The sequence below is a fragment of the Pseudomonas sp. UMAB-40 genome (assembly GCF_900095275.1).
GTDB classification, from domain to species: domain Bacteria; phylum Pseudomonadota; class Gammaproteobacteria; order Pseudomonadales; family Pseudomonadaceae; genus Aquipseudomonas; species Aquipseudomonas mandelii_B.
This window is the reverse complement of record NZ_LT607563.1, coordinates 26,689-84,123: the sequence shown is the minus strand read 5'-3', so window position 1 is coordinate 84,123 and position 57,435 is coordinate 26,689. Positions and strand designations below refer to the sequence as shown.

Genomic DNA, 57,435 nt, shown 5'->3' with positions numbered 1-57,435 from the left:
ATGCCTTGATCGCCAGCGAATTGCCGGTGGTCGAAGTCCACCTGTCCAACGTCCACGCCCGCGAGCCCTTCCGGCATCACTCCTTCGTTTCAGCCATCGCCACTGCGGTGATGGCAGGTTTCGGCAGCCATGGTTATCGCCTGGCGCTGGATTACTTCAGCCAACGCTTGAAGGGGTGAACGCCGTGACTCAGAACAACGCGGTATTGGCCGGGCTGATCGGCGCCGGCATCCAGGCTTCCCGTACCCCGGCGCTGCACGAACACGAAGGCGATGCCCAGGGCTTGCGTTATCTCTATCGTTTGATCGACCTCGATCAGCTGAAACTCGACAGCAGCGCCCTGCCCGATCTGTTGATGGCCGCCGAGTGCATGAACTTCACCGGCCTGAACATCACCTTTCCGTGCAAGCAGGCGATCATCCCGTTGCTCGACGAGTTGTCGCCGGAAGCGCGTGGCATCGGAGCGGTGAACACCGTGGTGCTGAAGGACGGTAAACGCATCGGCCACAACACCGATTGTTTGGGATTTGCCGAGGGTTTTCGCCGGGGCTTGAAGGACGTTGCCCGTGAGCGCGTGGTCCAGATGGGCGCTGGCGGCGCCGGTGCGGCAGTGGCCCACGCGCTGTTGAGCGAAGGCGTACAACTGCTGAGCATTTTTGATGTGGAGATCAGCCGCGCACAGGCGCTGGCGGACAACCTCAATCAACACTTCGGCGCTGGCCGGGCCGTGGCCGGGCATGATTTACCGAGCACGTTGGCCCAGGCGGATGGGTTAGTGAACACCACGCCCATGGGCATGAAAAAACTGCCGGGCATGCCGGTGCCGGTGGCGTTGCTTCGGGCTGAGTTGTGGGTGGCGGAGATTGTCTATTTTCCGCTGGAAACCGAACTGCTACGCAACGCCCGCGCCCTGGGTTGCCGGACGCTGGATGGCGGCAATATGGCGGTTTTTCAGGCGGTGAAGGCGTTTGAATTGTTCAGTGGTGTGGTGCCGGATGCTAAGAGGATGCTGGAACATTTTCAGAGCATGAATGGCTGAACCGGCTCTGTGGCGAGCGAGCTTGCTCGCGCGGGGCTGCGCAGCGCAGCGGCCTCGCATTTTGTGAGTGTGGCACAGGGGTGCGCCAGCCCCCTCGCCACAACCGTTCTCACCACAGGTCAGGCCTGCAAATACCGCAACACCGACTCGCAGATCATCACCCGATGACGCTGCTTGATGTTTTCGTCCGGCAAGTCGATCTGAAAGATCTCACCGAATGTATGGCGGTTCGACACGCGATAAAAGCAAAACGAGCTGATCAGCAGATGCACATCCAGCGGCTCAAGCCCGGAACGGAACACGCCTTCTTCGGCACCGCGGCGCAAAATCACGCCCAATGAGTCGAGGATGGTGTTGTTCATCGCCTTGATCGCGTCGGAGCGCTTCACGTACTCAGCGTTGTGGATGTTCTCGATGCTGACGATGCGCACAAAATCGACGTTGCGATCATGGTGATCGAAGGTGAATTCCACCAGTCGCCGAATCGCCTCCACCGGCGCCAGTTCGGCCAGGTGAAGATGGTTTTCCGTATTGCGGATATCGCCGTAGAGTTTCTCCAGCACCTCCACGTACAGCTGTTCCTTACTGCCGAAGTAGTAATAGATCATGCGTTTAGAGGTGTGGATGCGCTCGGCGATGGCATCGACGCGAGCACCGGAAAGCCCTTGCTGGACGAACTCGACAATCGCCTCTTGAAGGATGTTCTCGCGGGTCTTTTCCGGGTTGTTCTTGCGACTCTTGCGCGGCCCGGCAATCGGTTCGGCGGGCGCTGCGGAGAGTTCTGAAGTTATCGTCATTGCGGGCTCACGGCCATCACTGCACAGGCTGGCGATTATGGGCCGCACCGCCCAGTGAAGGAAGCCGCGCGGCAGTGGTTTGTCGCCGTGTTTACGATTTTCCTACAACTTTGCCGGACGTACCGCACCAATTCGGGATTTGGCCATGGCCGCCAGGCGCACCGCCACATTGGCCGCACCGTAACCGGCGTAGCCATTTTTGCGCTGGATGATTTCAAAGAAAAAACGCCCTTCGAACGGCTCGGTATAAACGTGGAACAGCTCGCTGCCCTGGGCATCGCGGTCATACAGAACGTTGAAGTACGCCAGTTCACTGAGGAATTCGTCATCGAAATCGAACCGTGCAGCGAGGTCATCGTAATAGTTGAGCGGAATATCCAGCAGCGGCACGCCCGCCTCTTTGGCACGACTGACTTCGGCAAAGATGTCATCGCAGTCAAACGCGATGTGATGCACGCCGGAGCCGCGATAACTCGACAGCGCGTGTGAGATTGCGGTGTTGCGGTTTTCGGAAATGTTCAGCGGCAGGCGAATCGAACTGTCACGACTGCGCAACGCTCGATTCTTCACCAAACCATAAGGATCGGGCAGCACCACTTCGTCATCGGCTTCGAAATCCAGCAGGCTCTTATAGAACAGCACCCAACTGTCGAGACTGTCGGCCGGCAATGCCATCGCCATATGGTCGATGCGTTTGAGGCCGCCACCGGCCACGGCGGGCGGTTGCAGATGGAAATCGGTGCCGTAGACATCGGCGTCCTGATCCACCAGATAAATCAGACTGCCATCCGGTGCGCGCACGGCAGCCAGTTCAAGTTCATTGGGGCCGACCAGTCCGCGATACGGCTGACCCTTGTACGCCACGGCCCGAGCGAGCGCACTGGCGCTGTCCTTGACCCGCACCGCGGTGGCGCACAGCGATGGGCCGTGCGCTTCGAAAAAACTGTGGGCAAACGAGTAAGGCTCGGAATTGAGGATCAGGTTGATGTCGCCCTGACGCAGCAGGCTCACGCTCTTGGAGCGATGTTGCCCGGCCTTGACGAAACCCAGTCGCTCCAGCCAATGGGAAAGCTTGGCGCCGAGGCTTTCGTCCACAGCGAATTCAAGAAACTCGATGCCGTTGTATTCGCTGGCCTTGGGCGTCTCGAACAGAATGTCGAGGCTGGCCGCCGGTGGCGTTTCCTGGGCCAGACGCTGACGGGTTTTCTCCTCCAGATACAGCAACGAACGCAATCCATCAGCGGCGTTGGCCCGAGGCGGTGCGGCGCGGAAACCGTCGTTGAAGATTTCCAGCGACAGCGGCCCGGTGTACCCGCTCTTGATGATCGGAGCCAGGAAACCCGGCAAATCGAATTCGCCCTGGCCCGGGAAGCAGCGGAAATGCCGACTCCACTCCAGCACGTCCATGGCCAGGATCGGCGCATCGGCCATTTGCACGAAGAAGATTTTATCGCCAGGGATCTCGGCGATCGCACTCGGATCCCCCTTGAGCGACAGCGTGTGAAAGCTGTCCAGCAACACGCCAAGGCTTGGGTGATCGGCCTGACGGACGATGTTCCACACCTGTTGCCAGGTGTTCACATGCCGGCCCCAGGCCAGCGCTTCGTAGCCGATCCGCAGCCCGCGTGCGCCGGCGTGTTCGGCCAGCAGGCGCAAGTCGTCGATGAGGATGTGTTCATCACCGATGGAATCGGTGGACGCGTTGCTGCACACCAGCACCAGGTCGGTGCCCAACTCCTGCATCAGGTCGAACTTGCGCTCGGCCCGTTCCAGGTTGCGATGCAAACGGTCACGGCGGCAGCCTTCGAAGTCCCTGAAGGGTTGAAACAGAGTGATCGCGATCCCGAGATCGGCGCACATCTGCTTGATTTCCCGCGGGCTGCCGTCGTAGTAAAGAAGGTCGTTTTCGAAGATCTCCACCCCGTCGAACCCGGCGGCGGCAATGGCTTCGAGTTTTTCCGGCAGGGTACCGCTCAAGGAAACGGTGGCAATGGAACGCTGCATATTTCGACTCCCGGTGGAGGCTATCTTTTCAGGGCCTGGCACGCTTTCGCTTTAGGTAGGAGCCGGCTTGCTGGCGATGGCGTCCGCGAGATTGCCATCGCCAGCAAGCCGGCTCCTACAGAGACCGCGTTTTTCTTGAGGTGAATTATTGGCTGCAAGACCCTGCACAGCAATTCAAAGTGTACTACCCGGTTAGTTTTGCGTGCGATTATCGAACACTATGCCGATTGGCGAATTGACGATTTTTCAGCCACTGCCCACCATCGACGACACATTGAGTCCGATCGAAAACACCGGTCTCGATGACCAAAGAAACAGAACACCACATAAAAATAATCGGTGGCCTACATGACTCCTTCTCAAAGTTCTCCCGTGGAGCGCTCCTCCATGACTCCTGCCAGCGGCGTTATCGGCGACAAGATTCGCGGCGCCATGGCGGTCGGCAAGACCCGTTGGGGCATGCTGGCACTGGTGTTTTTTGCCACCACGCTCAACTACATCGACCGCGCTGCACTGGGCGTCATGCAGCCTATCCTCGCCAAGGAAATGAGCTGGACGGCGATGGACTACGCCAACATCAACTTCTGGTTCCAGGTCGGCTACGCCATCGGTTTTGTGCTGCAAGGCCGGTTGATCGATCGGGTCGGCGTGAAGCGCGTGTTCTTCTGCGCAGTGTTGCTCTGGAGCCTGGCGACCGGCGCCCACGGACTGGCCACGTCGGCAGTCGGATTCATGGTCTGCCGGTTCATCCTCGGTTTGACCGAAGCCGCCAACTACCCGGCCTGCGTGAAAACCACCCGCTTGTGGTTCCCGGCCGGCGAGCGCGCCGTGGCCACCGGCATCTTCAACGCCGGCACCAACGTCGGCGCAATGTTCACGCCGATGCTGCTGCCGCTGATCCTGCACGTGTGGGGCTGGCAAGCCGCGTTCCTGTGCATGGCATCACTGGGCGGGATCTGGTTGCTGTTCTGGGGTTTGAAGTACTTCAACCCGGAAGACCATCCGAGCGTCAAACAATCGGAACTGGACTACATCCAGAAGGAAGTCGAGCCGGAGCAGACCCGTGTACCGTTCTCGAAAATCCTGCGCATGCGTGGCACCTGGGCCTTCGCCCTCGCCTACTCCATGACCGCACCGGTGTTCTGGTTCTACCTGTACTGGCTGCCGCCGTTTCTCAATCAGCAATACAACCTGGGGATCAACGTGACCCAGATGGGTATCCCGCTGATCATCATTTACCTGACTGCAGACTTCGGCAGCGTCGGCGGCGGGATCCTGTCCTCGTTCCTGATCGGCCGCGGCATGAACCCGATCAAGGCGCGGCTGATGTCCATGCTCCTGTTCGCCTGCTGCATTGTCGGCGTGATCATGGCGGCGGGGTCGAGCAGTCTGTGGGTCGCGGTGTTCGCCATCTCCCTGGCCATCGGCGCGCACCAGGCCTGGACTGCCAACATCTGGAGCCTGGTGATGGACTACACGCCTAAACACATGATGAGCACGGTGTTCGGCTTCGGCGGCATGTGCGCGGCCATCGGCGGGATGTTCATGACCCAGTTGGTCGGCCACATCCTGACGGTCACCAACAATAACTACACCGTGCTGTTCACCCTGATTCCGGCGATGTACTTCATTGCCCTGACCTGGATGTACTTCATGGCTCCGCGCAAGATTCCTACCGTCACCGAGTAAAATGCCCTCCCTTGGCAGGTCTGGTTCCAGGCCTGCCTTTTTGATTTTCCTACCGACGACTCTGCTGCCACGCCGCCGCCAATCCGCTGCAGCAAATCACCGCGATCCCGATCACCGTAGTCAGGGTCGGTGTGTGCGAGAACAGCAGCCAGCCCAGCAGACCGGCAAACACGATCTGACAGTAACCGAACGGCGCCAACAACGCGGGCGCGGCATGACGGAAAGCCTGAGTCAGAAACAGGTGCGCAGTCATCCCGCAGGTCCCCAGCGCCACCATCATGAAGCCATGCCCCAGGGTCGGCACTTGCCAGAAGAACGGCACCAGTGCACTCATCACCAGGGTGTTGCACAAGCCGGCGAAGAAGTTGCTGGTGGTCGGGCTGTCGATGTTGCTGAGCTTGCGAGTGAGCACCTGATAAAAGCAAAAAAACAGCGCCGAACAGAGCGGCAGCAGCACCGCTGGCGTGAACAGATCGCCACCGGGATGGACGATGATCAGCACGCCGATAAACCCGCAAATCACCGCGATCCACTGGCCACGTGTTACGCGCTCCCCCAGCAGCGGCACCGACAGCGCAGTCACCAGAACCGGCGCAAGAAAGTTGACCGCCGTCGCTTCGGCCAACGGGATGTACTGCAGGCCGGTGGTAAAAAACAGACTGGTGCCCAACAGGCACAACGCCCTCACCAACTGCAGCATCGGCCGTTTGGTCCGTAGGACGCGCAACCCGGACTGCGGCAGAAAAATCCCGGCCATCAACAGGGTGTGCACCACATAGCGGGCCCAGACCACCATCACGATCGGATAGAAGCCCGAGAGGTATTTCGAAAAGGCGTCATGACTGGAAAACAGGAAAGTGGCGACGACAATCAGCAAAATCCCTTTGAAGGGCTGGTTGACGCCGGAGAGCGGTGTGCTGGCAGTCATGGGTATCCCTTGCGAAGTGCAACGTGTCGCGGGCGGTGAGTTCCAATAATTTAGAACCTGGTTCCAGATTCCAACACAAGCATCAGCCGAAAGTGTTCGAATACCGCACAGTTTTACAGCCAATAAAAATCAATTATGGGAGCGAGCCTACTCGCCCCCCACAAATCAACTGAACAACTCCGACGCCAGACTCGCCGCCGCCAATTCTTCGGTATACCTCAACAACAGCGGCGCCAATTCATGCAACCGCGCCCCCGGCATCCGCGCACTCGGCCCGGCGATGCTCAGCACACCAATCACTCGCCCTTCGCTCGGGTGCCGCACCACCGCCGCGATCGCCGAGGTGCCCACCGCCGAGCTTTCCTCGACCCAGGCGTAGCCCTGCTCTCGCGCCAGACGCAGGCGTTCGAGTAGTTCAATGTTGGAACGCGGAGCATTCGGCCCAAGGTCCTTTGGCCGCTCACCGCCCTGGCGCTCCACCAGCGACAATGCCTCGGCATCGCTCATGCACGCCAGCCACGCATGGCCCGACGCGGTATAGAACAACGGCGCATCGCGGCCCATTTCCGGGTCGTAGCGCAGGCCGGAACGGGCCCCTTGGGATTTGGCAATCCAGATCTGCCGCTCGCCTTCAATCACCCCGAGACGCACCAACTCTCCGGTCTCCTGGGCCAGGCGATCCAGCACCGGCTGCACGATATCGGCGCCGCTGCCTGACAAGTAACGAAACCCCATCGCCACCAGTTTGGTGGACAAGTGATATCGCAGGTTCTCTGGATTCTGTCGCACATAACCCAACCGGATCAGCTCCGCGAGCAGGCGGTGAGTTGCGCTTTTCGGGATGTCCAGTTGCTCCGCGAGCATCTGCATCGGCAGACCCCGAGGGTCACTGGTGAGGCTTTCGAGCACATTGAAGACACGTTCGATCTGACTGCCGGCCATGGGAGGTTCCACCTACAATTTGTCTGATTCTAGAAGATGAACCCTGTAATGCGAAATCTGGAACCCGATGCTCGACAGACCCGCGGGTCGCCCGTTCGATAAAAATCCGCGCCCTGACGGAATTCGATGGGTGATCCATGTTCCTACAGTCAGCGATTCTTCCGGCCAGTGAACGAAAAGCCGGACAGCCGGACTGGCGCCGCCCCCACACACCAGCAACACTCATCACCACGGACAATCAGAGGATTCCCACATGCTATGGAAAAAAGGCCGACGCAGCGACAACGTGGTCGACGCCCGTGGTGATGATGTCGGCAGCGGTGGTGGTGGGATGCGTTTTGGTGGCGGCAAAGGCCTGAGCCTGACCGCGATCATCCTGATTGTGGGGATTGGCTGGCTCACAGGCCAGGACCCGATGCAGATCCTCGGGCAACTGACCGGACAAATGACTGAGCAATCGGCACCGGCCACCAACCAAAGCCGCAAGGCGCCGCCGGCCACTGATGAAGGCGCCGAATTCGTGCGCTCGATCCTCGGCGATACCGAAGACACCTGGGGCCAGATTTTCCAGCAGGCCGGTCGGCAGTATAAAAACCCGACACTGGTGCTGTTCAGCAACCGAGTGAATTCGGCATGCGGCCTGGCGACATCGGCGACCGGTCCGTTCTATTGCCCGGCCGACCAGAAGGTCTACCTGGACATGGCCTTTTTCCAGGAAATGTCGCAACGCTTTTCCGCGGCCGGTGACTTCGCTCAGGCCTACGTGATCGCGCACGAAGTCGGACACCACGTTCAGACGTTGCTCGGCGTTTCCGCGAAAATTCAGGCAGCCCGCCAGCAAGGCCGGCAGATGGAAGGTGATGGCGGCTTGTTGGTGCGTCAAGAGTTGCAGGCCGATTGCCTGGCCGGTGTCTGGGCCAACAATGCGCAGCAGCGTCTGAACTGGCTGGAACCGGGTGACATCGAAGAAGCCTTGAATGCGGCCAACGCCATCGGCGATGACCGTTTGCAACAACAAGGGCAGGGTCGGGTGGTACCGGACTCGTTTACCCATGGCACATCGGCGCAAAGGGTGCGCTGGTTCAAAACCGGATTTGCGCAAGGCCAGGTGGGCCAGTGCGATACCTTTGCGGCGAAAAACCTTTAAATGAATAAGTGGTTGTTGATGTTGTTGTTCACCTGCGCGAGCACCCAGGCTGCGGAGCATGGCGTCAAAGAGCTCAGCCCCGGGCGGTTGTTGTTGAAAGAAGGTGAGATGGCGGTGAGCCTCGGCCCGGCGCCCGCGAAAATCGAACGCGTGCTGATCATCATCCATGGTCGCCTGCGCAACGCTGAAACCTATCGCCAGAGCGCCGAGCGCGCGGCGGAACTGGCCGGGCAAAGTGCAAGCACCCTGGTGATTGCCCCGCAATTTCTCAACGAAACCGACATCGCACTTCATCCTGTGGCAGAAACGGTGTTGCGCTGGCAGGGCAATGACTGGATGGCAGGAGGTTTATCCACCGCTCCTTTTGCGCTGAGTTCCTTTGCAGCCCTCGATCAGATCATCGAGCGAGTCGGCGACCGTCGACAGTTTCCGGACGTGAAGCAAATCATCATCGCCGGCCACTCTGGTGGCGCTCAGGTGGTGCAGCGTTATGCGTTGCTGGCCCGTGAGCAACCGGCCCTGACGGCCGCCGGCGTGAAGCTTCGCTACGTGGTCGCCAACCCTTCGTCCTATGCGTATTTCAATGAGCAACGGCCGGTGGCGTTCAACCATGCGGCGTGTCCCGGTTTCAATCGCTGGAAATACGGGCTGACGGATTTACCGGTTTATGCCAGTGGGCAAACGGCATTGCAGATTGAAGGAAACTACGTCAAACGGGACGTGACTTATCTGCTCGGGCAGCAAGACACCGACCCGCAGCATCCGGCGCTGGACAAAGGTTGCGAGGCCGAAGCGCAAGGTGCTTATCGTCTGATTCGCGGGAAGAATTTTTTCAATTACCTGCTGCGTCGCAATCCGCAAGGGGTGAATCAGCGGCTGGTTGAAGTGCCAGGGGTCGGGCATAACGGGGATGGGATGTTGACGTCGCCGGAGGGGCAAAAGGTGTTGTTTGGTCAGTGAGTTTTTGGTGTCTGGCCTGACGCCATCGCGGGCAAGCCCGCTCCCACAATGGTTCTCTATGGAATACAAATGTTGTGTTCACCAAAGATCCCTGTGGGAGCGGGCTTGCCCGCGATGGGGGCCTCAGGCAGACAACATCTCCCGCAACACCCTGCAATCCGCCGCATGCCAATCCGTCAGTTCCGGCCAAGGGTTATCCGGCAAATTCACCAACACCGTCCGCGCCCCCGCCGCTCGACCGCAATCCAGATCAAAACGGTAATCGCCGACCATCACCATCTCGCTCGCCGGCACGTTCCAGGCTTGGGCCAATTTCAGCAAACCACCGGGATGCGGTTTGGGCGGTGCTTCATCACGCCCCAGCACATCCTCCACGGCAAAGCAGTCAGCCAGGCCGATCGCCTCCAGGGTTACGTGCGCCAGCTCCCGGGCATTGCGCGTGAGAATGCCCAGGCGATAACCACGCCCGGCCAACTCACGCACCAGCTCCACCGCGCCCGGCGCAGCTTTCGAACCCAGCGCCAGATCACGTTCGTGCTCCAGCAGCCACGCATGCTTGGCGGCCGCTTCATCGGCCGGCAGCGCCGCGAGGTGGGTCAGGATGTCGTCTTCGGCGGGAATCGCCAACGCCACGCGGATCGCCGCGAAGTCATGCACAGCCACCGTCAGGGTGCCGTCCATGTCGAACACCCAGTGCCGCACCTCGGCCAGGCTCATGCCCAATCCTTGCGGTGACGGATCAAGCCTTCCTGAGTCACCGAGGCCACCAGTTGCCCGGCACGATTGAACACGCTGCCACGGCTGAACCCTCGAGAATTGCCGGCCCAAGGGCTGTCCATCGCGTACAGCAACCAGTCATCGGCGCGCAGGTCTGCATGGAACCACAGCGAGTGATCGAGGCTGGCGACCTGCATGTCTTTCTGCCAGACCGATTTGCCGTGAGGCTGCATCGAGGTGGTCAGCAGACCGAAGTCCGAGGCGTAGGCCAGCAAGTACTTGTGCAGCGCCGGAGAGTCAGCCAAGGCACCGTCGGCGCGAAACCAGACGTACTTGACCGGATCGGACGGTTGCGGGTTGTAGGGATCTTTCTCGGTGATCGGTCGGAATTCGATCGGCTTGGGGCATAGAAATTTTTCGCGCATGTGCTCAGGAATCAGGTGCGCACGCTGTTGGGTGAGCTCCAGTTCCGAAGGCAGGTTTTCCGGGCCCACCACGGTCGGCATCTCAGCCTGATGCTCAAAGCCTTTTTCGTCGTACTGGAACGAGGCGCTGCAGGTGAAGATCGGGTTGCCTTTCTGGATCGCCGTCACCCGGCGCGTGCTGAAACTGCCGCCATCACGCACCCGGTCAACCTGATAGACGACTGGCAACGCGGAATCGCCCGGGCGCAGGAAATAACCGTGCATCGAATGCACATGGCGCGTTTCTTCGACTGTCTGACTGGCCGCCGACAACGACTGACCGATCACTTGACCGCCGAACAACTGACGAAAACCCAGGTCCTGACTGCGGCCACGAAACAGGTTTTCTTCGATCGGTTCCAGGGTCAGCAAATCGACCAGATCATCCAACACTTGGCTCATTCAGACTCTCCTCACACAAAGCTTGCCGCGCAGTCTTGGCTGCGGCGGTCGATTCAGTTTATGGCCGGGGCCAACATGGGAGCCATTGTAAACGTCCGTGCCTGCTTATCCATGCAAGGTTTGCAGCCATTGTTCACGGGAGATGCGATACAGCACATGGTGACGCAAGGGATGATCGGCCGCGAGCTTGGGATGGTCAAAGTCATCGGCTGAATCATGGTGCATGCCGATCGCTTGCATGACTTTTTCCGAAGGCAGGTTGTCTTTGGCGGTGAACGACACGACTTCTTGCAGCGCCAACCGGTCAAAGCCGCAACGCAGAGCGGTCCACGCCGCCTCACTGGCATAACCCAGGCCCCAATGCTCACGCGCCAAGCGCCAGCCGATTTCGGTCGCAGGGGTGAATGGCGCGTCGAAACCGACCATGCCGAGGCCGGTGAAACCGATGAATGCCCCGGTGTCCTTGCGTTCCAGCGCCCAGAGACCAAAGCCATGTTCGGCAAAATGCCCGCGAATCCGTCCGATCAGCGAAGCACTCTCCAGACGACTCAAAGGGGCCGGAAAATAGCGCATGACCTGTGGATCGGCGCACATCGCCGCAAACTCCGGCAAATCCTCATCGCGCCACTGCCGCAACACCAGTCGCGCGCTCTCGAGTTCCAGTATCGGCTCCATCGTGTCCTCCCCTTTCCATGCCGCAAGTCTACAACGCTGGTAGGATCCTTCACTCATTCCTACCTGAATTCGTTATGCCGCTGCCGCTGATCTACCACGAAGACTACAGCCCCGAATTCCCGGCGGATCACCGCTTCCCCATGGACAAGTTTCGCCTGCTGCGCGATCACCTGGTGGACAGCGGCCTGACCCGGGACGCCGACCTGCTGCGCCCGGACCTCTGCCCCCCGGAGATTCTCGCCCTCGCCCATGACGCTGCCTATATCGAACGCTACATGAGCGGCGAGTTGTCCCGCGAAGACCAGCGGCGCCTCGGCCTGCCCTGGAGCGAAGCACTGGCCCGGCGCACGGTGCGGGCGGTCGGCGGTTCCTTGCTCGCGGCAGAGCAGGCGCTGGAACACGGGTTGGCCTGTCATTTGGCCGGTGGCACCCATCACGCGCATTACGACTATCCGGCGGGTTTCTGCATCTTCAATGACCTGGCGGTGATCAGCCATTTCCTGCTGGAAAGCGGCCGTGTGAATCGGGTGCTGATCTTCGATTGCGACGTGCACCAGGGCGATGGGACTGCACGGATTCTGCACAACACCCCGGACGCGATAACCGTTTCCCTGCACTGCGAAAAGAATTTTCCTGCACGCAAGGCCGAAAGCGACTGGGACATCCCGCTCCCCAAAGGCATGGGCGATGCCGATTACCTGAAGGTGGTGGACGACGCGTTGAATTATTTGCTGCCGCTCTACCAACCGGATCTGGTGTTGTATGACGCCGGTGTCGACGTGCACAAGGATGACGCCCTCGGTTACCTGAAGCTGACCGACGAAGGTGTGGCCGCTCGCGATGAAAGCGTGATGCGCCATTGCCTGGGGCGGGATATTCCGGTGGTCGGGGTGATTGGCGGCGGCTACAGCAAGGACCGCAAGGCCCTGGCGCGCCGCCACGGCATCCTGCATCACAGCGCACAACGGGTCTGGCAGTCATCAGGTTGTCATTGAGGTGTGAGTCTTTACCCACAATGCCTGTGGAACTGCCTGTGGATAACCTGAGTGAAAGGGCCTGCAGGCCATGCGACGTATGGGCTACAACTTAGTGGTTGTTTTTTGATCACCTCTCAAAAACACCAATGAACCCTGTGGGAGCGGGCTTGCCCGCGATGAGGCCGGCACTTCCAACATCTTTATTGACTGACAGTCCGCTATCGCGGGCAAGTCGAATCGTCGCACCGCCGCTCCCACAGGTATCGCGTACTGCTAGAATGTGCGGCTATTTCGCCACACCGCAGCGCTCATCATGACTCAGCCCTCGACCTCCTCCTCTTCTCACGTAGCCATCATCGGCGGCGGCCCCGCCGGCCTGATGGCGGCCGAAGTGTTGAGCCAGGCCGGGATCAAGGTCGACCTGTACGACGGCATGCCGTCGGTGGGGCGAAAATTCCTGCTGGCCGGTGTCGGCGGCATGAACATCACCCATTCCGAAGCCTACCCGGCATTTCTCTCACGCTACGCCGAACGCGCGCCGCAGATTGCCCCGCTGCTTCGCTCATTCGGCGCTGATGCGTTGTGCCAATGGATTCATGACCTGGGCATCGAAACCTTCGTCGGCAGCTCCGGCCGGGTGTTTCCGACCGACATGAAAGCCGCGCCCCTGTTGCGCGCCTGGCTCAAGCGCTTGCGCGAGGCTGGCGTCGTTATCCACACCCGCCACCGTTGGGTCGGCTGGGATGACCACGGTGGATTACGCATCGACAGCCCCGACGGCGAAACCCTCATCAAGCCCGACGCCACCTTGCTGGCCCTCGGCGGCGGCAGCTGGTCACGCCTCGGATCGGACGGCGCGTGGATGCTGCCACTGGAACAGCGCGGCGTAGGACTGATGCCGTTGCAACCGAGTAATTGCGGCTTCGAGGTGCAGGCCTGGAGCGAGTTGATGGTCAGCAAGTTCGCTGGCGCACCGCTGAAAAACATCGCCATCGGCCTCAATGACGACGTGCCGCGCTTGGGCGAATGCGTGATCACCGCGACCGGGATCGAAGGCAGTTTGATCTACGCCCTCTCGGCACCGATTCGAGAGGCCATCAATCAGCACGGCTCCGCCACCATCCACCTCGACCTGCTACCGGGCCGGCCTGTGGATAAAGTTAAGGCGGCGCTGAGCAAACCACGTGGCTCCCGCTCCATGTCCAAGCACCTGCACAGCCAACTCGGGATCGATGGGGTGAAAGCGGCGTTGCTGCGCGAACTTACGCCAGCCGAATGCTTTGCTGATCCGGCGTTGCTGGCCAAAGCGATCAAGGCGTTGCCGCTGACTTTAGTGAAAACCCGTCCACTGGACGAGGCCATCAGCAGCGCCGGTGGCGTGATGTTCGAGTCGATGGATGAACGGCTGATGCTCAAGCAATTGCCTGGGGTGTTTTGCGCGGGAGAGATGCTCGATTGGGAAGCGCCGACCGGCGGCTATCTGCTGACCGCGTGTTTCGCCAGTGGGCGCGCGGCGGGGTTGGGGATGGTGGAGTGGTTGAAGCGCTAGGCTTGAAACCGAGGCGCGCCCTTCGCGGGCAAGCCCGCTCCCACATTTGATCTTTGGCGTTCACAAATTATGTGCTCACAGAAAATCCAGTGTGGGAGCGGGCTTGCTCGCGAAGACGTCCTTCCAGACGCCGGAGCTTTTTAAGGCTTCTTCTTACGCGGCCCAGTGTTAAACACCGGCACTTTTCGCACAGGCTTGATCGAAGGCTCCGGCGCCGAAGCATCCCCACTCTCAACCCATTTACCCAGGTTGCGTTTACCGCCACCGGAAGTCTTCGGCTTCTTCGGTTTTTTTGGCTTCTTCACTACCTGACCGCTGGCGTCAGTATCCGGTACCCGATGCTCAGGTTCGAAGTCGTGTTCCATCTGGCGAGGCAACGTCTGACGGGTCAACGTCTCGATGGCCGACAGCAGATTCACTTCATCGGCGCAGACCAGCGAAATCGCCTGCCCGGTTGCACCCGCGCGACCGGTACGACCGATCCGGTGGATGTAGTCCTCCGCCACGATCGGCAGGTCGAAATTGATCACCAATGGCAGATCTTCGATATCCAGACCACGGGCCGCAACGTCGGTGGCCACAAGAATCTGCACTTCACTGGCCTTGAAACGGTCCAGCGCACGCTGACGGGTTGCCTGCGGTTTGTCGCCGTGGATGCCGTCGGCATTGATGCCCAGGCCCTGGAGTTTTTCCACCAGCGCGTCCACACCATTGCGGGTCTTGGCGAACACCAGCACTTGCTTCCACTTGCCCTTGCGCATCAAGTGAACGAACAGTTCAGGCTTGCGCTTCTTGTCCACCACCACGACCCATTGCTTGACGGTGCTGGCGGCGACGTTGCGCGGGCTGACTTCGATGCTCAGTGGATCGTTGAGCATTTGCCCGGCCAGCAAGCGGATCGCGTCGGAGAACGTCGCGGAGAACAGCAGCGTCTGACGTTGCTTGGGCAGAACGCGGTAGATATTCCCCAGTTCCTCGGAGAAACCCAGATCAAGCATGCGATCGGCTTCGTCCAGAATCAGGGTTTGCAGCTGATTGAACTTGAGGGCCTTCTGGCGATACAGGTCGAGCAAACGACCCGGCGTCGCCACCAGCACGTCAACACCCTTGCGCAGCTTCATCATTTGCGGGTTGATGCTGACGCCGCCGTACACCGCGTAAGTGCTCAACGGCAGGTTCTCGGCGTACTGACGCACGGCTTCGTGAACCTGTTCGGCCAATTCGCGGGTCGGCACCAGGATCAGTGCGCGCACCGAGTTAGACGCCACTGTCGGCCCTTCCATGGCCAGCAATTGCAGGAGCGGCAGCGCGAAGCCAGCGGTCTTGCCGGTGCCGGTCTGGGCGGCGGCCATCAGGTCGCGACCGGCCAGCACCGCCGGAATGGCTTGCGCCTGAACCGGCGTCGGGGTCTGGTAGCCGAGCGTCTCGAGAGAGCGCAGCAAGGGTTCGATCAGGCCAAGGGTGGCGAAAGTCATGGGATTACCGTAGGAAAATTCAGCGCGGTTGTGCAGAACAAGTGTGCAATGGCGCGCAGTTTACCCTAATTCACGCGCGATTCTGTCTGCACCACGGCAGGAGGTCTTTGCGGAGCCCGGCGCCACTGCGGCAATCCGATCAACACCACGGCACTGATGATCACCAGCATCGCCAGCCCTTCTTCGATCCCGATGGTCTCGCCGACAAACACGATCCCCAGCAACACCGCCACCGCCGGGTTGACGTAGGCATAACTGGTGGCCGCCGCCGGACGCACGTTTTTCAACAGATACATATAAGCGTTGAAAGCGATGATCGAGCCGAAAAAGGTCAGGTAGGCCAGGGCCGCCCAGCCTTCGATCGGCGGCATGGCTTGCAGATGCTCACCACTCAGCGCACTGCCGATCAGCAGCGCTACACCGCCCACCAGCATTTCCACGGCACTGGCCATGGCGCCTTGGGGCAGCGGCAAGTGTTTGCTCCAGACCGAACCGAAGGCCCAGGACGCTGCCGCGAACACCAGCAATGCCGCACCCAGCGGGCTCGATTGCAGGTTGGAACCGAGGTTGAGCATGGCGATGCCGATCAGCCCGAGCGCAATTCCGGCCCATTCGAGACGAGTATTACGCGCCCCCCAGAAATAGCCGCAGAGCAAGGTAAACAGCGGCACGGTCGCCACCGCCAGCGCAGCCACACCCGAAGCGACGCCCGTGTGTTCAGCCACGCTGACCGCGCCGTTACCGAACGTCAGCAGCAAGATCCCGATGATCCCGGCGGCTTTCCACTGCACCCAGGTCGGTGCCGGCGCCCCGCGCCAGCGCAGGAAGGCGTACATCAAACTCCCGGCGATCACAAAGCGGATACCGGCGAGCAGGAGCGGCGGCCAGTACTCGACGCCGATGCGGATCACCAGGTAAGTCGAGCCCCAAATCACGTACAACGCGAAAAAGGCGGCGATCAACGGTAAGGGAAAACGACGTAAGCCAGGCATGGGCAGCTCGATGACAGGACAATGTGAACAGCTATTCTAGAAAGGCCAGCGGCGCAAAATAAGTTACAAAACCTGTTTATAGCGCCGGTACACTTTTCAAAACACGGAGATTGGCGCTATATACCGTGCTTTCGAAAGTCAGTCATTTTCCAGGAATACAACGATGGATAAATACGACCGCATGCTCCTCAGCGCCCTGCTGGAAAACGGTCGTGCGTCCTACGCCGACCTGGCACGCAAGGTCAACCTGTCCGCCCCGGCCGTGGCCGAGCGCGTGGCCAAACTCGAAGCCAGTGGGGTCATCACCGGTTACCAGGCCAAAGTTGACATGGCAAAGCTTGGCTTGCCTATCCAGTGCGTGATCGAACTGCGCCTGAACCAACACGGTAACCAGAAGGCCTACGACGACCTGATCAAAATCCCACAACTGACGGAGTGCCACCGGGTGACAGGGGATCCGTGTGTGATCATGCAAGCGGCGGTGGGTTCGATGCCGGAGCTGGAAGAGTTGATCAACCGCATTGCCAAGTTCGGGTTCAGCAAGACCTCGATTGTGTTGTCGAGCGCCATCGAAAAGCGCGTGCCGTTGGGGCAACTTGAAGGCAATGGAAAGCTTTGATACGACACGCCCCCTGTAGGAGCCGGCTTGCTGGCGATAGCGGTTCGTCATTCACCATTGATGTCGACTGATACACCGCTATCGCCAGCAAGCCGGCTCCTACAGTGTGATTGTGGTGTGTCAGTCAGAACCCGCGATGCCGCTTGAGGTGTTCGTTGATCTTGGCCGCCGGCACCTTCTGCAAGCTGACCAGCAGATCATGCGACAACTCGCGCAACCCATGCTTCTGCTGCAGTTCCTGAAGCAGATGCCCCGTCAAGTTGGCTGCCATCTCGGCATCGGCCATGGCCCGGTGAGCCTTGCCGGTGTTGGGCAGGCTGGCGAAGGTGGTGAGGGTGCCGAGTTTGTGGTTCGGCGCGGCGGGCATCAGGCGGCGGGCAAGTAGCAGCGAGCAGGCGAAGTTCTGCAAGCGGGTGCGTTTGATGCGGCCGAGTTCAAAGTCCCAGAATTTCTGGTCGAACGCGGCGTTGTGCGCCAGCAGCGGCGTGACGCCGACGAATTCGTTGACCTCGTTCATCACCTGCTCGGCCGAGGGCGCGGTGCGCAGCATGGCGTTGCTGATGCCGGTGAGTTGTTCGATGAAGGCCGGGACGCGCACGCCGGCATTCATCAGGCTCTGGTAACGCTCGACGATGCGCCCCTGTTCAAGGATCACCACGGCGATTTCCGTGGCCCGGCAGCTGCTGCTCGGGGAGATCCCGGTGGTTTCAAAGTCGATGACTGCTATGCGTTCCAAACCTGTTTCAACTCCGTAAAAATCAATTCTTGAGCAGCAACGCGCCTTCGATCGGCACGTAGCGGCTGGCGGCGCGGATCAGCGAGTTGGCCGTCAGGCCCGGCACGCCGTAGGCCACGGCCTGCACGCCATGCTTGGTGATGATGCGCTCCAGCAGCATGTCGAAATCACCGTCACCGGAGGCCAGCACCACTTCATCGACATGATCGGCGGCGTCCATGATGTCGAGGGTGATGCCCACGTCCCAGTCGCCTTTGGCCGAGCCATCGCTGCGCTGGATATAGGGCTTGAGCTTCACGATGAAGCCGAGGTTGCGCAGGATCTGCTGGAATTGCTGCTGCTTGCTGTCGCCGCGATCAATCGCATAGGCATAAGCCTCGACGATCTCGCCCTGTTTGCTGATATCAGCCCACAACGCGGCGTAGTTGAAGTGGCAACCATAGGCCTGACGCACGGTGTAATAGAGGTTTTGAACGTCGGCGAACACTGCGATTTTTTTCACCGTGCATCCTCTTTGGCGCAGTCGCGCGCAGGCTGGGTCAGGCACCAGGCCCGAAAAGTGGCCCAGTATGCCAGCCTCAAGGATTGTTCCGCGAATAATCGGCCATGTGGCGAGGCTGCGCGCTCCCGCTGGCGCTCGAAACGCACCCTCACTTTAGAACGTAAGGGGCCTGCTTCGCACTCCAGCGGGACGGTGCTGCGTTCCGACAAGCGCCCTCGCCACAGGGGATCAGACGAAGGAGTCGTCGTCGCCGCCGAAGAACGATGAGTTGTCATCGCTGTAGTCGGCGTCGGTAAAGCCGCCCTGATCACTGGAGTTGTCAGCCACACGCTGGTCGTCACCCCAACCGTTGCCGCTATCGCTCTGATCGTTGACCTGGGCCGGTTCTTCCTTGATGACTTCGACGACTTCCTGAGGTTGCTGATTGCTGTGGAACAGGCTGCTGATGCCTTGTGCCAGCATCACGCCACCGGCCACACCGGCGGCGGTTTTCAGTGCGCCGCCAAGGAAACCACTGCCAATCCCGGGGGCTTGCTGCTGCGGTGCGTAATTCTGCTGCGGCGGTGCTGCACCGAAGTTCTGTTGCTGTGGCGGCTGCGAATTGAACGACGGCCGCCCCGGCTCACGCCATCCACCATTGGAGGACGGCGCGCTTTGCGTCGGTGCAGGCTGCGGATCACGGGAACCGCCGCCAAAGATGCTCGACAGGAAACCACCGCTGGCAGGCGCCGACGGCTGAGCCTTGGCCGATTGCAGTTCGGCCTGCAATTGCTGGACTTGCTGAGCGAGCTGCTTGTTCTGTGCGTCGAGGCTTTTGATGGCCGCTTCCTGAACCAGAATCGCCTGGGTCATGAAATAGCCTGCCGCGGGTTGGCGAGTCAGGTGCTCCTTGATCCGCGCCTCAGCCTGGGCGTCGCGTGGGGCTGAGTCCGTTTCGGCCTGTTGCAGCCGGGAAAACAGTCCATCGATCAGGGTTTGTTCTTCGCTGTTCATGGCGACCTCGTAGATTGCCGGGAATATCGTCGCCCTTATCCACTGTGGATAAGGTGCTCTCCAGTAATGGGGCTGATACAGGATGTTTCAATGACCTTTACCGAACGTTTACGTTTGCGCCCCAAAGGGCTTCATCGGTTAAAGTGGGCCACTGCTTTCAACCTGCGATACCGACTGATGAATTCGTTCGATGTACTGCGTGACTCTCTGTATTTCTTCAAGCGCAATCTGGGCCAGATCGTGCGCCTGTGCCTGCCGCTGGTGATCTTCGAAGCGCTGCTGCAACAAGTGGTCGATCGCTCCACCGAGCCGGACAGTTTCCCCGGCATCAGCGTGATGGTCGGCTTGCTGGTCTATCCGCTGTACACCGCCGCACTGATCCTGTTTCTCGATGCCCGCAGCCGTGGAGAATCACCGAGCACCCGCGAGTTGCTGTCGAGGTCGGCCTACCTGTGGCCGCGCTTCGCCCTGCTCACTGCCCTCAACACCTTGTTGATCCTGATCGGCTTGTCGCTGTATTTCCTGCCGGGCATCTGGCTGATGGTAACCCTGGCATTCGGTGAATACCTGCTGGTGCTGCGCGGCCTGGCCCCGTTGGCGGCGATGAAGGAAAGCCTGCGCCTGACCCGCGGCCATTTCCTGCGAATCCTGGTGTGCATCCTGTGTGTGATGGGCCCGTTGTGGGTGCTCAAGGGCGCGACCCTTGCGGTTTACCCGGAGCCGCAGAACCCGGTGATTTCGCTGCTGATCGACAGCGCGCACAGCTTTTTACAACTGTTCACCAGCGTGGTGCTGTTCCGGTTGTTCATGCTGATTGCCGATGCCCCCGAGAAAATTGACGGGCCGCTATGACCCATGGGCTTAAGCCCGACGCTCGGTTATGCTCGGGCTCATCTTTTGTAACGCTATAAGCCGAGCCATGACCCGTCTACTGCGCTACACCCTGCTGGGCCTGCTGATCGCGGCGGGCCTGATTGCCTTGCTGGTTTACAACCTGACCTGGCGTCCCGGTGCCAAAGAAGCAGCACCGGTCGGCTGCAGCGCTCAGGCGCCCACGCTGGTCCCCGGCCAGGCCCTGAAAGTCATGACCTGGAACGTCCAGTACCTGGCGGGCAAGCGCTACGTGTTCTGGAATGACCTGGCCGAAGGCGACGACGAAAGCCCCACTGCCGAAGACATGGCCTTCAGCCTCGATGAGGTGGCGCGGGTGATTCGCGACGAGCAACCGGACATTGTGCTGTTGCAGGAACTGGATGACGGCGCCAAGGCCAGCGATTACCAGAACCAGTTCAAGTTGCTCCAGGAACGGGTCGCCGACCTTTATCCGTGCAGCGCTCACGCCTTCGACTGGAAAGCCGATTTTGTGCCGCTGCCGCACATTTTCGGCAGCGTCGGCCGGCAACTGGCAACGCTCAGCCGATACCAGATCGAACACGCCGAACGCCTGCAATTGCCGGTCGCGTCGGCCAACATCATCAGCCGTCAGTTCAAACCGAAAAACGCCTTGCTGACGACTTACCTGCCGCTGAGCGACGGCGGGCAGATCGCGGTGCTCAATACCCATCTGGACCGCGTCATCCAACCTGATGAAACCCTGCTGGCCCAAGTGACCGCCGTGGCCAAGGTGCTCGACAAATATGAAAGCCATGGCACCCCGTGGTTGATCGGTGGCGACTTCAACTTGTTGCCGCTAGGCCAGTACCGACGCCTGCCCGACGAACAACGCACGCCCTACTCCGTGGACAGTGCCTTGCATGTGCTGTGGGACAAATACCCGATGATCCCGACCAACAACGAAGCCAGCGGGATCGACCGGGCGCGGTGGCTGACCCATTACCCAAATGATCCAGGCCTGAACGGCCCGGACCGAACGGTTGATTACCTGTTCTACAGCCCGCGGATCAAACGGGTCGAGGCGATGGTGAGGCAGGACGATACCTTGCGGATCTCCGATCATTTGCCGGTGATTGCGAGGTTCCTGCTACCTGCGGTCCCCTAACGGCAAATCACCATAAAACCTGTGGGAGCGGGCTTGCCCGCGATTCGGTTTAACATTCAGCAACTATGTTTTCTGACACACCGCTATCGCGGGCAGCCCGCTCCCACAGGGATTTGTGCAAGGTCAATGCACTTCCTCCAAGTCGTCATGCAGTAACCCGAAAATCCTGCGTTTCATGTCGATGAACGAGCGCTCCATCACCATGTCCAGGGTCCGTGGGCGTTCGATCGGCACATCCAGAATCTGCTTGATCCGCCCAGGCCGGGCGCCCATGACATAGACCCGATCCCCCAACAGAATCGCCTCATCGATATCGTGGGTCACGAACAGCACGGTCTTCTTGCTGTTGCCCCAGACCCGCAACAACAATTGCTGCATTTGCAGGCGCGTCTGGCTGTCGAGCGCGCCGAAGGGTTCGTCCATCAGCAGGATTTGCGGGTCATTGGCCAACGCTCGGGCAATCGCCACACGCTGCATCATGCCGCCGGACAACTGCTTGGCGTAGTTGTCGGCGAACCCGGTCAGCCCCACTTCATTGACGTAGTAATCGACGATCTCCTTGCGCTGCACGGCCGCCATGCCGCGCCGCTTGAGGCCGAACTCGACGTTCTGCCGCACGGTCAGCCACGGGAACAGCGTATAGCTCTGGAACACCATGCCGCGATCCGCACCCGGCCCCTGCACTTGCTGGCCGCCGACATAGATCTCGCCTTCCGTGGGCTCATTCAAACCCGCCGTGAGGTACAGCAGACTCGACTTGCCGCAGCCCGACGGCCCGACCAGCACGGCGAATTGTTGATCCGGCACTTCGAACGACACCTGCTCCAGCGCGGTGAACATACCGCCGTCAGGTTTCTGATAACGCAGGCTGACCTTGTCCACTTGCAGCCGTGGCGCGGCCTGCACCGGGGCGGCCGTGGGTGTGATGAAACGCGGGTTTACGGCGCTTACTGAGCCCATGCGGCGATCCTCAGACGGAGAAAACGGAACAGTTGATCGGTGACCAGGCCCAGCAGGCCGATGATCGCGATGGCCAGGAAAATCACATCCACCTGAAAGCCGCGCATGGCTTTCAGGCTCAAGTAACCCAGGCCACTGGAAGCGGCCACCAGCTCGGCGACCACCAGATAAGTCCAGGCCCAGCCCATGGTCACGCGCAGTGTGTCGAGCACGCCGGGCAATGACGCCGGGGCGATCACATGCAGCACCGCATCGCGGCGGGTCGAGCCCAAGGTGTAGGACGCGTTGATCAGGTCCTTGGAGATGCCCTTGGACACGTCCGCGATCATCACCAGTTGCTGGAAAAACACGCCGAAGATGATCACCGAAACCCGCTGCTCCAGACCGATACCGATCCACAAAATGAACAGTGGCACGAACGAGGTCACCGGCAGGTAACGGATGAAATTGACCATCGGCTCAAGGAACGCCTGAACGATGCGGAAGCTGCCCATCAGCAACCCCAGCGGCACCGCCACCAGCGACGAGACAATGAAACCGACCATCACCACTTCGAGGCTGGCCCACACATGCAGGCCCAGGGTGCCGTCGCGGCTCAGGCGCACGGCGGCTTCGGCCACCGCGCCCGGTGTCGGCAGGAACATGCCCGGCACCACGCCGCCGTAAGACAACCCGGCCCACAGGCCGATCAACAACACCCAGGCCAGGCCGCTCGCGCTCCAGATCACCTGCACCGGCAGGCCAGTCTTGGGCGTGATGCAGCGGCTCAGCCATGAATTGCGCTTGAACATGCGGACCTCCTACAGCGGGCTGACGAAGCGGTTGTCGATCAGGTCGTCATTGCTGACGTTGTAGGGCTTGCCCTGCAATTCGCTGGCGGTTTCATTGGCCAGTTTGATCAGTGGCTCGCTGTCGCCCGGCTTACCCGGAGAACCGAGGAGTTTTTCGCTCATGGCTTGATCGTAGAAGCGCACGCCTTGAGCGGCAGCGGCCAGCTCCTTCGGATCGGCGAGGTAACCGCCGACGCCTTTGGCCATGATTTTGTAAGCTTCTTGCGGATGGTCCTTGGTGTACTGCACGGCTTTGTAGAGACCGGCGACCAGGGCCTTGACGTCTTCCGGTTGCTTCTCGATGACGGTGCAGTTGAGCGCGACCACATCGACAATCACCCCCGGCGTACTGCTGCTGTCGATCAGCACTTTGCCTTGTTGCTTGCTGCGGACCATCGACAGGTGCGGCTCCCAGGTCACGGCGGCCGGCACACGACCGGCGATGAACGCGGTGGCGGCGTCATCGGCCGTCATGTTTTGCACGGTGATGTCGCTCATGCTCATGCCGTGTTTTTTCAGCAGGTACGACAGCCAGAACTGCGAGGTTGACCCTTCGTTCACCGCCACCGCCTTGCCTTTCAGTTCTTGCAAGCTCTTGACGTCCTTGCCCACCAGAACACCGTCGCCACCATGGCTGTCATCGAGCGCGGCGACGGCCTTGAAGCAGAATTGCGGACGGTACTTGAGCACTTCGTCGATGGTCGACGCCGAGCCCGACAACTCGCCCGATGCCTGGGCGGCCATGTACATCGAGGCTTCTTCGACGACGGGCAATTCGACGGTCAAACCGCCTTCCTTGAAGTAGCCAAGGTCCTGAGCGAGATAGAGGGTGCCGTAGCCGACCCACGTGGTGTGGCCGATGGACAGGGTGCCGGCCTGGGCGCTGGTAGCGACCGTGGCGGCGATGGCGGTGACCGCCAGTGGATGAGCGACGCGGTTAAGCAAGGACTTGATCATGGAGCACTCCCAAAGCTGTTGATTTAGTTTTGTCATGGGCAGTACGGCCAGTGGCCTTGGATCAGTTGCCACCGGTGGTCTCTGATGGACCTTTCGGTGGTCAGCATTCGGCTGACTGGCGAAGTCGATGTTGGACCAGCGGCGGGGATAGGAAAATCAGGAAATATGTCGTTGGGAGTGATGAAAAAACTGGGTAGTGCGCGCCGTAAAAGTGCGGTGTTGGCGGGGGTGCACGGGGAGGGTGCAAAAGCTGAGAGGTGTGTTGAATGAACGAAAGCAATCGCGGGCAAGCCCGCTCCCACAGGTTATGTGTCGAGCCTTAATCTTGAGGCCGACACAAATCCCTGTGGGAGCGGGCTTGCCCGCGATAAGGTCCGAAGGACCTTCCGACAATGTCAGAGCCGGCCGTATTCCTGAGCCGTCCGATCAACCGCTTTCAGGGTCTTGCCAACCAGCTCATCGATTTCCTCACGACGGGCAATCAACGCCGGCGCCATGATCATCCGCCCCAGCGTCGAGCGAATGATCACCCCTTCCTCAAAGCCAATCGTGCGGCAACGCCAGGCAATGTCGTTCTCGTTGGCAAAGCGCTTGCGGCTGCTTTTGTCCTCCGCAAATTGCAACGCCGCCACCATGCCGACACCCTGGATATCGCCCACCAACGGGTGATTGCCGAACACCTCGCGCAAGCACTGTTGCAGGTAAGGCCCGATGTCATCCTTGACCCGCGCCACCACCCCCTCATCGCGCAAAGCCGTGAGGTTGGCAATCGCCACCGCTGCCGCCACCGGGTGCCCGGAGTAAGTCAACCCGTGCGCAAACACCCCGCCCTGCTCCACCAATACCTGAGCCATTTTCTTCGACAGGATAAGCCCGCCCATGGGGATGTAACCCGAGGTCAAACCTTTGGCGATCGACAACGTGTCCGGCTCAAAACCGAAGTGCTCGTGAGCGAACCATTCGCCGGTGCGACCGAAGCCGCCGATCACTTCATCAGCGCACAACAGCACGTCGTACTTGCGGCAGATCCGCTGAATTTCCGGCCAGTAACTTTCTGGCGGGAAGATCATTCCGCCCGCACCCTGGAACGGTTCGGCGATAAATCCGGCGACCTTGTCCGCGCCCAGTTCGAGAATCTTCGCTTCCAGTTGCTGCGCCGCCCGCAGGCCGAATTCAGCCGGCGACAGGTTGCCCTCGTGGGCAAAAAAGTACGGCTCGTCGATGTGCTCGATGTCGGGAATCATGCCGCCCATTTCGTGCATGAATTTCATGCCACCGAGCGCCGTCGCCGCCAGTGTCGAGCCGTGATAACCGTTCCAGCGACCGATCATGATTTTCTTCTCGGGCTTGCCGAGAATCGTCCAGTAACGACGCACGGTGCGGATCAGCACCTCGTTGGCTTCGGAGCCGGAGTTGGTGTAGATCGCGTGGCTGTAGTGTCCGGGCAACAAGCTGAACAACAGCTCCGAGAGCTCGATCACCTGCGGGTGGGTGGTGTGGAAAAACATGTTGTAGTACGGCAGTTGCTCAAGCTGTCGGGTCGCCGCGGCCGCCAGGTCCTTGCGCCCGTAACCGAGGTTGGTGCACCACAACCCGGACATGCCGTCGAGGTAACGCCGGCCATCGTTGTCCCACAGGTGCAGGCGCTCACCCCGGACCATCACCCGCGGCCCTTCGTCGTTGAGCGCTTTTTGATCGACAAACGCGTGGATGTGGTGCGCAGCGTCGGCGGCCTGGTAGTCGCGGGTTTCACGTGGTGTGGTCATCGCCAGTTCTCCGTTTTGTTATTAGCGCAGCTGAAACCAGGTGGTCTTCAACTGGGTGTATTTATCGAATGAGTGCAGCGACAGGTCGCGGCCGAAACCGGACTGTTTGCCGCCACCGAAAGGCACGGTCACGTCCAATGCATCGACGCTGTTGACCGACACCGTGCCCGCTCGCAATTGCCGCGCCACACGGTGGGCGCGGTTGAGGTCGTCGGTCCACAGCGAGGCGGCCAAGCCGTAGACGCTGTCGTTGGCCAATTGCAAGGCATGGGCCTCGTCGTCGAACGCCGTGACCGCCAGCACCGGGCCGAACACTTCATCGCGAAACAGCGGCATGTCCGGGCTCACACCGGTAAAAATCGTCGGCTGAATGAAGTTGTCGGAGCCGTTGAATATCGACTGCCGACCGCCACAAAGTTTCGTTGCTCCTTGGCGCTCGGCCTGCTGGATGAACTTCATGATGCGTGCCGTCTGGCGGCTGTCGACAATCGCCCCGGCGCTGCTCGACGGGTCCAGCGGATCCCCCGGCTGCCAGCGCTCGGCCTGCACGTTCAGGCGCTCGACGAACTCGTCATGAATCGAACGCTGCACCAGCAGCCGGGAGTTGGCCGAGCAGACTTCGCCCTGATTAAAGAAGATGCCGAACGCGGCTTTCTCGGCGGCCAGGTCCAGGTCCTGGCAATCGGCGAACACCAGATTGGCGCTCTTGCCGCCGCACTCCAGCCACACCTGTTTCAGGTTCGATTGCGCGGAATACTGCATGAAATATTTGCCGACTTCGGTGGAGCCGGTGAACACCAGGCAATCGACGTCCGGGTGCAAACCGAGGGCTTTGCCGGTCTGCTCGCCGAGGCCTGGCAGCACGTTCAGCACGCCTGGCGGTAGACCGGCTTCCAGTGCAAGCTCAGCAAGACGCAACGCGGAGAACGGTGACTGCTCGGCAGGTTTTAGGATCACCGAATTGCCTGCGGCCAAGGCTGGCGCGAGTTTCCACGCGGCCATGTCCAGCGGGAAATTCCACGGCACCACGGCGGCGACCACACCCAGCGCTTCGCGGGTAATGGTCGCCAGCACGTTTTGCGCACTCGGGGCGATCTGATCGTAGAGTTTGTCGAGGCTTTCGGCGTACCAGCGAAACACCCCGGCGGCGCCCGGCACGTCGATGTTGTAGGCGTCCGTCACAGGCTTGCCCATGTTCAGCGAGTCGAGCAGCGCCAGTTCTTCGCGGTGGGTCATGATCAGCTCCGCCAGACGCAGCAACACGTGCTTGCGCTCGCTCGGCGAACGCCCCGACCAGGTGCCGACCTCGAATACCCGCCGCGCAGTGCGCACCGCCGCGTCCACCTCTTCATCACCGCAAGCGGTCACGCTCGCCAGACGCTGGCCAGTGGCGGGGTTGATCGCTGTGAAGGTCTGCCCCGACTGCGCCGAACGGGGTTTGCCGTCGATCAGGGCCTGATCGGGAAACCGCAGCGCGGCGGCTTTGTTTTGCCAATATGCAAGCTCGAACACGTTCAGATGCTCCAAGGGCTTTTCTTGTGTCTGGATGGTGGCCCAGGCCCGAGTCCAGTAAAAATAGTAAAAATGTCTTTGCAGACCATGAAAAAACTGGGCAGCCAATCTCCCCGGTGGCGCGGGATGTGGTTATTGTTCAAACACAACAACACCGTCGTCAGAACGGATGCAGTCGGCGCAAAAATTGCCTGGATGTCGAGTCCATCCACCCCGAGGTTTGCCGTGGCTGCCTACAACCTGCGTCAATTGAAATACTTCATCACCACCGTCGAATGTGGCAGCGTCGCCGAGGCTTCGCGCAAGCTGTATATCGCGCAGCCGGCGATCTCCACAGCGATCAAAGGCCTGGAAGACAGCTTCGGCGTGCAACTGCTGATCCGTCATCACGCCCAGGGCGTGTCCCTGACACCGAGCGGCGCACGCTTCTATCGCAAGGCCCAGGAACTGCTGCGCATGGCCAAGGAGTTCGAACAGAACGCCCTCGCCGACAACGACGTGGTGGCCGGGCAAATCGATATCGGCTGCTTCGAAACGGTCGCACCGCTGTACTTGCCGCAACTGATTGCCGGGTTCTCGGCGCTGTACCCGGGGGTGAAAATCCGCATCCGCGACGGCGAGCAGCAAGAGCTGGTGCAAGGCCTGACGTCGGGCACCTTCGACCTGGCGATCCTCTATGAGCACGAACTCGACGCCACCATTCAGACCGAACCGCTGATGCCGGCGCAACGGCCTTATGCGTTGCTGCCGGCGGACCATCGCTTCGCCCAGCTCAAGCAAGTGTCGCTGCGTGATCTGTGCCTGGAACCGATGATTCTGCTGGACGTGCAACCGAGCCGGACTTACTTCGTCAGTCTGTTCGAAGAACTGAACCTGTCGCCGAACATTGCCTTCAGCTCACCGTCGATCGAGATGGTGCGGGGGATGGTTGGGCAAGGGTTTGGTTTCTCGATACTGGTGACGCGACCGCATTCGGAATGCACTTACGACGGGAAGAAAGTGGTGTGCGTGGATATTGTCGAAGAGGTCACTGGTTCAGGGCTGGTGGCGGCGTGGTTGAAGCGCGGGCAGCTGACCAAACCGGCGCAGTTGTTTGCCGATTATTGCCGCGAACAACTCACCGCGAAGGCCCAGACAAAACCTTGATGCCGAGTGAGGTCTGCAAACCACAACAGATCTACTGTGGGAGCTGGCTTGCCTGCGATGACTTCGGCACATAAAGCATTGATGTTGCCTGACACTCCGCTATCGCAGGCAAGCCAGCTCCCACAGGGTTCTTCGTTGTTTTTGGAAGATCATTTACGCGGTTTGATCCGCGCCGTCGCCTCAGCCACCAACGGATCATCCGGCCAGTAATGCTTCGGATACCGCCCCTTCAAATCCTTCTTCACCTCGGCATACGTGCTGCGCCAGAAGTTCGCCAAGTCCTGGGTCACCTGCACCGGCCGGCGCGCCGGGGACAGCAGATGCAACTTCACCACTTGCCGTCCCCCGGCAATGCGCGGGGTATCGGACAGGCCGAACAGCTCCTGCAAACGCACCGCCAGAATCGGCGGCTGCTCGCTGTAGTCCAGACGAATCGAAGAACCCGACGGCACGCTCAGGTGATGCGGCGCCTGTTCATCCAAACGTTGCGGCAGCGGCCAGGGCAAAAGGTTATGGACGATGCTCGACAGGTCGAGGTTGGCGAAATGACTGAGGCGCGAGACTTTGCCCAGATACGGCATCAACCAGTGCTCAAGGTTTTTGAGCAGCGCGGCATCACTGACATCCGGCCACTCACTCTCGCTCTTGCTGCCAAGGTCCAACTGACGCAACAACGCCACCCGTGCCTGCCACTGACGCAGTTCCGGGGTCCATGGCAACAGCTCCAGACCTTTGCGCCGCACCAGATTGACCAGCGCCTGACTGCGGGCGGTTTCATCGAGCCCCGTCAGCGGCTCACGGCTGAGGATCAATTCACCGACCTTGCGCTGACGCTCGGCGCGCAACACGCCTTCGCGCTCGTCCCAATCCAGTTGATCGACCACGCGCACTTGCTCGGCCAGCACGGAATCGAACAGCGCCGGATCAAAATCCGCCGCCAGATAAATCCGTTCCTCACGCTGCCCCTGACGACTGCCCAGATCCGCAATCACCAACCACGCTTGCTTCATCAGACTGTCCGCTTCAGCGAACAACGCAGCACGGCCGTTGGCCAGCCGATATTCAGCGCCACCGGCGCGGCGTTGCTGGGCGACGCGGTCGGGATAGGCCAACGCGAGCAGCGCACCGAGCCAGCGCGGATGATCGGGATCGCTGACCGGCTCCGACGCCTTGCCACGCAGATAACCGCGATACTGCCGCGCCAGTTGCCGGGCACGTTGCACACCACCCTGAGCGCCGCGTGCGGCCCGCTCTTCGCCGGACAACAGCACCAATCGGCTATGCAGATCCGCCCCGGCGCCACGCAAAATATCCCGCTCACCGAGCAATGCCGCGACATCGCACGCCATGTCGGCCAAGCCGAGCGCCTGACCGCGCAACAGCAAATGGGCGATGCGCGGATGGGCCGGCAGTTCGGCCATGGCCTGACCGTGACGGGTCAGCGCTTCGCCGTCCAATGCACCCAGGCGATCAAGCAAATCCTGAGCCTGTGCATAAGCGGCGGCGGGCGGCACGTCGAGCCACACCAATTGCGTCGGTGTCACGCCCCAGCGCCCGAGCTGCAAGGCCAGACCGGCGAGGTCGGCCGAGAGAATCTCCGCGCTGGCATAGGCCGCCAGTTGCTCGTGCTGATCCTGCGACCACAGCCGATAACACACGCCCGGTTCGAGGCGCCCTGCCCGGCCTGCGCGCTGAGTGGCGCTGGCTTTGGAAATTCGTTGCGTGTCGAGACGAGTCATGCCGCTGCCGGGATCGAAACGCGGCACCCGCGCCAGCCCGGCATCAATCACCACGCGCACGCCGTCGATGGTCAGGCTGGTCTCGGCGATGTTGGTCGCCAACACCACTTTGCGTTTGCCCGCTGGGGCCGGATCGATTGCCGCGCGTTGGGCGGCGAGGTCCAATTCACCGTGCAACGGGCAGAGCAAAACCTGTGTGCTCTCGCCCAGCGCATCCGCCAATTGTTGATGCACGCGCCGAATTTCCGCCTGCCCCGGCAGGAACACCAGCACGCTGCCGGTCTCGTCATTCAAGGCTTCGAGAATCGTCTGCACCAGACGCGACTCAATGAATTCGCCGGGCTGGAACGGCCGACCCCAGCGCATCGCCACCGGGTACATGCGGCCTTCACTGCGCAGGATCGGCGCGTCATCGAGCAACCCGGCCAGGCGTTCGCCTTCGAGCGTTGCAGACATCAAAAGGATTTTCAGCGGCTGGTCGTCGCGGAACAGCTCCCGGCCATTCAGGCTCAGGGCCAATGCCAGGTCCGCGTCGAGGCTGCGCTCGTGGAATTCGTCGAAGATCAGCAGGCCAACGCCGTCGAGTGCAGGGTCATCCTGCAAGCGTCGGGTGAGAATGCCTTCGGTGACCACTTCGATACGGGTGTTGGGGCCGACTTTGCTGTCCAGACGGATCCGGTAGCCAACGGTTTCACCGACCTTCTCACCCAGCTCACTGGCCAGACGCTCCGCCGCCGCCCGCGCCGCCAAACGGCGCGGCTCAAGCATCAGAATGGTCTGCCCGGCCAGCCACGGCTCGTTGAGCAAGGCCAGCGGAACCCGGGTGGTCTTACCGGCGCCGGGCGGTGCTTCGAGCACGGCTTCGTGGCGTGTAGCCAAGGCTTCACGCAGGACGGGTAAAACTTCATCAATCGGCAAAGAAATCATGCTGGCTCCAAAACAGAGGCCCGAGTATAACGGCGAACTGTCCGGGCTTTATCACGGTCCTAATTCATATGGACGCCCCTTCGTTTACCAGATGACTCAGGAGATTTCTCATGCGTGTTCCCTTTCGCCTGATTGGCGGTGTATTGGTCGCCACCCTGCTCACCCAGGTCACCGCGTGCGGATCGATTTTCTACCCCGACCGTCGGGGGCAGATTGACGGCAAGATCGACCCGGCCATTGCGGCGCTGGATGCCGTGGGCTTGCTGTTCTACATCATCCCCGGCCTGATCGCGTTTGCCGTCGACTTCGCCACCGGGGCGATTTACTTCGAGCCCGGCCACACGGCCCAAGTGGCTCCGGAAAAACTCAAGGAAGCGATCGGCGCCGACGGCAAAGTTGATAACCATAAGTTGCAGACTATTCTCGAAACCGAGTTGGGTCGCAGCTTCCCTCTGGATGACCCACGCCTGATTCAACACAAAGGCAGCACTCAGCAACTGGCCATGTTTGGCCTGCAGCCTGCCGCGTAACCCGTGCATTTAAAGGAATAGCCGCACCTATGATCTCCAGCTCCGAACACGCCCGCCTGCTGCGGCTGGCGACCCGTGCCTCGGTGGCGGTGGCATGTACGCTGATCGTCGCCAAAGCCATCGCCTGGTGGTTGAGCGGTTCGGTGAGCATGCTCGCCGGGTTGACCGACTCGGCGCTCGACGGCGTCACCTCCCTGCTCAATCTTCTGGCGGTGCATTACGCCTTGCGTCCGGCCGATGACGATCACCGTTACGGGCATGGCAAGGCCGAGTCGCTGGCGGGCATGGCTCAAGCGCTGTTCATTGGCGGTAGTGCGGTGCTGATTTCTTTGCAGGCGATCGAGCGGCTGAAACATCCGGAACCGGTGGGCGCGCCGTGGATCAGCATCGGGGTCATTGTGTTCTCCCTGGCGCTGACCCTGGCGTTGCTGATGTTGCAACATCGGGTGGTCAAGGCCACAGGCTCCAATGCGGTGCGCGCCGACTCCCTGCACTACCGCTCGGACATGCTGCTCAATGGCAGCATTCTCGTGGCGCTGGTGTTGGCCGGGTTTGGCTGGCATCAGGTCGACCCCTGGTTCGGCCTGGCAATCGCTGCGTACATTTTCTGGAGCGCGATTCAGATCGCCAAGGAAAGTTTTACGGTGCTGATGGATGAGGAACTGCCGCCGGATGTGAGCCAGCACATGCTTGAGCTCGCCTGCGGCGTTACGGGGGTTTTGGGCGCGCATGACCTGCGCACGCGGATTTCCGGCAACCAGTGGTTCGTGCAGCTGCACTTGGAATTGCCGGGGGACCTGACCCTGTCAGTCGCTCACGGCATCAGCGATCAAGCCGCCGATGCGATTCACGCCGCCTACCCGCGAGCCGAAGTGCTGGTGCACGCCGACCCGCAGGAAGTGGTGCTGACTGCCAAGGCTCAGAAAGAAACCTGATAGCCGCGACTGCCCAGGCAATTGCCCTGTGCCTGGCGATAGGCTTGTACCACCGACGGGTCTGGCTGGTAGGTAGCCGTCCGCGGATTGAAGCCACTTTGTTGCACCGCGTATTGATAACACTCGTAACCGTCCTGGTTGACCTGTTCCGGCGACTGCCCGTTGGCCGGATAGGCCTCCACGTCGTAACTGTTGCTGACCGGCTGCGGCTGCGGCTGCATTTGCACCGGCGGCTCGACCACTACGTAATCCTGGGTGTTTTCCTGATAGGCGTAATACGAACCGGCCGCCAGGAACAGCAGCGCCCCGCCGATCCACACTTCACGTGCGTAGTCAGGCAAGTAGCTGACTCGAATTCCGCGAGGCGGTTGAACCACCACATAACGCGGGCCTTGCGGGCGGTACCAGTAGCCGCCGGAATAGAAATAATCCCGACCACCATATGGCACGCGGTAGTCACGGTCCGGGAAGCGGTCGATCACATGACCCGGGCGATATTGCGGGCCGGGGCCCCAGCCATTACCGTGCCCATCCGGACGACCCGCCCAATGGCGATCATCGGGACGTGGACCGTTGTTCTGCCATTGCTGGTTGTAATTGTTGCGCTGTGGGTTGTCCTGATAATAACCACGCTGTGGCTGCTGGGTCTGGCGCACGGTGTCAGGCCGCCCTTGGATCGGCAGGTCATTGGCCGGCAGTTGCGGCGGTGGCGGCGGTGGTCGAACCGGATTGTTGTAGTTGGGCGGCTGGCGGTTCTGCCACTGGCCGTTGTTCTGATTCTGGCCGTTGTGTTCGAACTGGCGGCTGTTGTCGCCACGAATGATGTCGTTGTTCTGCGGGCGCGGCTGATTATTGCCGCCATGCCCCTGATTGTTGCCCTGCTGGCCGTCCGATCCACGTTGCCCGCCATCGGGACCACGGTTTTGCTGATCATCGGCCAGCGATTGCGCAGTGACACTCACACACAGCAAACCAACACCGGCCAAACGCCAGATGCGCGACTTCATGCTTTTCCTCACTGCGGGTTAGGGCCTGTACGTAAGACTGGGAAAGTACAGAGCGGTTCTGCAACAGGTTATCAGTCGCGCAACTTATTTATTGAGGGCTGGGCTTAAATTGAAGGCAAAAGAAAAGGGAGACCCGTCGGCCTCCCTTTGAGAACTTCGTCCGTGCTCGACGCTTATGACGTCGGCTCACCTCACGCCGTCTTCTGGACAGTGTGTAGCTCGGGGGCCGGCACATCCCCGATGGGGGTGGCGGCCGCCGCCGGCCTGATTGGGCGAGCGGCTGTGGACTGTTTGTCCGAGCAGTGATTCTGGTGATAAGAATAGGCCGCAGGCGCCGGCAGAGGATTGCGAATATTGCTCAATTAAACATCACTTGCGCAATTTTTAACCCTGGATAGATAATCTGCCGCAATAGTTATGACAAAGGCCTGATTGATGAGCAAACTCGACCGATACGACTTGAGCATTTTGGCGGAATTGCAGCGCGACGCGCGCATCTCCAACCAGGAGCTGGCCGAACGCATCGGCCTGTCGCCTTCGCCTTGCTCACGCCGGGTCAAGCAACTGGAAGACGATGGCTACATCACCCGCCAGGTGGCACTGCTGGACCGCAAGATGCTCGGTTTGAGCCTCACGGCATACGTGCTGATCGGCATGGACCGACATACGCCGGAGCGTTTCGAGAACTTTGAAGCCGCGATTCGCACCTTGCCGCAGGTGCTGGAATGCAGTTTGGTCACGGGGATGGATGCGGACTATCAGCTTAAAGTCGTCGTGCCGGACATGGATCACTATCAGAAACTGCTGCTGGGGCATTTGACCCGAATTGAAGGGGTGACCAGCGTTCGTTCGAGTTTTGTGTTGAACCAGGTGCTCAATAGTACCGAGCTACCTTTAACCCATCTGCGCAGCTAAGTACGCCATCGCGGGCAAGCCCGCTCCCACAGGTTATGTGTCGGTCACAGAATTGCGATCGACACAAAACCTTGTGGGAGCGGGCTTGCCCGCGAAGGGGCCGGCACAGGCGACGAATAGCTGCGACACACTGCCGCAGGTCAATCCTCCAGCACTCCCCCATGCCGTATACTCCAGCGCCTTTTAGCCCCGCCCGCGCTGGAGATACTCAATGGATCCTGCCGTATTCGAAGAGTGGATGATGACCGGACTGGTCAGCATCCTGATCATTTTCATGGGTTTCATCGTCTGGGATCTGGCGAAAAAATCCAAGGCCGGCCGCTTTGGCTCGTTCATCCTGTTCTTCGTACTGGGTCTGGGCGTGGCTGCGTTCGTGATCAAAAGCGTAGTGATCGGCCTGATCGAATCCGGCACGTTATAACCGCGCCGGCACTTCCTTCCACTGGCCTTGATCGAGCCCTTCGATCGTCCAGTCGCCAATTCTGACCCGTACCAGACGCAACGTCGGCAAGCCGACCGCCGCCGTCATGCGCCGCACCTGACGGTTGCGCCCCTCGCGAATCACCAATTCCAGCCAGCTGGTCGGCACGCTTTTGCGAAAGCGCACCGGCGGGTGGCGTGGCCACAGCTCTGGCTCCTCCAGTTGCCGTGCCTCGGCGGGCAAGGTCATGCCGTCGTTCAGTTCGACGCCGTCACGCAAACGCTGCAACTGCTCAGCGCTCGGTTCGCCCTCCACCTGCACCCAGTAAGTCTTCGCCAGCTTGTGTTTCGGGTCGGCGATTCGCGCTTGCAGCTGGCCATCATTGGTCAGCAGCAGTAATCCTTCACTGTCGCGGTCCAGCCGCCCTGCCGGATAGATCCCCGGAATCTCGATGTAATCCTTGAGCGTCGCCCGCCCTCCTTCGTCGCTGAACTGGGTCAGCACATCGAAGGGTTTGTTGAACAGGATCAGCTTCGGCTCGGCCGGCGGCGCTTTGGCAACACGGCGCGGGGCTGGGGAGGATGGCGCAGGCTTCGCGCCAGGGCGGCGAGAAACGGGACGTTGGGGACGGGACATGGGAAAGAGGAGCATCTAACGGTCAGGGCTGCCAATGCTAGTGCCCTGACCGTCAAATGACCATCACGAATCAGCGGAACGGCGGCTCGTCGAAGCTGCGCAGTTTGCGCGAGTGCAGCGAGTTGAGTTCGGTGCGCAACAGATCCACCGCCTCGATGCCGATCTTCAAGTGCTGGCTGACCGCGCGTTCATAGAACGCGTTGGCCGAACCCGGCAGCTTGATTTCGCTGTGCAGCGGTTTGTCCGACACACAAAGCAACGTGCCATAGGGCACCCGCAGGCGGTAGCCTTGGGCCGCGATGGTGCCGCTTTCCATGTCCACCGCCACGGCGCGGGACAAGTTGATCAGTGGACGTTCCTGCGCCCAGCGCAATTCCCAGTTACGGTCGTCGTAAGTCAGCACGGTGCCGGTGCGCAGGCGTTTCTTCAGCTCGTCGCCCTTTTCGCCGGTGATGTTGGCGGCCGCTTGCTGCAAGGCCATCTGCACTTCGGCCAGGGCCGGAATTGGAATGTTCGGCGGCACCACCCGGTCGAGAATCCCGTCACGACGCATATAAGCGTGAGCCAGTACGTAGTCGCCAATGGTCTGCGACTGACGCAAGCCGCCGCAGTGGCCGATCATCAGCCAGCAATGTGGACGCAGCACGGCCAAATGGTCGGTGATGTTCTTGGCGTTGGACGGGCCGACACCAATGTTCACCAGGGTCACGCCATGGCCGTCACTGGCGATCAGGTGATAAGCCGGCATCTGATAGCGGTGCCACACCACGCCCGCAGCAATCGCCGAGGCTTCGCCGTGGTCCATGCTCTTTTCGATGATCACGTTGCCGGGCAATACCATGCGCACGAAACGCGGGTCGCTGCGCAACTGTTCCAAACCATGGACGATGAATTGGTCGACGTAACGGTGGTAGTTGGTCAGCAGAATCCACGGCTGCACATGACGCCAGTCGCTGCCGGTGTAATGCACCAGTCGGCGCAGGGAGAAATCGACCCGCGCGGCATCGAACAGGGCCAATGGCAGCGGATCGGTGTTTTCCCAGTCGTACAAGCCATCGGCAATGCCGTCGGTGGCGGCGGACAGGTCGGTACTCGGGAACACCCGCGCCAGCACGGCAGCCGTGACGCCGGAGCCGGCCAGTTCATCGCCCTGCTCGACCACGTAGGGATAGGGAATGTTCTGCTGGCTGATGCCGACTTCCACGGTCACGGTGAAGTCGTGCATCAACGGCACGAGTTGTTCCAGCAGGTATTTACGGAACGCCGCCGGATGGGTGACGGTAACACTGTAGGTTCCGGGCAACTGAACCTTGGCGTAAGCGCGCGTGGTCTGTGGGACTTCGCCCTGGCAGTGGTAGGTCAGACGCAGCTCGGGATAACGAAACATCGCACGCTGTTCAGCGTCCGGCTCGACTCGGTCCTTGAGATAACGCTTGAGCGCCTGGTTCAGCGCGGTGGTTGCACGATTGTGCAAGAGCGCAAGCCGGTCCACGGCTTGCTCGGCGGTTTGAACGACAATAAAAGCTTCGGTCACGATCAGCATCCTGTGTTCTGACTTGCAGAGCTTCATCTTGCCTGCATCATCGCTTCACGGGAACCCTGTGGGAGCGGGCTTGCCCGCGATAGCTGTCTATCAGCCAACATTGATGTTGAATGTAAAACCGCAATCGCGGGCAAGCCCGCCCCCACAGGTTCAGTGGTGTTGATCAAATGCGATCAGAATCCTTGCGGGGTCGAGCGGGCGACGATCGCTTCAACATCCAGCCCACGCGGCAACGCGCCATACACCCGGCCGGCCGAACCGAGGCGGCTGGCGATGAAGGCATCGCTGACCGCCGAGTTTCCGGCCTCCAGCAACAGCTTGGCCTGAAGCCCCAACGCAATGTCTTCAGTGAGCTGCCGCGCACGGTATTGAATATCGCTGGTGTCTTTGAACGCCGTTTGCAACTGGCTGATGTGCGCGGCCAGGCGCTTATCGCCATGGCCATCGCCCAGCTCGCTGAACAGCACATCGAGCACACCCGGCTCCTTGGACAATGCGCGCAACACGTCCAGGCATTGCACGTTGCCGGAACCTTCCCACGTCGAATTGACCGGTGCCTCACGGTACAGACGCGGGAGGATGCTTTCCTCGACATACCCCGCACCGCCCATGCATTCGGCGGCTTCGTTGATCATTGCGGGCGCGCGCTTGCAGATCCAGTACTTGCCTACCGCCGTCACCAGTCGGGCGAATTTGGCTTCGTGGCTGTCATCCAGATGATCCAGCGCCTTGCCCATGCGCAGGCTCAAGGCCAAAGCCGCTTCGCTTTCCAGCGCCAGATCGGCGAGTACGTTCTGCATCAACGGCTGTTCGCTAAGCAACTTGCCACCGACGCTGCGGTGAGCGCAGTGATGGCTGGCCTGTGTCAGCGCCTGACGCATCAGCGAGCTGGAACCGACCATGCAATCGAAGCGGGTCATGGCAACCATCTCGATGATGGTCGGAACCCCGCGCCCTTCTTCACCGACCATCCACGCCAGCGCGCCACGGAACTCCACTTCGCTGGAGGCGTTGGAGCAATTGCCGAGTTTGTTCTTCAGGCGCTGGATGTAGAACTGATTGCGCGTGTCGTCCGGGCGATGGCGTGGCAGCAGGAAACAGGTCAAGCCCTTGTCGGTCTGCGCCAACGTCAGGAAGGCATCGCACATCGGCGCGGAACAGAACCACTTGTGCCCGACCAATTCATAGGCTTGGCCCGGGCCACTGGCGCCAACCGGGTACGCCTTGGTGGTGTTGGCCCGCACGTCGGTGCCGCCCTGCTTCTCGGTCATCGCCATGCCGATGGTGACACCGGCCTTGTGGGCCATACCGACATTGCGCGGGTCGTATTCGGTCGAGAGGATTTTCGGCAGCCACTGCTCAGCCAGATCTGGTTGCAGGCGCATCGCCGGGACGCTGGCGAAGGTCATGGTCAGCGGGCAACCGCTGCCGGCTTCGGCCTGGCTGTGCAGGTACGACATGGACGCGCGAGCCACATGGGTGCCGGACTGCGGATGCGTCCAGGGCAACGAGGTCAAACCGTGTTCGACCGCCGTGCGCATCAGCTCGTGATACGCCGGGTGAAATTCCACCAGGTCGATGCGATGGCCGTAACGGTCATGGCTGACGAACACCGGTTTGTTCTGATTGGCCAGGAACCCTGCTTCCATCAGCGGCCCGCCAGCCAGTGCGCCATACGCGTCAATCCGCGACTCGGCCCAACCGGCCCCGAAACGCCGCGACCACTCCTGCAAAGGCAGGTCGATACGGTAGAGGTTGGTGCCATCCAGCGACGGTGGCTGGTTGGTGACTTCGTGGGTTTCGGCGAACTGATGCAGGTTCATGACGGGGCTCCTTTGGTCAGCCAAGGGAATTCAGTTAAGCACCGCCCCCGGGCTGAACAAAGTGTCATACCTGCCTAAATGTCGGCGCTTTCGCCTTGCCCCGAACAGAGTACCCGGCGATAGAGCGCCGCTTGCAGATCCTCGAATTTCACCGGTTTGCTCAGGTAATCGATCAAGGCTCCCGTCGGACAGCGCTCCCGATCGGCGCTCACGGCAATCACGAACACCGGCAACTCGGCACAGCCCGGCAAGGCTCGGATCTGGCAGCAAAGGGCGGTGCCATTCAGCGTCGGCAACTGACAATCGAGCAGCACCGCATCGAAGGTTTCTCGCTGCAAGAGATCGAGCGCGGCCGCACCGCTGTCGGTGGCGCGCACCCGGAACCCGAGCTTGAGCAACATGCCACGCATCACCAATTGATTGATGCTGTTGTCATCCACCAGCAGCACCGTGCAGTCCTGTGGCAACCGAAGACGCGAAAACTCGCGGGTCATCAAGGGCACTGCCGGCCGCTCGACCACGGGCAGTTCGAACTCGACGTCCAACTGGAAACGGCTACCGCTGCCGGGCTCGGATCGATGGGTCAGGCGCCCGCCGAGCAATTCGACCAGTTGCCGGCAAATCGCCAGGCCTACGCCCAGGCCGCCGTATTCACGGGTCATCGAGCCGTCGAGTTGGAAGAAGCGCTGATACATCGTCGCCTCTCCCAGATCGGTGAAGCCGATACCGGTGTCGATCACCGCAAACGACAGCGACATCCGACCGTTTTCCACCGGTTTGCCCGTCACGCGAAGGGCCAGCCCGCCGACCCGGGTGAATTTGATGGCGTTGTCCAACAGGCATTCCAGGCATTGCGCCAGCTTGACGCTGTCGCCGTTCAAGCGATCCGGCAAGCCCGGCGACACTTCCACTTTGAAGTCCAGCGACTTGCTTGAAGCATTGCCCTCGAACTGGGCGCGCAAGGTCTCGACCACGCCGCGCAGGCTGAACGTTGCCGAACTGACTTTAAGCTTGCCAGCCTGCAATTCGGTCAGGGTCAGGATGCCGTTGACCATGCGCATCATGTCTCGCGCGGATCCGGCGGCGGTTTGCTGGTATTGCTCCAGCTCCGGGTCCATCTCGACGGTCTGCATCAATTCAAGCGAACCGATCACACCGTTCATGGGCGTGCGCAATTCGTGGGTCAGGGTGGCGAGGAATTCGTCCTTGAGCTTGTTGCTGTGGGCCAGTTGCTGGTTCAGCACTTCGAGCTTTTGACCGGCATCGAACAGCGTCTGCGCCTGCTGCTCGCGCATGGCGTTGATGCGGTCGGCCAACGCCAGAGACAGCAGCGCCACTTCAATGGCCGAACCAATCTGGCTGGAATACATGGTCAGGAACACGTTCGGCAGGTAACCCAACACCATCATCGTGTTGACGATGCCACCGAGCAGGAAAGCCGACCAGGCGATGATGAAATACCGTGCCACCCGCAGGCCACGCAGCCAGGCGCACAGCCCGGCGATAAAAATCACCACGGTGAAGACCAATGCCAAGGCGGTTGCCAGGCGCAAAGCCAGGGCGTAACTGGCCATCAACGACAACCCGACCACCACCGCACTGAACGCCACCAGCGCCAACAGCAGACGGTCGAGCCAGCGACTGTGGCTGGCCGTCTGCAAGAAGCTGCGGGCGAACTGGCTGCCGAACAGTCCGGCGCACCCGATGAAGAACGGCGTCGCGGCGTTGGCCCACCACGGATTGTCCGGCCAGAAATATTCCACGGCTGCGCCGTTCACTGACAGCTGATACAAGCCGAAGGAAGCGATGTAGAAGATGTAATAGAGGTAGCTGGTGTCGCGCACGCTGAGGTAGATGAACAGGTTGTAGACCAGCATTCCCAACAACACGCCATAGATCAGCCCCAGCACATAAAGGCGGACCGGCTGTTCTTCGAGGTAAGCGGTGCTCGACCACAAGGTGACGGGCGCCTGGATCGACCCTTCGCTTTGCAGGCGCAAGTACACGGTTTGCGTCTGGCCAGGGGTGAAACTTAGATCGAACAGGTAGTTGTTCTGGCGGAGCTCGCGACTGGCAAACGGCAACGCATCGCCTGTTTGCCGGACCAATCGATACTCACCGCCAGCATCAGGTAAATAGAGATCGAGGTGATCGAGGGGCGGATAGGCCAGTTCCAGCAGCCAGGTCCGTTGCGCCGCCGGGTTCGACGGACGGTAATGCAGATCGATTTTCAGCCAGAACACCGAACGCGAATAACCGGCGTTGAGGGTGGCTTTATCGTGGGGCTTGAAGTTACCGGCCGCGGCTTGCGCACGGACATCGGCGATGGTCGCCTGACTGCCCGCGTCTTCATACACCTGCAGGGTTCGGCCTAGGGGAAGGCTCTGGGTGAATTCATCGAATTCGACGGCGCTCACCATGAGGGGCAAGCACAACAGCAACATCAGCAAATAGCGCATTTAAGCCCCAGCGTGGCCTGTCCGGTTATCTCAGGAAGCCCCTCATTCCCTTTGAGTAGACGTAAAACCGGCATTACCTGTTATTGGTTTGGATCCACTCTAGCATAGCCGTTGATGGCCATTGAGCACCATTGAAATATTTCCTGCGGAGGCTCTAGTACGGGCGTTCCAGCGGCATGATTGGAGCCGATTTATTGATACGGCCAGCCTGTGACAATGCATCGGCCGTTTCACACATTCCTGTAGCAAGTCACTCTCATGACTCGTTGGTCGACTGGTGGTAAGCTCGCGCACCATGAATATCTACAGCTCTCGCCCCGTTGTCCTCTGTCTCTCCGGCCACGACCCAAGTGGTGGCGCCGGCTTGCAGGCAGATATCGAAGCCCTGCTCGCCCAGGGTTGTCATGCGGCCCCGGCCGTTACCGCCCTGACCGTGCAAGACACGGTCAACGTCACTGACTTTCGCGTGCTCGACCGCGAGTGGGTGCTGGCCCAGGCCAACGCCGTGCTCAACGACTCCGAGGTCGCTGCCGTGAAACTGGGCATGCTCGGTTCCCTGGAGATGGTCGACACAGTCGTCGAACTGCTCTCGGCACACCCGCATTTGCCGGTGGTCTGCGACCCGGTGTTGCGCGCCGGTGGCGGCGGACGCCTGGGCAAGGATGAAGTCGGCTACGCCATGCGTGAGCGCCTGCTGCCCCTGTCCATCATCGCCACCCCCAACCTTCCCGAAGCCCGCATCCTCGCCGAACTGCCCGAAGGTACCGCGGACGAGTGCGCTGAAAAACTCCTGCCGTTCGTCAAGCACCTGCTGATCACGGGCGGCCATGGCGACGAACACGAAATCCACAATCGCCTGTACAGCCGCGATGGCCACCGCGAAACCTTTACCTGCCAACGCTTGCCCGGCAGTTATCACGGTTCCGGTTGCACCCTGGCCAGCGCCCTGGCCGGCCGACTGGCCCAGGGTGAACATCTCGCCAGCGCTGTGCAGACCGCGCTTAACTACACTTGGCGTACCCTGCGTGACGCGGAGCAACTGGGCAAAGGCCAGTTCGTGCCGCGCCGTCTGCCGCTGGATTTCTGTTCGTAACTTTCTATTCGCAACGCGGTGAGGCTTGTCCGATGAAACTACGTGGCCTGTACGCCGTTACCGACAGCCAGTTGCTGGCCGGTAAATTTCTCATGTACGTGGAAGCAGCGCTGGAAGGCGGCGTCACCCTGCTGCAATACCGCGACAAGAGCAGCGACGAGGCCCGACGCTTGCGTGAGGCCGAAGCCCTGCGCGACTTGTGTGATCGCTACAAGACACAACTGATCATCAACGATGACGCCGAACTGGCCGCACGCCTGAATGTCGGCGTGCACCTGGGCCAGACCGACGGCCCCTTGTCGCCGACCCGCGCGCTGCTCGGTCGCCAGGCGATCATCGGTTCGACTTGCCACGCGCAACTCGAACTTGCCGAGCAAGCAGCCAAGGAAGGCGCCAGTTACGTCGCCTTCGGTCGCTTCTTCAATTCCAATACCAAACCCGGCGCACCGACCTGCAGCCTCGAACTGCTCGACCAGGCCCGCAGCAAACTGCACCTGCCGATCTGCGCGATTGGCGGCATCACCCTCGAAAACGCCGCCCCGCTGGTGGCCCACGGGGTCGACTTGCTGGCGGTGGTGCATGGCCTGTTTGGCGCCCAGAGCACGGCTGAAGTGACACGTCGCGCCCGCGCATTCAACGAATTACTGAAAATCTGATTTGAGAGCCCGATCATGTCTCGTTCCGAAACGCTGTTTGCCAATGCCCAGAAACACATCCCCGGTGGCGTGAACTCGCCTGTTCGCGCGTTCAAAAGCGTGGGCGGCACACCGTTGTTCTTCAAACACGCCGAAGGCGCCTACGTCACCGACGAAGACGACAAGCGTTACGTTGACTACGTCGGTTCCTGGGGCCCGATGATTCTCGGCCACAGCCACCCGGACGTGCTGGACGCAGTGCGTAAACAGCTTGAGCACGGATTGTCCTACGGTGCCCCGACCGCGATGGAAACCGAGATGGCCGATCTGGTCTGCTCGATCGTGCCGTCGATGGAAATGGTGCGCATGGTCAGCTCCGGCACCGAAGCGACCATGAGCGCCATCCGTCTGGCCCGTGGTTTCACCGGTCGCGACAACATTATCAAGTTCGAAGGCTGCTACCACGGTCACTCTGACAGCCTGCTGGTCAAGGCCGGCTCCGGCGCTTTGACCCAAGGTGTGCCGAGCTCGGCCGGTGTGCCGGCGGATTTTGCCAAGCACACCCTGACGTTGCCGTTCAACGACATCGACGCGGTCGAAGCCATGCTCGCCGACGTCGGCCAGGACGTGGCCTGCATCATCGTCGAGCCGGTTGCCGGCAACATGAACTGCGTACCACCAGCGCCAGGTTTCCTCGAAGGCCTGCGGACCCAGTGCGACAAGCACGGCGTGGTGCTGATTTTCGACGAAGTGATGACCGGTTTCCGCGTTGCCCTCGGCGGCGCACAAGCGCACTTCGGCGTGACGCCGGACCTGAGCACGTTCGGCAAGATCATCGGTGGCGGCATGCCGGTCGGTTGTTTCGGCGGCAAGCGCGAAATCATGTCGCACATCGCGCCATTGGGCCCTGTCTATCAGGCTGGCACTCTGTCGGGCAATCCATTGGCGATGGCGGCGGGTCTGACCACGCTGCGCCTGATCAGCCGTCCCGGTTTTCACGCCGAGCTGAGCAACTACACCAGCCGCTTGCTCGATGGTTTGCAACAGCGCGCCGATGCCGCGGGCATTCCGTTCGTGACTACTCAGGCCGGCGGTATGTTTGGTCTGTACTTCAGCGGTGCCGACGACATCGTGACCTTCGATGATGTGATGGCCAGCGACGCCAAGCTGTTCGGTCGCTTCTTCCACTTGATGCTCGAAGGCGGCGTGTACCTGGCGCCGAGCGCTTTCGAAGCCGGCTTCACCTCGATCGCTCATGGCGAAACCGAGCTGAAACTGACGCTGGATGCCGCCGAGCGTGCATTCGCTGCATTGAAATAACGTTGATCCGCTGACGTTGGTGATTGCCAGCGTCAGCTTTCACCTGGATTTACACCCTTATTCCTGTGCTTCTGCTAATAATCCCCCGTGAATTGGGCGATATATTCCCCGCGCAGCAGAAAAACGAGTAAAGACTTTGTAAGGTTGGCCCTGCTTATTTCATAATGCGCGCTTATTGGATCCCCTCGATGGGTCCGCGCGCCCTTCAGAGGTAAGTCGATTCCCATGAACCGCACCGGCCGCGCCCTTGCACTGGGCTGCCTGTTGCTCCTTCAGCCCCTGCTCGCGCTCGCACAAGCAGGCGGCAACTCGTTGTTAATCCCAGCGATGGGTCGCTGCACCCTCAATACTCAGCCGCAAGACCTGACGCAAGCGCTTGCCGCCTGCCAGAAAGCGTCGGATGAAGGGGATGCACAAGCGCAATACGAGTTGGGTGAGTTCTACTACGACGGCAAAAACACCCCACGCGACCTCAAGAAAGCCCTGGATTACTTCGAAAAGGCTTCACTGCAAGGCCACGCCCAGGCGCAATTCAAACTCGGCACCATGTTCTTTCACGGCGAAGGTGTACCGGCCAATAACGTTCAGGCGTACATCGTGCTGAAAATGGCCGCGGTCAACGGCGCTGAAGATGCGTTGGACACGGCGGATGAAGTGGCCGAGAAGATGCCGCGCGAAGATCTGGAAGTCGCTACCCAGGTGCTGGGGCAAATATTCCGTAAATACCTGATGGAATTGCAAAGCGCCGATGGGCGCACGCCGTTTTCGCCGCTGCCTTAAATCTTCTTCGACCCTTCTGTCGCCTTCGCGGGCAAGCCTCGGTCTTACTTCTCAGGCATCGGCATCGGAAACGGCATGACATTGCCGACCGCACCGCGGGCTTCGCTGATTTTCGGCGTGCCGAGGCGTTCCACTTCGTCGATGCGCACAATCGAATGCATCGGCACAAAACTGCGCACAACGCCTTCGAACTGAGCTTTCAACTTCTCTTCGCTCGGGTCGACGACCACTTGCGTGCGCTCGCCAAAGACGAACTCTTCCACTTCCAGGAAGCCCCACAGATCACTTTGATAGATCTGCTTGGCATACATTTCGTACACCTGGCCCTGGTTGAGGAAAATCACCTTGTAGATTGGGGCTTCACGTTTGGTCATGGTGGGCGGGCAACACATTGGGGATAAAAATGAGGGCGCGAACTATAGCATAGCCACCGGACGCACAACGGTAGGAACCTTGGGACATGTTCCCTATAATGCGCGGTTCTTTGAATCACGTGATGACTCTGTCCATGGCCAAGAAGCTTTACATCGAAACCCACGGTTGCCAGATGAACGAGTACGACAGCTCGCGCATGGTCGATCTGCTGGGTGAACATCAGGCCCTGGAAGTGACCGCTCGCGCCGAAGACGCCGACGTGATCCTGCTCAACACCTGCTCCATTCGTGAACGCGCCCAGGACCGGGTGTATTCCCAACTCGGCCGCTGGCGCGAACTGAAACTGGCCAACCCGGACATGGTCATCGCCGTCGGCGGTTGCGTGGCCAGTCAGGAAGGCGCGGCTATCCGCGACCGCGCGCCGTATGTCGACGTGGTCTTCGGCCCGCAAACCCTGCACCGCCTCCCGGAAATGATCGACGCCGCGCGCGCCACCAAGCTGCCGCAAGTCGACGTCTCGTTCCCGGAAATCGAAAAATTCGACCATTTGCCCGAGCCGCGCATCGATGGCCCGAGCGCTTATGTGTCGGTCATGGAAGGCTGCAGCAAATACTGCACCTTCTGCGTGGTGCCCTATACCCGCGGCGAAGAAGTCAGCCGGCCGTTCGATGACGTGATTGCCGAAATCATGCACCTGGCCGAAAACGGCGTGCGCGAAGTAACGCTGTTGGGCCAGAACGTCAACGGCTATCGCGGGACGACGCACGATGGACGTTTGGCCGACCTGGCCGAGCTGATCCGTGTGGTGGCCGCCGTCGATGGCATCGACCGGATCCGCTACACCACCTCGCACCCGCTGGAGTTCTCCGACAGCCTGATCCAGGCCCACGCCGACGTGCCGGAACTGGTTAAACACCTGCACTTGCCGGTGCAATCGGGTTCAGACCGCATTCTCTCGGCGATGAAACGCAACCACACCGCGCTGGAATACAAATCCAAACTGCGGAAGCTACGCGCCGCCGTGCCGGGGATCTGCATCAGTTCAGACTTCATCGTCGGCTTCCCGGGCGAGACCGAGAAAGACTTCGAACAGACCATGAAGCTGATCGAAGACGTCGGTTTCGACTTCTCCTACTCGTTCGTCTACAGCCAACGCCCGGGCACCCCGGCCGCAGACTTGGCCGACGAAACGCCGGAAGAACTGAAGAAAGAGCGGCTGAACGCGCTGCAACATCGCTTGAACCAGCAAGGTTTCGAGATCAGCCGACAAATGGTCGGCTCGATTCAGCGGATCCTGGTCACCGATTACTCGAAAAAAGACCCCGGCGAGCTGCAAGGCAGGACCGAGAATAACCGGATCGTCAACTTCCGCTGCGACAACCCGACCTTGATCGGCCAGTTCGCCGACGTGCACATCGACGCCGCACAACCGCACTCGCTGCGGGGCTCGCTGATCCAATAACACCGCATAACTTGTAGGAGCGAGGCTTGCCCGCGAAGGCGGACTGACACTCACAACATGAGTCGTCTGAAATACCGCCTTCGCGAGCAAGCTTCGCTGCTACAGGGACGGTGTTTGGCGCTGGATTATTTAAGAGCTTTCGCACCCAGCCCACTGGCGTTATCCTTGATTTCATCTTAATTGCCCCAGGGCGGCTAAATACGACCTTGAACGCACCCATAGAACCACATCGCTTTATCCTCGAGCCCTTTGAGGCCCGTCGCTTCGCCAATCTGTGCGGGCAATTCGACGAGCATCTGCGCTTGATCGAACAGCGCCTGACCATCGAGATCCGCAACCGCGGAAACCAGTTCGAACTGATCGGCGAACCCAAGCACACCACTTCCGCGGAAAACCTGATCCGCCGCCTGTACCGGGAAACCAAGGGTACAGAGCTGTCGCCGGATACGGTTCACCTGTTCCTTCAGGAATCGGCCGTCGAAGAGCTGGACAACGTCTCCCCGTCCGAACCCTCCGTCGCCCTGCGCACCAAGAAAGGCATGATTCGCCCTCGCGGCTTGAATCAGCTGCGCTACGTGAAGGAAATCCTCGGTAACGACATCAATTTCGGCATCGGCCCGGCCGGTACCGGCAAGACCTATCTGGCCGTTGCCTGTGCGGTAGACGCGCTGGAACGCGAGCAGATCCGCCGCATCCTGCTGGTCCGTCCGGCGGTTGAAGCGGGCGAAAAGCTCGGCTTCCTGCCCGGCGACCTGTCGCAAAAGATCGACCCGTACCTGCGCCCCCTCTACGACGCACTCTACGAGATGCTCGGCTTCGAACACGTCGCCAAGCTGATCGAACGCCAAGTGATCGAAGTTGCGCCACTGGCCTACATGCGCGGTCGCACGCTGAACAACAGCTTCATCATTCTCGACGAAAGCCAGAACACTACCGTCGAACAGATGAAGATGTTCCTGACCCGGATCGGCTTCGGCTCCACGGCCGTCATCACCGGTGACATCACCCAGGTCGACTTGCCGAAAGGCACCAAGTCCGGGCTGCACCATGTGATTGAAGTGCTCAAAGACGTGCCGGGTATCAGCTTCACCCATTTCATGCCCAAGGACGTTGTGCGCCATCCATTGGTGCAACGCATCGTCGAAGCCTACGAGCGCTTCGAGAATCGCGCGGCAGACGAAACACCAAAGGACAGTCGCCGCGATGCTTGAGCTTGATCTGCAACTGGCTACCCAAGCGCCGTCCCCCAGCGAAGCCGAGTTCCGCCAATGGTGCGAACTGGCCCTGCGCCAGCGCACCGCCGACTCTGAAATGACCATCCGCCTGGTCGATGACGAAGAGGCCCGCGAGCTGAACCACACCTGGCGGCAGAAGGATTACGCCACCAACGTCCTGTCGTTTCCTGCGGATGTACCCGACGAGTTTCTCGACATCCCTCTGCTGGGCGATCTGGTGATCTGCGTGGCCGTGGTCGAGCGCGAAGCCGCCGAGCAAGGCAAGGAACTAAAGGCCCATTGGGCGCATCTGGTGATTCACGGCTGCTTGCATCTGTTGGGTTACGACCATATAGATGACGAGGAAGCCGAAGAAATGGAAGCACTGGAACGAACGTTGCTTGCCGAGTTGGGCTATCCCGACCCTTATGCGGACGACGAAACAGACACAACCCCTACCGTTACAACAAAGGATTCAGAGTAATCGCTATGAGCGAAGATCGATCGAGCAACGGGCAAAAGTCTTGGCTGGGTAAGCTCACCCAGGCTTTTGCCCACGAGCCGAAGAACCGCCAGGAGCTGCTGGAGCTGCTGCGCGACGCACACCAGAACAAACTGTTGGACAGCGAAGCGCTGGCCATCGTCGAAGGCGCCATCCAGGTCGCTGACCTGCAAGTACGGGACATCATGGTCCCGCGCTCGCAGATGATCAGCATCAAGGCGACCCAGACACCTCGCGAGTTCCTGCCCGCCGTGGTCGACTCGGCCCACTCCCGTTACCCGGTCATCGGCGAAAGCCACGATGACGTGATGGGCGTGTTGCTGGCCAAGGACTTGCTGCCATTGATCCTCAAGGAGAATGGCGACAGCTTCAACATCAAGGATCTGCTGCGCCCGGCCACCTTCGTGCCCGAGTCCAAGCGTCTGAATGTGCTGCTGCGCGAATTCCGCGCCAACCACAACCACATGGCCATCGTCATTGACGAATACGGCGGCGTGGCAGGCCTGGTGACCATCGAAGACGTGCTGGAACAAATCGTCGGCGACATCGAAGACGAGCACGACGTCGAAGAAGACAGCTACATCAAGCCGCTGCCCAGCGGTGACTTCCTGATCAAGGCCCTGACGCCGATCGAGAACTTCAACGAGTTCTTCGACAGCGAATTCTCCAACGACGAGTTCGACACCGTTGGCGGCCTGGTGATGAGTGCGTTCGGGCACTTGCCAAAACGCAACGAAATCACTGAAATCGGCCCTTATCGCTTCCGCATCCTGAACGCCGACAGCCGTCGGATTCACTTGCTGCGCCTGACCCCTATCGCCCGATAAATCCAAGGATTGAAATGCATCGTATGACCCGCCCCGGCTGGCCCGGTAACCTGCTGGCCGTGGCGGCCGGTGCACTCACCACCCTGGCCCTGGCGCCGTTCGATATCTGGCCGTTGGCGTTGCTGGCGGTAGGGTTCTTCTATGCCGGTTTGCGCGAACTGAGCCCCCGTCAGGCCCTGGGCCGTGGCTGGTGTTTCGGTTTTGGCCTGTTTGGCGCCGGTACCAGCTGGATCTATTACAGCATTCACCACTTCGGCGGCGCGTCAGTGCTGCTGGCCGGCTTCCTGATGCTGATCTTCACGGCCGCGATTGCCTGGTTCTTCGCCCTGCCCGCCTGGATCTGGGCGCGCTGGCTGCGTCGCAACGAAGCGCCGCTGGCGGATGCCTTGGCGTTTGCCGCGCTGTGGGTTGGCCAGGAAGCTTTTCGTGGCTGGTTTCTCACCGGTTTTCCGTGGCTCTACTCCGGTTACAGCCAGCTCGACGGCCCGTTGGCCGGGCTCGCGCCCGTCGGCGGAATGTGGCTGATTTCCTTCACGCTGGCCCTGACGGCGGCACTGATCTACAACGCCATGCGTCTGGTACGCACAGGCCGTAAAGGCTTTATCGCCGCCGGTGTATTGCTGTTGGTCGGCCCCTGGGTGGCCGGCATGGCGCTGAAGGAACACGCCTGGACCAGCCCGGCGGGCCCGGCGCTGAGCGTTGCCGCCCTTCAGGGCAATATCGAACAAAGCATGAAGTGGGACCCGGCGCAGCTCAACGCGCAGCTGGCGCTGTACCGCGACATGAGTTTCAGCTCCAAACGGGTCGACCTGCTGATCTGGCCGGAAACGGCCGTTCCGGTGCTCAAGGAGTCCGCCGAGGGCTACCTGAATATGATGGGGAATTTCGCCGCCGAGCGTAAATCTGCGCTGATTACCGGCGTACCGATCCGCCAGGAAGTCCGACACGAGAAGCGCTTCTTCAACGGCATCACCGTCCTCGGTGAAGGCGACGGCACTTATCTCAAGCAGAAGCTGGTGCCGTTTGGCGAATACGTTCCGTTGCAGGAAGTGCTGCGTGGGCTGATCGCGTTCTTCGACCTGCCGATGTCCGACTTTGCCCGTGGCCCGGCTGACCAGGCGATGCTGCAAGCCAAGGGCTATCAGATTGCGCCGTTCATCTGCTACGAAGTGGTTTACCCGGAATTCGCCGCCAGCCTGGCGGCCCGCAGTGATTTGCTGCTGACCATCAGCAACGACACCTGGTTCGGCACCTCCATCGGTCCGCTGCAACATTTGCAAATGGCGCAGATGCGCGCGCTGGAGGCGGGCCGCTGGATGATCCGCGCCACCAACAACGGCGTGACCGGCCTGATCAACCCGTTCGGGCAGATCACGGCGCAGATCCCGCAGTTCGAACGCGGCATCCTGTACGGCGAAGTCGTGCCAATGCACAACCTGACGCCTTACCTGCAATGGCGCTCGTGGCCGCTGATCATCGTTTGCGTGTTGTTGTTTGGTTGGGCGCTGGTGGCGAACCGGATGGCCAAGACCGTTTGACTGTGGCGAGGGAGCTTGCTCCCGCTCGGCTGCGCAGCAGCCGCAATACCGGTTAATGCGCTTTGTCAGCCAGAAATGGATTAGCCGGACTCAGGGCTGCTTCGCAGCCCGGCGGGAGTAAGCTCCCTCGCCACAGGTCATCGGTAAAACATTGAGTACCCGATCTGCCCCACCGCCTCATTAAACAACTGCCCGCTCTGCCAGATCGATTTGAACTCCGGCATCCAGCCACCCAGCGGCCGGGCATTGTCCGCGCCTAAAAACCCCACCGGCGCTGGCACCACTTCAAATCCCGCCTGCTGAAAGCTCCAGACCGATCGCGGCATGTGCCAGGCCTGTGTGACTACCACTACCCGCTTGATGCCCTGCGGCAAAAGCACCTCAGCGCTGAACTGCGCGTTCTCCCACGTCGTGCGGCTACGCCCTTCCTGCCAGCGCACGGTCACGCCGAAATCATCGAGCAACGAATCCGCCATCAACTTCGCTTCAGTGGGCGGCGTACCGTAATGCAGGCCGCCGCTGGTGAGAATGGGCAACCCGGAAGCCTTGGCCAGGCGTGCCGTATACCGTTCGCGCTCCAGACCTACGCCCGTCGGCTGATCAGCCCCCCAGGCAATATCGCCCCGCTCACGCCCCGAACCCAACACCACAATCGCATCCGCACGCTGACTCAGGGTGGCCCATTCCTCGCGCGCCAGTGGCGGTTCACTTTCCAGGGCCTTGGCGCCCCACTGCACCACCACCGGCAAACTCATTAACAGGAAGCCGCCGAACCCCAAGGCAAAGCACACACCCGCAAGCCGCGGTCTTGAGCGGCGCAACCACCACGCAAGTATCAGCAATAGCAAAAGAATGCCGGGCGGCAACAGAAGTTGTTTCACGAAATAACGAAAAGGCATCGAGCATCTCCATAAGATGCCCGAAGCCTAAGTGGGTTGACGCAATGCGACAACAAATGCGGAAGGACTATGCTCTAAAAAACCATGGGTCATGGCGTGCAGTCATTATTTGAATTGCAGAGACCGGACCTTTTCCGTGCCCCTGCCAGGTGCCTTGTCCTTGAGCCAGATGATCTTGGCCGAACGTGGTGCGTCGAGTTGCTTCACTGCTGCAGACAAGCATCCGTGCGTCTCACGTTCACTGCGATCCAGATAGGCTTTGACCAGTGCAAACTCTGCGGGGCTCAACCCACGCAGTTCCAGCTCCAGGGGACGCTCATCGCGTAGCCGGTCAGCGGTTTTTGCAGCGTCCAGAGCCATCCCAAGACGATCGATCAGTCTTTCGTACAGCTGCGGTTTCGTGACTTTTTGCTGTGACTCAACCATCCCTCACCTCATTGAAGATAAGACTCGCTCCCCATTTAGAGCTTAGCTTCCATGAACAAACCGGCTGGATGCCGCGACCAACGGCCCTCGCGGCGGTTTTCGCAAGACGCGCGGCAGCAATCAGGGTTTCCCTCGGTAGAGTGCGGTCATGTATGCTACGGCGCTTCCTGTAACTCCACTTCCAGCTCGTTCGGGCACCGAAACGCCGATTTGGCGTCATCACCGTCCAGCGTTGCATTGAAGAGGATTAGGCCACCCCTATTCAGTTCAAAAGTAGCCATGCACGAACAATATCAGCCCCGTGAAATCGAAGCCGCCGCCCAGTCGTTCTGGGACGAGCAAAAGTCCTTTGAAGTCAGTGAACAGCCAGGCAAGGAGACGTTCTACTGCCTGTCGATGTTCCCTTACCCCAGCGGCAAGCTACACATGGGGCACGTGCGCAACTACACCATCGGCGACGTGATCTCCCGCTACCAGCGCATGCAAGGCAAGAACGTCCTGCAACCCATGGGTTGGGACGCCTTCGGCATGCCGGCGGAAAACGCCGCGATGAAGAACAACGTAGCGCCCGCCAAGTGGACCTACGAAAACATCGCCTACATGAAAAACCAGCTGCGCAGCCTGGGCCTGGCGGTGGACTGGTCCCGCGAGGTGACCACCTGCAAGCCCGATTACTACCGCTGGGAACAATGGCTGTTCACTCGCCTGTTCGAAAAAGGCGTGATCTACAAAAAAAGCGGCACCGTGAACTGGGACCCGGTCGACCAGACCGTCCTGGCCAACGAACAGGTGATCGACGGTCGCGGCTGGCGTTCCGGCGCGCTGATCGAAAAGCGCGAAATCCCGATGTACTACTTCAAGATCACCGCCTACGCGGATGAGCTGCTGGAGAGCCTCGACGAACTGACTGGCTGGCCTGAACAGGTCAAGACCATGCAGCGCAACTGGATCGGCAAATCCCGCGGCATGGAAGTGCAGTTCCCGTACAACGTCGATTCCATCGGCGAAACCGGCGCACTGAAAGTCTTCACCACCCGTCCGGACACCTTGATGGGCGCCACCTACGTTGCCGTGGCCGCTGAACACCCTTTGGCCACCCTGGCCGCGCAGAACAACCCCGAGCTGCAAGCGTTCATCGCCGAATGCAAGGGCGGCAGCGTTGCCGAAGCCGACGTCGCCACCCAAGAGAAAAAAGGCCTGCCGACCTCGCTGTTCGTCGAGCACCCGCTGACCGGTGAGAAACTCCCGGTGTGGGTCGCCAACTACGTGCTGATGCATTACGGCGATGGCGCGGTGATGGCTGTTCCGGCTCACGACGAACGTGATTTCGAGTTCGCCACCAAGTACGACCTGCCGATCAAGTCCGTGGTGCGCACCAGCTCCGGTGACACCAACCCGGCTCCGTGGCAGGACGCTTACGGCGAGCACGGCACGCTGATCAACTCCGGTGAGTTCGACGGTCTGGATTTCCCAGGCGCGTTCGACGCCATTGAAGTCGCGCTGATCAAGAAAAACCTCGGTGCCTCGCGCACCCAGTTCCGCCTGCGCGACTGGGGCATCAGCCGTCAGCGCTACTGGGGCTGCCCGATCCCGATCATTCACTGCAACACCTGCGGTGACGTGCCGGTCCCGGAAGATCAATTGCCAGTCGTGCTGCCGGAAGATGTCGTGCCGGACGGCGCGGGGTCGCCTCTGGCGCGCATGCCTGAGTTCTACGAGTGCGCTTGCCCGAAATGCGGCGCACCGGCCAAGCGTGAAACCGACACCATGGACACCTTCGTCGAGTCCTCGTGGTACTACGCCCGATACGCCTCGCCGCACTATGAAGACGGTCTGGTGGAAAAATCGGCGGCCGATCACTGGCTGCCGGTGGATCAATACATCGGCGGTATCGAACACGCGATTCTGCACCTGCTCTACGCGCGTTTCTTCCACAAGCTGATGCGCGACGAAGGACTGGTGAGCTCCAACGAGCCCTTCAAGAACCTGCTGACCCAGGGCATGGTGATCGCCGAGACTTACTATCGTCGCGAAGCCAACGGTGCTTACACCTGGTTCAACCCGGCAGACGTCGAACTCGAACGCGACAGCAAGGCCAAGGTCATCAGCGCCAAACTGATCGCAGACGGCCTGCCGGTGGAAATCGGCGGTACCGAGAAGATGGCCAAGTCGAAGAACAACGGCGTCGACCCACAGTCGATGATCGACCAGTTCGGCGCCGACACCTGCCGCCTGTTCATGATGTTCGCCTCGCCTCCTGACATGAGCGCGGAATGGTCCGACTCTGGCGTCGAGGGTTCGCACCGTTTCCTCAAGCGCGTCTGGCGCCTGGCTCAAGCCCACGTCACTCAGGGCCTGCCGGGCAAACTGGATGTCGCCAGCCTGAACGACGAGCAAAAAGCCATTCGCCGTTCGATCCACCTGGCCATCAAGCAGGCCAGCCACGACGTCGGCCAGAACCACAAATTCAACACCGCCATCGCCCAGGTGATGACGCTGATGAACGTGCTGGAAAAAGCCGCGCAAGCCACCGAACAGGATCGCGCACTGGTTCACGACGGCCTGGAAGCCGTGACGTTGCTGCTGGCTCCGATCACCCCGCACATCAGCCACGAGCTGTGGCATCAATTGGGTCACGCTGACCCGGTGATCGACGCCGGCTGGCCGGTGGTGGACGACACCGCGCTGGTGCAGGACAGCCTGACGCTGGTCATCCAGGTCAACGGCAAGCTGCGCGGCCAGATCGAAATGCCGGCCACCGCGACTCGCGAAGAAGTCGAAGCCACTGCCCGGGTCAACGAGAACGTGCTGCGCTTCGTCGACGGCCTGACTATTCGTAAAGTGATCGTAGTGCCTGGGAAACTGGTCAATATCGTCGCCAGCTAAAATTGGATCAGGCGCCAGGTGAGCCTGGCGCCGAGTAAAACCTTTCGGGCCACACGGTCGGCCCACATGGTTTCAAGGGGAGCAACAAGATGATCAAACGCAATTTGCTGGTGATGGGCCTCGCAGTCCTGTTGAGCGCCTGCGGTTTCCAACTGCGCGGCACCGGCACCAATGAACTGGCGATCAAGGAGCTCGATCTGAGCGCCCGCAACGCCTACGGCGAAACCGTGACGCAACTGCGTCAGGTACTGGAAAGCAGCGGCGTCAAGGTTTACACCGGAGCACCGTACAAGCTTGTGTTAACGGATGAGCAGGAAAGCCAGCGCATCCTCAGCTACGCCGGTGCCGGCCGCACAGGCGAGTATCAGGTGACCACCGTGTTGAACTATGACGTCCGTGGTGCACAAAACCTGCCACTGCTGAGCGACAAGCTCGAAGTGCAGAAGATCTTTATCCACGACGGCAACAACCTGGTGGGTTCCGACCAGGAAGCGAGTACCGCTCGCACAGAAACCCGTCGCGAGTTGGTTCAACGCATGATGCTGCGCCTGTCGCAGCTCACGCCGACTCAGTTGGACCAATTGCAACAGACCGCCGACGCCAAGGCCAAAGCCGAAGCCCAGGCACTGGACGCGGCGCAGAAAGCTGAAGCGGAAACTCCGCGTCAGTCGCCTATCGAAATCCCGCAGCAATAAGACTTACGGGGCGCTCAGGCGCCCCGTTCGCCCTCTCTTATGAAACTCGCCCCCGCTCAACTCGCCAAGCACCTGCAAGGTGCCCTCGCGCCGGTCTACATCATCAGCGGCGATGACCCGTTGCTGTGTCAGGAGGCCGCCGACTCCATTCGTGCCGCCGCTCGCCAACAGGGCTTCGACGAACGCCAGGTCTTCGCCGCCGACGCCAGTTTCGACTGGGGAACGTTGCTGCAAGCTGGCGCAAGCATGTCGCTGTTCGCCGAAAAGCGCCTGCTGGAATTGCGTTTGCCATCCGGTAAACCCGGCGACAAAGGTGCTGCTGCATTCATCGAGTACTGCTCGCGCCCGGCCGAAGACACGGTGCTGCTGATCAGCCTGCCCAAGCTCGATGGCAGTGCGCAGAAGACCAAGTGGGGCAAGGCGCTGGTCGAAGGTCAGCAGACGCAGTTTGTGCAGATCTGGCCGGTGGATGCCAACCAGTTGCCGAGCTGGATTCGTCAACGGCTATCCCAGGCCGGTCTTTCCGCCAGCCAGGACGCCGTGGAACTGATTGCCGCGCGGGTCGAGGGCAACCTGCTGGCCGCCGCCCAGGAAATCGAAAAACTCAAGCTGATGGCCGAAGGTGGCCAGATCACCGTTGAAACCGTGCAAGCGGCGGTTGCCGACAGTGCGCGCTTCGATGTGTTTGGCCTGACCGACGCGATTCTCAACGGCGAAGCCGCCCATGCCCTACGCATCCTCGAAGGGCTGCGCGGTGAAGGCGTCGAACCGCCCGTGATTCTCTGGGCGCTGGCCCGGGAACTGCGCCTGCTGGCCAACCTTTCGCTGCAATACAGCCAGGGTGTGCCGCTGGACAAAGCCTTCAGCCAGGCTCGACCGCCGGTCTGGGACAAGCGCAAACCGCTGATGAGCAAAGCCCTGCAACGCTATCCGGCGCAACGCTGGGCGCAGTTGTTGCTGGAAGCTCAGCGCATTGATGCGCAGATCAAGGGCCAGGCTGCCGGGTCGCCGTGGATGAGTTTGAGTCGGCTGTCGTTGTTGATGGCGGGCCAGAGATTGTCGCTACCTGCC

53 protein-coding genes (1 of these 53 only partly in view) are annotated in these 57,435 nt (G+C 60.6%); 27 read left to right on the top strand and 26 right to left on the bottom strand.

The window, feature by feature from the left end; all coding sequences use genetic code 11:
* A protein-coding gene (aroQ, locus tag K0F88_RS18825) for a type II 3-dehydroquinate dehydratase (protein ID WP_219096066.1) crosses the window boundary here: on the top strand, positions 1-179 show its end. Its footprint begins 262 nt before the window's first position; only the last 179 of its 441 coding nucleotides appear in the window; its start codon lies beyond the left edge, outside the window; its stop codon occupies positions 177-179.
* A gap of 5 nt (positions 180-184) precedes the next feature.
* Positions 185-1,039 carry a shikimate dehydrogenase gene (locus tag K0F88_RS18820; RefSeq protein WP_219096065.1) on the top strand — a complete coding sequence of 285 codons (855 nt, stop codon included), beginning with the start codon at positions 185-187 and terminating at the stop codon, positions 1,037-1,039.
* A gap of 119 nt (positions 1,040-1,158) precedes the next feature.
* Here the strand turns inward: K0F88_RS18820 and K0F88_RS18815 are convergent, their stop codons facing one another.
* Both K0F88_RS18815 and quiC read right to left on the bottom strand, forming a co-directional pair.
* Complete coding sequence (locus K0F88_RS18815) at positions 1,159-1,836, bottom strand: TetR/AcrR family transcriptional regulator (RefSeq protein ID WP_094470520.1); 678 nt, start codon at positions 1,834-1,836, stop codon at positions 1,159-1,161.
* 102 nt (positions 1,837-1,938) lie between these two features.
* On the bottom strand, positions 1,939-3,840 hold the full coding sequence (quiC, locus tag K0F88_RS18810) for a 3-dehydroshikimate dehydratase QuiC (protein ID WP_219096064.1): 1,902 nt from the start codon (positions 3,838-3,840) through the stop codon (positions 1,939-1,941).
* Positions 3,841-4,227: 387 nt separating this feature from the next.
* Between quiC and K0F88_RS18805 the strand changes: the two genes are divergently transcribed.
* Positions 4,228-5,529, top strand: a complete 1,302-nt coding sequence (locus K0F88_RS18805; RefSeq protein WP_257605297.1) for an MFS transporter — start codon at positions 4,228-4,230, stop codon at positions 5,527-5,529.
* Positions 5,530-5,578: 49 nt separating this feature from the next.
* Here the strand turns inward: K0F88_RS18805 and K0F88_RS18800 are convergent, their stop codons facing one another.
* Complete coding sequence (locus tag K0F88_RS18800) at positions 5,579-6,457, bottom strand: DMT family transporter (protein WP_219096062.1); 879 nt, start codon at positions 6,455-6,457, stop codon at positions 5,579-5,581.
* A 165-nt stretch (positions 6,458-6,622) separates the two neighbouring features.
* On the bottom strand, positions 6,623-7,399 hold the full coding sequence (locus K0F88_RS18795; protein ID WP_094470516.1) for an IclR family transcriptional regulator: 777 nt from the start codon (positions 7,397-7,399) through the stop codon (positions 6,623-6,625).
* Between the two features lie 253 nt (positions 7,400-7,652).
* On the opposite strand from K0F88_RS18795, the gene K0F88_RS18790 reads away from it, so the two are divergent.
* Together K0F88_RS18790 and K0F88_RS18785 are read left to right on the top strand one after the other, a co-directional pair.
* A complete protein-coding gene (locus tag K0F88_RS18790; RefSeq protein WP_219096061.1) occupies positions 7,653-8,546 on the top strand; it encodes a neutral zinc metallopeptidase in 894 nt (297 codons plus the stop codon).
* A complete protein-coding gene (locus tag K0F88_RS18785) occupies positions 8,547-9,506 on the top strand; it encodes an alpha/beta fold hydrolase (RefSeq protein ID WP_094470514.1) in 960 nt (319 codons plus the stop codon).
* 123 nt (positions 9,507-9,629) lie between these two features.
* Here the strand turns inward: K0F88_RS18785 and K0F88_RS18780 are convergent, their stop codons facing one another.
* From K0F88_RS18780 to K0F88_RS18770, 3 genes are all read right to left on the bottom strand, one after another.
* Positions 9,630-10,223: an HAD family hydrolase gene (locus K0F88_RS18780; protein ID WP_219096060.1), complete on the bottom strand. Its 594-nt coding sequence runs from the start codon at positions 10,221-10,223 to the stop codon at positions 9,630-9,632.
* Entirely contained in the window at positions 10,220-11,089 is an 870-nt protein-coding gene (gene tesB / locus K0F88_RS18775; protein WP_219096059.1) for an acyl-CoA thioesterase II, read from the bottom strand. The genes K0F88_RS18780 and tesB overlap by 4 nt, the downstream gene beginning before the upstream one ends.
* A 105-nt stretch (positions 11,090-11,194) precedes the next feature.
* Complete coding sequence (locus K0F88_RS18770; protein WP_219096058.1) at positions 11,195-11,764, bottom strand: GNAT family N-acetyltransferase; 570 nt, start codon at positions 11,762-11,764, stop codon at positions 11,195-11,197.
* Between the two features lie 74 nt (positions 11,765-11,838).
* On the opposite strand from K0F88_RS18770, the gene K0F88_RS18765 reads away from it, so the two are divergent.
* On the top strand, positions 11,839-12,759 hold the full coding sequence (locus K0F88_RS18765; RefSeq protein ID WP_219096057.1) for a histone deacetylase: 921 nt from the start codon (positions 11,839-11,841) through the stop codon (positions 12,757-12,759).
* A gap of 295 nt (positions 12,760-13,054) precedes the next feature.
* Positions 13,055-14,290 (top strand): TIGR03862 family flavoprotein, encoded by a 1,236-nt coding sequence (locus K0F88_RS18760; protein ID WP_219096056.1) that lies wholly within the window; start codon positions 13,055-13,057, stop codon positions 14,288-14,290.
* Positions 14,291-14,430: 140 nt separating this feature from the next.
* On the opposite strand, the gene K0F88_RS18755 is transcribed toward K0F88_RS18760, so the two are convergent.
* Positions 14,431-15,765 carry a DEAD/DEAH box helicase gene (locus K0F88_RS18755; RefSeq protein ID WP_219096055.1) on the bottom strand — a complete coding sequence of 445 codons (1,335 nt, stop codon included), beginning with the start codon at positions 15,763-15,765 and terminating at the stop codon, positions 14,431-14,433.
* A 65-nt stretch (positions 15,766-15,830) separates the two neighbouring features.
* On the bottom strand, positions 15,831-16,757 hold the full coding sequence (gene yedA / locus K0F88_RS18750) for a drug/metabolite exporter YedA (protein ID WP_219096054.1): 927 nt from the start codon (positions 16,755-16,757) through the stop codon (positions 15,831-15,833).
* A 163-nt stretch (positions 16,758-16,920) separates the two neighbouring features.
* Between yedA and K0F88_RS18745 the strand changes: the two genes are divergently transcribed.
* Positions 16,921-17,376, top strand: coding sequence for an Lrp/AsnC family transcriptional regulator (locus K0F88_RS18745; protein WP_219096053.1), 456 nt, complete (start codon positions 16,921-16,923; stop codon positions 17,374-17,376).
* A gap of 124 nt (positions 17,377-17,500) precedes the next feature.
* On the opposite strand, the gene K0F88_RS18740 is transcribed toward K0F88_RS18745, so the two are convergent.
* The 3 genes from K0F88_RS18740 to K0F88_RS18730 all read right to left on the bottom strand — a co-directional run bounded on the left by K0F88_RS18740 (position 17,501) and on the right by K0F88_RS18730 (position 19,607).
* Positions 17,501-18,112, bottom strand: coding sequence for a PolC-type DNA polymerase III (locus K0F88_RS18740; RefSeq protein WP_219096052.1), 612 nt, complete (start codon positions 18,110-18,112; stop codon positions 17,501-17,503).
* 22 nt (positions 18,113-18,134) lie between these two features.
* Positions 18,135-18,614: an NYN domain-containing protein gene (locus tag K0F88_RS18735; protein WP_010467410.1), complete on the bottom strand. Its 480-nt coding sequence runs from the start codon at positions 18,612-18,614 to the stop codon at positions 18,135-18,137.
* Positions 18,615-18,842: 228 nt separating this feature from the next.
* Entirely contained in the window at positions 18,843-19,607 is a 765-nt protein-coding gene (locus K0F88_RS18730; RefSeq protein ID WP_219096051.1) for a DUF2076 domain-containing protein, read from the bottom strand.
* Between the two features lie 177 nt (positions 19,608-19,784).
* On the opposite strand from K0F88_RS18730, the gene K0F88_RS18725 reads away from it, so the two are divergent.
* Positions 19,785-20,459: a YciC family protein gene (locus tag K0F88_RS18725; protein WP_219096050.1), complete on the top strand. Its 675-nt coding sequence runs from the start codon at positions 19,785-19,787 to the stop codon at positions 20,457-20,459.
* Positions 20,460-20,526: 67 nt separating this feature from the next.
* On the top strand, positions 20,527-21,606 hold the full coding sequence (locus K0F88_RS18720; RefSeq protein ID WP_219096049.1) for an endonuclease/exonuclease/phosphatase family protein: 1,080 nt from the start codon (positions 20,527-20,529) through the stop codon (positions 21,604-21,606).
* A 123-nt stretch (positions 21,607-21,729) separates the two neighbouring features.
* Here K0F88_RS18720 and K0F88_RS18715 read toward each other — a convergent pair whose 3' ends face one another.
* The 5 genes from K0F88_RS18715 to K0F88_RS18695 all read right to left on the bottom strand — a co-directional run bounded on the left by K0F88_RS18715 (position 21,730) and on the right by K0F88_RS18695 (position 27,631).
* Positions 21,730-22,566, bottom strand: a complete 837-nt coding sequence (locus K0F88_RS18715) for an ABC transporter ATP-binding protein (RefSeq protein WP_094470502.1) — start codon at positions 22,564-22,566, stop codon at positions 21,730-21,732.
* A complete protein-coding gene (locus K0F88_RS18710) occupies positions 22,554-23,357 on the bottom strand; it encodes an ABC transporter permease (protein WP_010467403.1) in 804 nt (267 codons plus the stop codon). Before K0F88_RS18710 ends, K0F88_RS18715 begins: the two co-directional genes overlap by 13 nt.
* Before the next feature lie 9 nt (positions 23,358-23,366).
* Positions 23,367-24,353 carry an ABC transporter substrate-binding protein gene (locus tag K0F88_RS18705; RefSeq protein WP_094470501.1) on the bottom strand — a complete coding sequence of 329 codons (987 nt, stop codon included), beginning with the start codon at positions 24,351-24,353 and terminating at the stop codon, positions 23,367-23,369.
* 395 nt (positions 24,354-24,748) lie between these two features.
* The gene (locus K0F88_RS18700; protein WP_094470500.1) at positions 24,749-26,119 is read right to left on the bottom strand and encodes an aspartate aminotransferase family protein; all 1,371 of its coding nucleotides are present in this window, start codon (positions 26,117-26,119) and stop codon (positions 24,749-24,751) included.
* Positions 26,120-26,140: 21 nt separating this feature from the next.
* A complete protein-coding gene (locus K0F88_RS18695) occupies positions 26,141-27,631 on the bottom strand; it encodes an aldehyde dehydrogenase (RefSeq protein ID WP_094470534.1) in 1,491 nt (496 codons plus the stop codon).
* Positions 27,632-27,856: 225 nt separating this feature from the next.
* On the opposite strand from K0F88_RS18695, the gene K0F88_RS18690 reads away from it, so the two are divergent.
* A complete protein-coding gene (locus K0F88_RS18690; RefSeq protein ID WP_094470533.1) occupies positions 27,857-28,777 on the top strand; it encodes a LysR substrate-binding domain-containing protein in 921 nt (306 codons plus the stop codon).
* 149 nt (positions 28,778-28,926) lie between these two features.
* On the opposite strand, the gene hrpB is transcribed toward K0F88_RS18690, so the two are convergent.
* The gene (gene hrpB, locus K0F88_RS18685) at positions 28,927-31,443 is read right to left on the bottom strand and encodes an ATP-dependent helicase HrpB (RefSeq protein ID WP_219096048.1); all 2,517 of its coding nucleotides are present in this window, start codon (positions 31,441-31,443) and stop codon (positions 28,927-28,929) included.
* A gap of 110 nt (positions 31,444-31,553) precedes the next feature.
* Here hrpB and K0F88_RS18680 point away from each other — a divergent pair, with 110 nt between their 5' ends.
* Both K0F88_RS18680 and K0F88_RS18675 read left to right on the top strand, forming a co-directional pair.
* On the top strand, positions 31,554-31,973 hold the full coding sequence (locus K0F88_RS18680) for a polyribonucleotide nucleotidyltransferase (RefSeq protein ID WP_094470498.1): 420 nt from the start codon (positions 31,554-31,556) through the stop codon (positions 31,971-31,973).
* A 29-nt stretch (positions 31,974-32,002) separates the two neighbouring features.
* Positions 32,003-32,908 (top strand): cation diffusion facilitator family transporter, encoded by a 906-nt coding sequence (locus tag K0F88_RS18675; RefSeq protein ID WP_219096047.1) that lies wholly within the window; start codon positions 32,003-32,005, stop codon positions 32,906-32,908.
* Here K0F88_RS18675 and K0F88_RS18670 read toward each other — a convergent pair.
* Positions 32,893-33,915, bottom strand: coding sequence for a DUF6515 family protein (locus tag K0F88_RS18670; RefSeq protein WP_094470496.1), 1,023 nt, complete (start codon positions 33,913-33,915; stop codon positions 32,893-32,895). The genes K0F88_RS18675 and K0F88_RS18670 overlap by 16 nt on opposite strands.
* Positions 33,916-34,350: 435 nt before the next feature.
* On the opposite strand from K0F88_RS18670, the gene K0F88_RS18665 reads away from it, so the two are divergent.
* Together K0F88_RS18665 and K0F88_RS18660 are read left to right on the top strand one after the other, a co-directional pair.
* On the top strand, positions 34,351-34,830 hold the full coding sequence (locus tag K0F88_RS18665; RefSeq protein ID WP_007894448.1) for an Lrp/AsnC family transcriptional regulator: 480 nt from the start codon (positions 34,351-34,353) through the stop codon (positions 34,828-34,830).
* Positions 34,831-35,041: 211 nt separating this feature from the next.
* Complete coding sequence (locus K0F88_RS18660) at positions 35,042-35,251, top strand: DUF2788 domain-containing protein (protein ID WP_007937369.1); 210 nt, start codon at positions 35,042-35,044, stop codon at positions 35,249-35,251.
* On the opposite strand, the gene K0F88_RS18655 is transcribed toward K0F88_RS18660, so the two are convergent.
* The 4 genes from K0F88_RS18655 to K0F88_RS18640 all read right to left on the bottom strand — a co-directional run bounded on the left by K0F88_RS18655 (position 35,246) and on the right by K0F88_RS18640 (position 41,712).
* On the bottom strand, positions 35,246-35,887 hold the full coding sequence (locus K0F88_RS18655) for a pseudouridine synthase (protein WP_257605296.1): 642 nt from the start codon (positions 35,885-35,887) through the stop codon (positions 35,246-35,248). The genes K0F88_RS18660 and K0F88_RS18655 overlap by 6 nt on opposite strands.
* Positions 35,888-35,957: 70 nt before the next feature.
* Entirely contained in the window at positions 35,958-37,457 is a 1,500-nt protein-coding gene (gene amn / locus K0F88_RS18650; protein ID WP_169858286.1) for an AMP nucleosidase, read from the bottom strand.
* A gap of 146 nt (positions 37,458-37,603) precedes the next feature.
* Positions 37,604-39,253 (bottom strand): acyl-CoA dehydrogenase family protein, encoded by a 1,650-nt coding sequence (locus tag K0F88_RS18645; RefSeq protein ID WP_219096046.1) that lies wholly within the window; start codon positions 39,251-39,253, stop codon positions 37,604-37,606.
* A 74-nt stretch (positions 39,254-39,327) separates the two neighbouring features.
* A complete protein-coding gene (locus K0F88_RS18640) occupies positions 39,328-41,712 on the bottom strand; it encodes a hybrid sensor histidine kinase/response regulator (protein WP_219096045.1) in 2,385 nt (794 codons plus the stop codon).
* Positions 41,713-42,007: 295 nt separating this feature from the next.
* On the opposite strand from K0F88_RS18640, the gene K0F88_RS18635 reads away from it, so the two are divergent.
* The 4 genes from K0F88_RS18635 to K0F88_RS18620 all read left to right on the top strand — a co-directional run bounded on the left by K0F88_RS18635 (position 42,008) and on the right by K0F88_RS18620 (position 45,540).
* On the top strand, positions 42,008-42,805 hold the full coding sequence (locus K0F88_RS18635; RefSeq protein WP_219096044.1) for a hydroxymethylpyrimidine/phosphomethylpyrimidine kinase: 798 nt from the start codon (positions 42,008-42,010) through the stop codon (positions 42,803-42,805).
* A gap of 32 nt (positions 42,806-42,837) precedes the next feature.
* Positions 42,838-43,461 (top strand): thiamine phosphate synthase, encoded by a 624-nt coding sequence (thiE, locus tag K0F88_RS18630; RefSeq protein WP_219096043.1) that lies wholly within the window; start codon positions 42,838-42,840, stop codon positions 43,459-43,461.
* A 15-nt stretch (positions 43,462-43,476) separates the two neighbouring features.
* On the top strand, positions 43,477-44,760 hold the full coding sequence (hemL, locus tag K0F88_RS18625) for a glutamate-1-semialdehyde 2,1-aminomutase (RefSeq protein ID WP_219096042.1): 1,284 nt from the start codon (positions 43,477-43,479) through the stop codon (positions 44,758-44,760).
* A 225-nt stretch (positions 44,761-44,985) separates the two neighbouring features.
* Positions 44,986-45,540, top strand: coding sequence for a tetratricopeptide repeat protein (locus K0F88_RS18620; RefSeq protein ID WP_219096041.1), 555 nt, complete (start codon positions 44,986-44,988; stop codon positions 45,538-45,540).
* 44 nt (positions 45,541-45,584) lie between these two features.
* Here the strand turns inward: K0F88_RS18620 and K0F88_RS18615 are convergent, their stop codons facing one another.
* Positions 45,585-45,914: a DUF1820 family protein gene (locus K0F88_RS18615; protein ID WP_007894425.1), complete on the bottom strand. Its 330-nt coding sequence runs from the start codon at positions 45,912-45,914 to the stop codon at positions 45,585-45,587.
* Positions 45,915-46,048: 134 nt separating this feature from the next.
* Between K0F88_RS18615 and miaB the strand changes: the two genes are divergently transcribed.
* The 5 genes from miaB (at position 46,049) to lnt (ending at position 51,458) form a co-directional block, all read left to right on the top strand.
* Entirely contained in the window at positions 46,049-47,377 is a 1,329-nt protein-coding gene (gene miaB, locus K0F88_RS18610) for a tRNA (N6-isopentenyl adenosine(37)-C2)-methylthiotransferase MiaB (protein ID WP_219096040.1), read from the top strand.
* Between the two features lie 206 nt (positions 47,378-47,583).
* Complete coding sequence (locus tag K0F88_RS18605; protein WP_010467382.1) at positions 47,584-48,588, top strand: PhoH family protein; 1,005 nt, start codon at positions 47,584-47,586, stop codon at positions 48,586-48,588.
* Positions 48,581-49,075: an rRNA maturation RNase YbeY gene (ybeY, locus tag K0F88_RS18600; RefSeq protein ID WP_219096039.1), complete on the top strand. Its 495-nt coding sequence runs from the start codon at positions 48,581-48,583 to the stop codon at positions 49,073-49,075. The genes K0F88_RS18605 and ybeY overlap by 8 nt, the downstream gene beginning before the upstream one ends.
* Before the next feature lie 5 nt (positions 49,076-49,080).
* Positions 49,081-49,920, top strand: coding sequence for an HlyC/CorC family transporter (locus tag K0F88_RS18595; protein ID WP_109635113.1), 840 nt, complete (start codon positions 49,081-49,083; stop codon positions 49,918-49,920).
* Between the two features lie 14 nt (positions 49,921-49,934).
* Positions 49,935-51,458 carry an apolipoprotein N-acyltransferase gene (gene lnt, locus K0F88_RS18590; protein WP_219096038.1) on the top strand — a complete coding sequence of 508 codons (1,524 nt, stop codon included), beginning with the start codon at positions 49,935-49,937 and terminating at the stop codon, positions 51,456-51,458.
* 137 nt (positions 51,459-51,595) lie between these two features.
* Here lnt and K0F88_RS18585 read toward each other — a convergent pair whose 3' ends face one another.
* Complete coding sequence (locus K0F88_RS18585; protein ID WP_094470480.1) at positions 51,596-52,357, bottom strand: YdcF family protein; 762 nt, start codon at positions 52,355-52,357, stop codon at positions 51,596-51,598.
* 105 nt (positions 52,358-52,462) lie between these two features.
* The gene (locus K0F88_RS18580) at positions 52,463-52,783 is read right to left on the bottom strand and encodes a hypothetical protein (protein ID WP_094470479.1); all 321 of its coding nucleotides are present in this window, start codon (positions 52,781-52,783) and stop codon (positions 52,463-52,465) included.
* 279 nt (positions 52,784-53,062) lie between these two features.
* Here K0F88_RS18580 and leuS point away from each other — a divergent pair, with 279 nt between their 5' ends.
* From leuS to holA, 3 genes are all read left to right on the top strand, one after another.
* A complete protein-coding gene (leuS, locus tag K0F88_RS18575) occupies positions 53,063-55,669 on the top strand; it encodes a leucine--tRNA ligase (RefSeq protein ID WP_219096037.1) in 2,607 nt (868 codons plus the stop codon).
* Positions 55,670-55,758: 89 nt separating this feature from the next.
* Positions 55,759-56,364 (top strand): LPS assembly lipoprotein LptE, encoded by a 606-nt coding sequence (gene lptE / locus K0F88_RS18570; RefSeq protein WP_219096036.1) that lies wholly within the window; start codon positions 55,759-55,761, stop codon positions 56,362-56,364.
* A gap of 39 nt (positions 56,365-56,403) precedes the next feature.
* A partial coding sequence (holA, locus tag K0F88_RS18565; protein WP_219096035.1) for a DNA polymerase III subunit delta occupies positions 56,404-57,435 on the top strand: 1,032 nt, incomplete at its 3' end.

Coding starts and splice junctions, on each gene's coding strand:
- K0F88_RS18815 (WP_094470520.1), bottom strand. CDS start 1,836: ATGACGATAACTTCAGAACTCTCCGCAGCGCCCGCCGAACCGATTGCC.
- quiC (WP_219096064.1), bottom strand. CDS start 3,840: ATGCAGCGTTCCATTGCCACCGTTTCCTTGAGCGGTACCCTGCCGGAA.
- K0F88_RS18805 (WP_257605297.1), top strand. CDS start 4,228: ATGACTCCTGCCAGCGGCGTTATCGGCGACAAGATTCGCGGCGCCATG.
- K0F88_RS18800 (WP_219096062.1), bottom strand. CDS start 6,457: ATGACTGCCAGCACACCGCTCTCCGGCGTCAACCAGCCCTTCAAAGGG.
- K0F88_RS18795 (WP_094470516.1), bottom strand. CDS start 7,399: ATGGCCGGCAGTCAGATCGAACGTGTCTTCAATGTGCTCGAAAGCCTC.
- K0F88_RS18790 (WP_219096061.1), top strand. CDS start 7,653: ATGCTATGGAAAAAAGGCCGACGCAGCGACAACGTGGTCGACGCCCGT.
- K0F88_RS18785 (WP_094470514.1), top strand. CDS start 8,547: ATGAATAAGTGGTTGTTGATGTTGTTGTTCACCTGCGCGAGCACCCAG.
- K0F88_RS18780 (WP_219096060.1), bottom strand. CDS start 10,223: ATGAGCCTGGCCGAGGTGCGGCACTGGGTGTTCGACATGGACGGCACC.
- tesB (WP_219096059.1), bottom strand. CDS start 11,089: ATGAGCCAAGTGTTGGATGATCTGGTCGATTTGCTGACCCTGGAACCG.
- K0F88_RS18770 (WP_219096058.1), bottom strand. CDS start 11,764: ATGGAGCCGATACTGGAACTCGAGAGCGCGCGACTGGTGTTGCGGCAG.
- K0F88_RS18765 (WP_219096057.1), top strand. CDS start 11,839: ATGCCGCTGCCGCTGATCTACCACGAAGACTACAGCCCCGAATTCCCG.
- K0F88_RS18760 (WP_219096056.1), top strand. CDS start 13,055: ATGACTCAGCCCTCGACCTCCTCCTCTTCTCACGTAGCCATCATCGGC.
- K0F88_RS18755 (WP_219096055.1), bottom strand. CDS start 15,765: ATGACTTTCGCCACCCTTGGCCTGATCGAACCCTTGCTGCGCTCTCTC.
- yedA (WP_219096054.1), bottom strand. CDS start 16,757: ATGCCTGGCTTACGTCGTTTTCCCTTACCGTTGATCGCCGCCTTTTTC.
- K0F88_RS18745 (WP_219096053.1), top strand. CDS start 16,921: ATGGATAAATACGACCGCATGCTCCTCAGCGCCCTGCTGGAAAACGGT.
- K0F88_RS18730 (WP_219096051.1), bottom strand. CDS start 19,607: ATGAACAGCGAAGAACAAACCCTGATCGATGGACTGTTTTCCCGGCTG.
- K0F88_RS18725 (WP_219096050.1), top strand. CDS start 19,785: ATGAATTCGTTCGATGTACTGCGTGACTCTCTGTATTTCTTCAAGCGC.
- K0F88_RS18720 (WP_219096049.1), top strand. CDS start 20,527: ATGACCCGTCTACTGCGCTACACCCTGCTGGGCCTGCTGATCGCGGCG.
- K0F88_RS18715 (WP_094470502.1), bottom strand. CDS start 22,566: ATGGGCTCAGTAAGCGCCGTAAACCCGCGTTTCATCACACCCACGGCC.
- K0F88_RS18710 (WP_010467403.1), bottom strand. CDS start 23,357: ATGTTCAAGCGCAATTCATGGCTGAGCCGCTGCATCACGCCCAAGACT.
- K0F88_RS18705 (WP_094470501.1), bottom strand. CDS start 24,353: ATGATCAAGTCCTTGCTTAACCGCGTCGCTCATCCACTGGCGGTCACC.
- K0F88_RS18700 (WP_094470500.1), bottom strand. CDS start 26,119: ATGACCACACCACGTGAAACCCGCGACTACCAGGCCGCCGACGCTGCG.
- hrpB (WP_219096048.1), bottom strand. CDS start 31,443: ATGATTTCTTTGCCGATTGATGAAGTTTTACCCGTCCTGCGTGAAGCC.
- K0F88_RS18680 (WP_094470498.1), top strand. CDS start 31,554: ATGCGTGTTCCCTTTCGCCTGATTGGCGGTGTATTGGTCGCCACCCTG.
- K0F88_RS18675 (WP_219096047.1), top strand. CDS start 32,003: ATGATCTCCAGCTCCGAACACGCCCGCCTGCTGCGGCTGGCGACCCGT.
- K0F88_RS18670 (WP_094470496.1), bottom strand. CDS start 33,915: ATGAAGTCGCGCATCTGGCGTTTGGCCGGTGTTGGTTTGCTGTGTGTG.
- K0F88_RS18665 (WP_007894448.1), top strand. CDS start 34,351: ATGAGCAAACTCGACCGATACGACTTGAGCATTTTGGCGGAATTGCAG.
- K0F88_RS18660 (WP_007937369.1), top strand. CDS start 35,042: ATGGATCCTGCCGTATTCGAAGAGTGGATGATGACCGGACTGGTCAGC.
- K0F88_RS18655 (WP_257605296.1), bottom strand. CDS start 35,887: ATGTCCCGTCCCCAACGTCCCGTTTCTCGCCGCCCTGGCGCGAAGCCT.
- amn (WP_169858286.1), bottom strand. CDS start 37,457: ATGAAGCTCTGCAAGTCAGAACACAGGATGCTGATCGTGACCGAAGCT.
- K0F88_RS18645 (WP_219096046.1), bottom strand. CDS start 39,253: ATGAACCTGCATCAGTTCGCCGAAACCCACGAAGTCACCAACCAGCCA.
- K0F88_RS18640 (WP_219096045.1), bottom strand. CDS start 41,712: ATGCGCTATTTGCTGATGTTGCTGTTGTGCTTGCCCCTCATGGTGAGC.
- K0F88_RS18635 (WP_219096044.1), top strand. CDS start 42,008: ATGAATATCTACAGCTCTCGCCCCGTTGTCCTCTGTCTCTCCGGCCAC.
- thiE (WP_219096043.1), top strand. CDS start 42,838: ATGAAACTACGTGGCCTGTACGCCGTTACCGACAGCCAGTTGCTGGCC.
- hemL (WP_219096042.1), top strand. CDS start 43,477: ATGTCTCGTTCCGAAACGCTGTTTGCCAATGCCCAGAAACACATCCCC.
- K0F88_RS18620 (WP_219096041.1), top strand. CDS start 44,986: ATGAACCGCACCGGCCGCGCCCTTGCACTGGGCTGCCTGTTGCTCCTT.
- K0F88_RS18615 (WP_007894425.1), bottom strand. CDS start 45,914: ATGACCAAACGTGAAGCCCCAATCTACAAGGTGATTTTCCTCAACCAG.
- miaB (WP_219096040.1), top strand. CDS start 46,049: ATGGCCAAGAAGCTTTACATCGAAACCCACGGTTGCCAGATGAACGAG.
- ybeY (WP_219096039.1), top strand. CDS start 48,581: ATGCTTGAGCTTGATCTGCAACTGGCTACCCAAGCGCCGTCCCCCAGC.
- K0F88_RS18595 (WP_109635113.1), top strand. CDS start 49,081: ATGAGCGAAGATCGATCGAGCAACGGGCAAAAGTCTTGGCTGGGTAAG.
- lnt (WP_219096038.1), top strand. CDS start 49,935: ATGCATCGTATGACCCGCCCCGGCTGGCCCGGTAACCTGCTGGCCGTG.
- K0F88_RS18585 (WP_094470480.1), bottom strand. CDS start 52,357: ATGCCTTTTCGTTATTTCGTGAAACAACTTCTGTTGCCGCCCGGCATT.
- K0F88_RS18580 (WP_094470479.1), bottom strand. CDS start 52,783: ATGGTTGAGTCACAGCAAAAAGTCACGAAACCGCAGCTGTACGAAAGA.
- leuS (WP_219096037.1), top strand. CDS start 53,063: ATGCACGAACAATATCAGCCCCGTGAAATCGAAGCCGCCGCCCAGTCG.
- lptE (WP_219096036.1), top strand. CDS start 55,759: ATGATCAAACGCAATTTGCTGGTGATGGGCCTCGCAGTCCTGTTGAGC.